This window comes from Blastococcus sp. CT_GayMR19 (genome assembly GCF_004570385.1).
In the GTDB taxonomy this organism is placed as follows: domain Bacteria; phylum Actinomycetota; class Actinomycetes; order Mycobacteriales; family Geodermatophilaceae; genus Blastococcus_B.
On sequence record NZ_SPQL01000011.1, the window covers coordinates 1 to 57,671 of the forward strand.

The following is a 57,671-nucleotide window of genomic DNA, read 5'->3' on the forward strand; positions in this document are numbered from 1 at the left end:
GCCTCGCCGTCCGGCGCCGGCGCGGCGCATTCCCCGAGCAGGACCGTCCGGAACCGGACCGCCGGCCGCAGCGCCGTCGACGACGTCGGCACCCGCTCCGGGGGTGACGCCGCCGGCCGCTGTGCGGCGAGCGGCGGCTGTGCCCGCCCGGCCGCGACGCGGTGCAGGGTGACCCCGGCGCCCGGGACCGTGCCGGATTCCAGGTCGAACGGCAGGATGCCGGCGATCCCCGGCGGCGCGGGGTCCCCGGCCGCCGCGACCGTCACCTCGTGCCACGCGCCGTCCTCGAGGACGTGCTCGCCGAGTGTCCCGCCGGCCCCCGCACCCGGTCGCTCCTGCGGGCGTCCGTCGACGAGGATGCCCACGGGGCCGTGGACGAAGGCCCGCAGCGCGGATCCGGTGCGGATCAGCAGGGCGAAGCCGGGCAGCTCGCCCGAGGGACGCAGGGTCAGCAGTGCCCGCAGCGCGTCGACGCGGACATGCCCGGACGGGTCCGGGCGGGCGCACAGCTCGACCAGCTCGCGGACCCGCTCGTGCTGGGCCGTCGACAGCACCGGGACCACGAGCAGGGTGTCGCCGCGCCGGTCGACCAGGCCCGCCCCCGGCAGCACCTGCACCCGCGCCCGCGCCCACGCGGAGGGGAGCGACTCTTCCTTCGGGGACCCGGACATGATCACCTGCCAGCTCTCGGGCCTGCCTCGGCAGGCCGCCATGGTCAACGCCCGGAGGCCGCCAGCGCCCGGTCGAGCTTGACGGCCGCGCGGATGAGGCCGAGGTGCGTGAAGGCCTGCGGGAAGTTGCCCAGCGCCTCACCGGATGCGCCGATCTCCTCGGCGTACAGCCCGAGGTGGTTGGCGTAGGTCAGCATCTTCTCGAAGGTGTGCCTGGCCGAGTCGATCCGACCTGCCCGGGTCAGCGCCTCCACGTACCAGAACGAGCAGAGGTTGAAGGTGCCCTCCGGCTCGTCGAAACCGTCACTGCCGTCGGCGTGATACCGGTGCACCAGGCTGTCGGTCACCAGCTCCGCCTCGATGCGGCCCAGGGTCGAGAGGAAGCGGGGGTCCTCCGCACCGGTGAACCCCACCAGCGGGATCATCAGCGCCCCGGCGTCCAGCGTCGTGGAGTGCGGGTACTGCATGTAGGCGCCGATCTCCGGGTTCCAGTCGTGCTCCTGGATCTGCAGGTAGGCCCGGTCGGCCGCCTGGCGCCAGGCGGTCAGCGGCGCGGGGAGGCCGCGGCGGCGGGCGATCCGGCCGGCCCGCTCGAACGCCACCCAGGTCATCAGCGTCGAGTAGGTGAAACGCCGCTTGGGACCGCGGACCTCCCAGACCCCGCAGTCGGGCTCCTCCCAGTGCTTCTCGAGCCAGTCGAGCTGGCGGCACATCGCCGTCCACAGCTCGTAGGAGACCGGTCGGCCGTTCTTGTCGTACAGGTGGAGCGAGTCCATGACCTCGCCCAGGATGTCGAGCTGCAGCTGGTGCGCGGCGCCGTTCCCGATCCGCACCGGACCCGAGTCCCGGTACCCGCGGAGGTGGTCCAGCGTCGACTCGGTGCCGACGACGTCCCCGTCGATGCCGTACAGGATGTGCAGGCCCTTCTCCGGGCTGGCGTCGATGCACCGGGCTTCCAGCCAGTCCATGAAGGCACCGGCCTCCTCGGTGAAACCGAGTCGCATCAGCGCGTACACGGTGAACGCGGCGTCGCGGACCCAGGTGAACCGGTAGTCCCAGTTGCGGGTGCCGCCGATCGCCTCCGGCAGCGACGTGGTCGGGGCCGCGACCAGCGCCCCGGTGGGCTGGTAGACGAGCAGCTTCAGCGTCAGCGCGGACCGCTCCACCATCTCCCGGTAGCGGCCGCGGTACCGGGACTGGCGGACCCACCGCTGCCAGTACTGCAGCGTGGCGGCGAGCAGGTCCTGGACCTCGCCCATCTCCAGCGGGTGCGGCGAACCCCAGCGGGACAGGGCCAGCGCCAGGCTCTCGCCCTCCTCGAGCACCGGATGCCCCACGGCCGCCGACGCGTCGGCGGTCAGCGGCACGGTGGACCGCAGGACGAGCTGGGCGAGCGGGGAGAAGAAGAAGGCGCCGGACCCCTCGACGATCTCCACCTCGGTCCGCGCCCGGGCGTAGTCGAAGGCCGGCGCGCACCGGATGTCGACGTCGACCCGCCCGCGGACGGCGCGCACCAGCCGCACGAGCTGGCTGGCACCGCGCCTGCTCGACCCCTGCTCGTGCGGCACCATGAAGTCCACGACCTCGCCGACGAACTGCTCGCCCAGGAACCGGGTCACCAGGACGTTCGAATCCGGCAGGTACATCTGCTTCACCCGCGTGGCGCCGGTGCACCGCACGGTGAACCGGCCGCCGCGCTCGTCGTCGAGGATCGAGGCGAACACCGAGGGCGAGTCGAACCGCGGCAGGCAGAGCCAGTCGATGTCGCCGTCGGTGGAGACGAGCGCGGCCGTGTGGAGATCGCCGATGATGCCGTGGTCCTCGATGAGCGCAGCCATGCGTGCCTCGCGTCGTCCCGTGGTCCGGCCCCGGCGCGGGGCGCCGCCAGGGACGACGGGCCGGACCGGGGCGGTCAGCCTAGTGGCAGCGAGCGCTCGGGAAGCCCCGCGAGCGCACCGCCGGTCGTACGGTGACCCCCATGCGCGGTGGGCGATGACCGGCGCGGGCACGGAGGGTCCGCTCCTGGTGTACCGGGACGACACCGGGGCCCAGCGGTTCCTCGCCCTCCAGGCCAAGACCTCGGTGACCATCGGGCGCAGCTCCGCCTGCGACATCCGGCTGCCCTGGGACGAGCGGGTGTCGCGGGTCCACGCCGGTCTCGACCTCGTCGGTTCCGACTGGACGCTCGTCGACGACGGCCTGTCCCGGAACGGAACGTTCCTCAACGGGGACCGCCTCAACGGCCGGCGCCGGCTGCGCGACGGCGACACGTTCGTGCTCGGCTCGACGTCCTTCCGCTTCAGCGACACCACCCGGGCCACGTCCCAGCTGACGACGGTGGGGGAGCAGCTGGTCACCTCGGCGTCGCTGTCGCCGACCCAGCGGCAGATCGTCATGGCGCTGTGCCGGCCGTACAAGCACGACGACCCGTACGCCACCCCGGCCTCCAACCAGCAGATCGCCGACGAGCTGTTCCTCAGCGTCGACGCGGTGAAGACCCACCTCCGGCTGCTCTTCCAGAAGTTCCAGATCGAGGACCTCCCGCAGAACCAGAAGCGCGTCAAGCTGGTCGAGCGCGTCCTCGGTCTCGGCCTCGTCAGCCGCCGGGATCTCTGACCCCGCCCCTTCCGCAGGTGTCCACGGTCGACGCCCAGGTGTCGGTGGTCCACCACCCAGGGTGGCTACTGGGGGGACGCGCGGACGTCGAGAGTTTCTGGCAGGCGCACTGCCGGGTCACCGGGACCCGACAGGCCCGACCAGAAAGGACGACGATCATGATCCGTCCCTCAGCATCCTCCCGGCGAGTTCTCGGGTTCGGCCTCGCCGCCGCCGTCGCCTCCGGCATCGGCCTGGGCGCGTACACGCTCGGCTCCGCCGCCGGTTCGGACACGGTGTACTTCCCGCGCGCCGCGTCGGCCACGACCACCGACTCCGCGACGCCGGGCACGGCCACCGGCTCCCCGACGTCGGCCGGCGCGCCCGAGGGCACGCCGTTGACGCTCGACCAGGCGACGGCGGTCGCGGTCGAGGCCGCCGCTCCCGGTCGGGTCGTCCAGTGGGACGAGGACCACGAGCCGACCGGCCTCCGGTACGACGTGACGCTGCTGCACGACGACGGCTCGACCACCGATGTCGAGGTGGACACGGTCACCGGCCGGGTCACGAGCATCGACCACGACAACGACGGGGACTGACGCGGGCTCTGGGACCAGGGCGCGGACAACCAGGAAACGACCAGGAGCGAGGAGCACTGCCATGGGTTCGGTTCGAGTGGCCATCGTGGGCGTGGGGAACTGCGCGTCATCGCTGGTGCAGGGCGTGCACTACTACCGGGATGCCGACGAGACGACGTCCGTGCCGGGCCTGATGCACGTGCGCTTCGGTGACTACCACGTCTCCGACATCGAGTTCGTCGCCGCCTTCGACGTCGACGCCAAGAAGGTGGGGTTCGACCTGGCGGAAGCCATCGTGGTCAGCGAGAACAACACCATCACCATCTGCGACGTGCCGCCTCTCGGGGTGACCGTCCAGCGCGGTCACACCCTCGACGGCCTCGGCAAGTACTACCGCGAGACCATCGCGGAGTCCGACGAGGAGCCGGTGGACGTCGTCGCCGCGCTGCGCGAGTCCGGCGCCGACGTCCTGGTCTGCTACCTGCCCGTCGGCTCGCAGGACGCGGCGGAGTTCTACGCCCAGGCGGCTCTGGACGCCGGGGTCGCGTTCGTCAACGCGCTGCCCGTCTTCATCGCCGGCACCAAGGCGTGGGCCGACAAGTTCACCGCCGCCGGCGTGCCGATCGTCGGCGACGACATCAAGAGCCAGGTCGGCGCCACCATCACCCACCGCGTCCTCGCCAAGCTCTTCGAGGACCGCGGCGTCCAGCTCGACCGCACCATGCAGCTCAACGTCGGCGGCAACATGGACTTCAAGAACATGCTCGAGCGCGAGCGCCTGGAGTCCAAGAAGATCTCCAAGACCCAGTCCGTCACCTCCCAGGTCGACCGCGACATGGGCGCCGGCAACGTGCACATCGGCCCCTCGGACCACGTGCCGTGGCTCTCGGACCGCAAGTGGGCCTACGTCCGCCTCGAGGGCCGCGCGTTCGGCGACGTGCCGCTGAGCCTGGAGTACAAGCTCGAGGTCTGGGACTCCCCCAACTCGGCCGGCATCATCATCGACGCCGTCCGCGCCGCCAAGATCGCCCTCGACCGGGGCATCGGCGGCCCCATCCTGTCCGCGTCGTCCTACTTCATGAAGAGCCCGCCCGTGCAGTACGACGACAGCCAGGCCCGCGACGCCGTCGAGGCCTTCATCCGGGGCGACATCGAACGCTGACGCCCGTCCCGTACGCACCCCGTCAGGGCCCGCACCCGCCAGCCGGGTGCGGGCCCTGACGCGTCCTGCCGGGTCGATCGCTCATCGCTGCCTACGCTGCACGGCATGCGGTCCCGGGCACGTGTGCTGCTCCTCGCCCTGGCGCTGGCGCTGGCGCTCCTGCCCGCCTGCTCGGCCGCCGAGGAGGCGGACCGCCGCCCCGGGGACCCGGTCACGGTGGCCGAGGCCCGGACGCTCGCCCGCCTGCTGCACCGCAACCTCGAGCGCGGCGGCGCCGACCTCGTGGTCACGGCGCCCTACAGCGACGCGGCCGTGCTGACCCTGACCGGCGAGATCGACTTCCGGCGCTCGATCGGCCGGGCGCAGGCGGTGACGAGCTTCAGCGACGGGCGCCCCGACGACACCCGGACGATGTTCTTCACGGCCGAGCAGATCTGGTTCGGCGACGTCCCCGGGCTGGCCGAGTCCCTGGCCGGCGCGGGCGTCCCGGATGCGGCCTACCTGCGCCGGCCGGTCACGACCGCGGAGGACTCCCCGCTCCTCGTGGACGTGCTCGTGGAGATCCTGCTGAACCTGTCGGCCCGCACGGACGACGACCCGCGGGCCTTCCAGGGCACCGGCTACACGTGGCAGGGGCAGCGCTCCATCGACAGCCGGCTGACGTCGCTGTTCGCCCTCCAGGACGGGCGGACGGTGGCCGTCGGGGCCTCCGACGACCTGCTCACCCAGTTCGTGACGCCGATGCCCGGCACCAGCTTCGAGGTCACCGTGACGTTGTCGGACCACGGCCCGCGGCGGCTCGCCGTCCCGGCCGAGGAGGAGACGGCCGACGTCGCCGACCACGCAGACCTCGCGGCCGCGTTCGGGGTCTGAGCCCCATCCGCCAGCTCCGGGGCTGCGACCGGGTCGTCCCGGGAGCCTGCACGAAGACAGCAGGAAGGGGCGGCCTCTTCCCCAGACCGCCCCTTCCCGGGGTTCTTCCTACCAGATGGAGCCCGGTCCCGGCACCCTCAGTTCGCGGACGGGTCCGCCGGAGCCGTGGACAGGACGGCCAGCCGGCCCGTCTGGCGGCCCATCACCGCACGCCACAGCTCGGGTCCCGCGGCCGGGGTGAGCAGGTCCTCCGCCCGGCCGGGGACGCAGGCCCATGCGCCCTCGGCGATCTCCCCGGCGAGCTGGCCCGCGGACCAGCCCGCGTAGCCGGCGAAGACCCGCAGCCCGTCGAGCCGGCCCACGAGATCGGCGGGGTCACCGTCGAGGTCGACGAGGTACACCGAACCGGCCACGCGGCGCAGCCCGGTGTCACCGGGTTCCGCGGTGGAGGCAGCGGCCAGGCAGAGCGCCGTGTCGGTCTCGCAGGGCCCGCCGACGTGGAAGACGCCGGGCTCGACGGCGAGGTCGCACCAGCCGGGCAGGACGTCGCGGATCTCCACCTGGCTGGGGCGGCCGAGGACGACGCCCAGGGTGCCGGTGTCGGAGTGGTCGAGGACGTAGACGACCGTCCCGGCGAACGTCGGATCGCTCAGCGTCGGGAGAGCGACCAGCAGCGAGCCCGGACGGACGTCGGCCAGGCTGCCGGTCGAGAGGGCGGGGACCGCCGGAGTGCGCCGCCGACCGGTCACGGGCCGCGCGGGCGGCCTGGACTCGGGATCGGGGGACACGGGGGGCGGGGACATCGGCAACAAGTGTGCCCCACCTCGGGCCGGCCCGTACCGGATCGCCGCCCCACTCGTGGAAGAGGCCAGGTCGGCGTCGGCGGAGCTCGGGATCGCCGCTCGGCCGTGACCGTGCGGACGTGTGCCGCCCCCTAGGGTGACCGCGTGGCCGAGGCGCGGACGACCATCCGCCACGTCCTGCACCGGCGGGACTTCCGGCGGCTGCTGGTCACGCGGCTGCTCAGCCAGTTCGGGGACGGCGTCTTCCAGGCCGCTCTGGCCGGGACCGTGCTGTTCAATCCCCAGCGCGCTGCCGACCCGCTCGACGTCGCCGCCGGTTTCGCCGTCCTTCTCCTGCCGTACTCGCTGGTCGGGCCCTTCGCCGGCGTCTGGCTCGACCGCTGGAGCCGCCGTCAGGTGCTCCTGCACGCCAACGTCGTCCGTGCCGGGCTGGTGGCCGTCGTGGCCGCACTCGTGCTGGCCTCGGTCCAGGGCACCGGCTTCTACGTCGCCGGGCTGGCGGTCTTCTCGGTCAACCGCTTCGTGCTCGCCGCCCTCTCGGCCGGTCTGCCGCACACCACCGACGAGCCGTCCCTCGTCTCCGCCAACGCCCTGTCGACGACGGCGGGTTCGGTGGCCACCGTGGTGGGCGGCGGCGTCGCGCTGGCACTGCTCCAGCTGACCGGGGCGACCGATCCCGGCTACGCCGTCCTGGCGCTGTGCGCCGTGGTGCCCTACCTCGGGGCCGCCGCCGTCGTCGCGGGGCTGGACCGGGCGCATCTTGGCCCGGACTCCGCGACGCTCGCCGCCCGGCTGTCCGCCCGGGATGTCGCCGCCGGGATGGTCGCCGGGACCCGGCACGTGCTGGAGCGTCCCCCGGCGGCGGCCGCGCTGCTGGCGATCGGCGTGCACCGGCTGGGCTACGGCTTCCTCACGCTGATGACCCTGCTGCTCTACCGGAACACGTTCACGTCGTGGGGCCCGCTGTTCCCCGCCGGCCTGGTCGGACTGGGGGAGGTGCTCGCCGCCGGGGCGGTCGGCACCCTGGTCGCGGCCGGCGTCACGCCCTGGGTGGTCCGGCACATCGGCAAGCAGCGGTGGATCACGGTTCTGCTGACCGGCGGCGGGCTCGCGCAGGTCGCCCTCGTGCTGCCCCTCCCACCGACCACGGTCCTGGCCGGCCTGCTGATCGGCTTCGTGGGCCAGGCGGTGAAGATCTGCGTCGACAGCACGCTCCAGGAGTCGGTGGCCGACGACTACCGGGGCCGTGTGTTCTCCGTCTACGACACCCTGGTCAACGTCGCCTTCGTGGCCGCGCTGGTCGGAGCGGCCCTCCTGCTGCCGCCGTCGGGCATCTCCTACCCGCTGCTCGTCGCCGTGGGGGCCGGCTACCTGGCCGGCGCAGCCGCCTACGCGCACATCACCCGCCGGCACTGACCGGGGCCGGCCGGGTCAGAGCTCGGGGACGCACGCCCCGGTGCCGAGGGCGGCGAGCCCGGTGAGGTCCCCCGCGGCGAAGTCCGGCACCTCCCGGCGGGCCTCGGGGAACATGAGCTGCTGGTCGTCGTCCACGTGCGCCAGGCCGATGAGGTGGCCCAGCTCGTGCAGGATGATCGACCGCACCACGCTGCGGCCGTCCCGCCCGCGCAGGAGTTCCCCGAGGCGCGGGGCGTCCAGCGACACGGCGCCGCTGAGGTAGACCCGCGGCCCGTCCCCCAGGGACGCCGGGACGCTGCCCGCCTCGCCGACGACGTCCCCGGCGAGCGCGGGGTTCTCCTCCTCGGTCTCCCAGGCGATCAGGACCGGTGCCCAGCGAGGCCCGTACCGGTCCGGCTGGTAGAGCTCGCGCTCGGCCTCGGGGACCTCGTCGGTGAACCCGTCGTAGACGAACTGGAGCCCGGTCACCTCGCTGATCCGCGCCACCGCCTCGACCACCAGTTCCTCGCCCTCCGGCGGTCCGCCGTGCGGGCGGATCGTGTAGTGCACGAGGCGGCACGGGTCGTACGCGACGGGGGTGACTCCGTCGGTCTGGAAATTGACGAACCCGTGCGCACCGCCCTCGGGGGGCGGCGGGGGCGGTACCCCTCTCGGCTTCCGGGCGGCCTCGATCCCGGGCTCCGGACGGTCCGGCAACCGGGCGGCCGACGACGGCGGCGCCGTCGGGGGCTCCCCGCCCCCGGCGTCGAGCGGGCCGGGGTCGGATCCCCCGGCCTCCCCGAGGACCGGCGCCCCCGGCCAGGAACCCGGACCGGTGAACACCGCCGTGCCGATCCCCAGGGCGAAGACCAGGACGAGGACCATGAGCGCCCGCCGTGCCGTCCGGCGGATCAGCCGGCGCGGCGGCGGCGGGACGGGCGGCGACGCCTGGCGGGCCACCTCGTCGAGAACCCACTGGGGCACGCGGCCGGTCGGGGACGTGGGCGGGCCCCAGGTGGCGTCGCCGTCGTCGTCGTGCACGATTCCTATCTCGGCAGAGACGTGGGCGATCTGCAGCGCGACGGGCGGGTCAGCGCGAGCGGAGCGTCTCCAGACCCGGACCGCTCAGGTCCTCGAGGGCGGCCCGGCGTCCCGTCGTGGCCAGCATGAGGGACGCGACCGGGCCCTCCACCACTGGTCCACTGCCGTGCGCCCAGTCGGTGTCGGTGGCCTTCAGCGTCAACCCGGCCACCCTGCGCTTCCCGCCGATCAGGACGTTGGAGCCGGCATAGAACTCGGTCACTGCGGTGACCGCCGCGAGCGGGTAGTCGTGCCGGATGCCCAGCGGACGGCGGATGTCCTCGGCGTGGACCATCGCCTCGCCCAGCCAGCTCAGCTTCGGTCCGGGCGGCGCGGACGTGGCGGTCTCGACGGCCCGGAAAGCGGCGAGGGTCGCGGCCGGCCCGCCCGCCCGCTCCGTGGCGATGCGCTTCTCGGTGAACCGGGACATGCGGAAGCCGGACGTGACCATGCCGGCGAAGAACGCGGGCGGGGTCTCCTTCGCGGTCGCGACCATGTGCGCGAGGACGTCGTGCACGGTCCAGCCCGGGCAGAGCGAGGGCGTCCGCCACTGCTCCGGCGTCAGCCCGGAGAGGTCCTCGGCCAGCGCGCGGCGCTCGGCATGGACCACGGGCCAGATGTCGTCGCTCATGTCGCCATGCTGCTCGGGAACGGAACGGGTCGGAGCGGCGGGTCAGCTCCGCGCGGCCCACCAGGCGAGCAGCTCCGCCTCGGCGTCCTCGCGGGAGAGCGGCCCGCGCTCCAGCCGGAGATCCTTGAGCATCTTCCAGGCCTCGCCGACCTCGCGCCCCGGCCCGATCCCGAGCAGCTCCATGATCGCGTTGCCGTCGAGATCGGGCCGGACGCGCGCGAGGTCCTCCAGCTCCGAGATCTCCGTGATCCGCTGCTCGAGGGAGTCGTAGGTCTCCGACAGCGCCGCCGCCCGGCGCTTGTTGCGCGTGGTCGAGTCGGAGCGCACCAGCTTGTGCAGCCGGGGGAGCAGGTCGCCGGCATCGGTCACGTAGCGACGCACCGCCGAGTCCGTCCACTCGCCCCGCCCGTACCCGTGGAAGCGCAGGTGCAGGAAGGTCAGCCTGGAGACCGCCTCCACGATCTCCTTGGAGTACCGCAACGCGGTGAGCCGCTTCCGGACGAGCTTGGCGCCGACCACCTCGTGGTGGTGGAAGGACACCCGGCCGCGCGCCTCGTGCCGCCGCGTGGCCGGCTTGCCGATGTCGTGCAGCAGGGCGGCCAGCCGCAGCACCAGGTCGGGCGACTCGGCCTCCGCATCGGCCTTCTCCAGCTCGATCGCCTGGTCCAGCACGGTCAGGGAGTGCGTGTAGACGTCCTTGTGCTGGTGGTGCTCGTCGATCTCCATCCGCAGCGCCGGCAGCTCGGGCAGGACGACGTCGGCCAGGCCGGTGTCCACGAACAGCTCGAGCGCGGCCCGGGGGGAGTCCTGGAGCAGCGTCTTCGACAACTCGACCTGCACCCGCTCGGGCGTGATCCGCGCCAGCTCGCCGGACAGCGACGTCATCGCCGCCACGACCTCGCCGTCCGGCGTCAGGCCGAGCTGGGCGACGAACCGGACGGCGCGCAGCATCCGCAGCGGGTCGTCGGCGAAGGAGTCGACGGCGGCGCCGGGCGTCCGCAGCCGCTTGGCCAGCAGGTCGCCGAGCCCGCCGAAGGGGTCGGTGACGGTGCGGTCGGGGCCGAGCGACACCGCCATCGCGTTGACCGTGAAGTCGCGGCGCACCAGGTCGTCGACGAGGGAGTCGCCCCAGGCGACCTCCGGGTTGCGCGACTCCCGGTCGTACCGGTCCGCCCGGAACGTCGTGATCTCCACGCGGACGCCGGACACCTCGGCGCCCACCGTGCCGAAGGCGATGCCGGTGTTCCACGTGGAACCAGCCCATCCGCGGAGCAGGTCGAGGATCTGCTCCGGCCGCGCGTCGGTGGTGATGTCGAGGTCCCCGGGCTTCGTGCTCGTCCCCGCCCGCCCGCCGTCCGCCGCCGCCGCCGAGAGCAGCGCATCGCGCACCGAGCCACCGACCAGATGGGCCTCGAAGCCGGCCGCGGTGAAGCGGGCGCCCAGCCGGGTCAGGACGGGGGAGAGGTCCACCAGCTCGCGGACGGTCGCCTGCACGGCCGGGGGGACCGGCTCCCCGGAAGGGCGGTCATCACCGGTCCCACTGCGCGCCACGGTCCGCTCCTCGCTCGGCGTCACCGTCGCCTCCGCGGTCGCTCCGCTCCTCGCTCGCCGGCGCTCGCTGCGATGCTCACTCCCTGTCGGCTCCGTTCCTCGCTGCGATGTTCCCGCGGCTGTCGTGGGACGACTCGGAGGGGTGGCGGACACTACAAGCCAGAGTAGTGGGACGGCTGAGCCCCCCTGGCCCGGCTCCGCGCTCCGATCCGCTCCTCGCTCGGCGTCACCGTCGCCTCCGCGGCCTATCCGCTCCTCGCTCCTCGTCACCGTCGCCTCCGCGGTCGATCCGCTCCTCGCTCGCCGGCGCTCGCTGCGATGCTCACTCCCTGTCCGCTCCGACCGCGCTGCGATGCTCCCGGAGCTGCCGCCGAACGCGCGCTACCCTGCTCACATGGCTGGGACGGGCGGGCGTGGACGCCCCGGCCGCCGGTTGCGCCGGGTCGACGAGACCTCCGCCGGGGGCCTGGTGGTGGCCGAGGACGCCGTAACGGGACCCCGTGCCGCGCTGATCGGCCGCACCGACCGTCGCGGCCGGCTCCTCTGGTCCCTCCCGAAGGGCCACATCGAGGAGGGCGAGACGCCCGCGGACACCGCCGTCCGCGAGGTCGCGGAGGAGACCGGCATCATCGGCGAGGTGGTCGCGCCGCTCGGGATCATCGACTTCTGGTTCGTCGCCGACGGGCGGCGCGTGCACAAGACCGTGCACCACTTCCTGCTCCGTGCGATCGGCGGCGCCCTCTCCGACGCCGACATCGAGGTGACCGAGGTCGCCTGGGTGCCCCTGGAGGAGCTGAGCTCCCGTCTGGCCTACGCCGACGAGCGGGCGCTGGTCGAGCGCGCGCCCGCGCTGCTGGCCGACAGCGCTTGACCGAGCTTGCGAGGTCGACATAAGCAGAGCAGGCCCGCCTCACGCGGCCGACGAGCGCCGGCGAGGAGGTCCAGCGTGAGGTGGTCGGCAGCCGGTCGACCGGCTGCCGAAGGCGCCGACCGCACCCGGCCGAGGGCCCTGCTGCGCGCCGCCGTCGTGATCCCCCTGCTGGTCGCCCCGCTGGTGGGCGGGCCCACCGGCACCCCCCCGGCCGCGCGTGCCGCCCCGCCGGTCCCGGCCGCCGCACCGGCGCTGCCGGCGCCCCCCGGCACCGAGGACGCCACGGACGAGGACCGGCCGGTCCGGATCGACGTCGGCCGCCTCGAACCGCGGACGGTCACGCCGGGTGCCGTCGTCACGGTCGCGGGCACGCTCACCAACGCCGGGAACTCGACGATCACGGACCTCGCCGTCCGGCTGCAGCGGGGCGACGTCCGCACGAGCCGCGCCGAGCTGGCCGCCGAAGAGCTCGATGCCGACCCGGCGACCACCGTCCTGGCCCCCTTCCAGGACGTCCCCGGCAGCCTGGCCCCCGGCGCCGAGGTCGAGTTCAGCTACGCCGTTCCCGCTGCCGACCTGCGCATCGCGGAGGACGGCGTCTACCCGGTGCTGGTCAACGTCAACGGGGTCGTCGGCGACGACGAGCAGCGCCGCGTCGGGGAGCTGTCCACCTACGTGGTGCAGCAGCCGGTGGTCCCGACCGCGCGGACCGCCGTCGCCTGGCTCTGGCCGGTGGTCGAGCGCCCGCACCGCTCCGCCTCCGGCGGCTTCCGGGACGACGACCTCGCCGCGTCGATCGACTCCGGGGGCCGGCTCGACCGGGTCGTGGCGGTGCTCGAGCGGCTGCCCGGAGCCGTGCCTCCGGGCGGGGGCCAGCCAGTGCCCGCGCTGCCGGTCACGCTCGCGGTCGACCCCGCGCTGGTCGAGGAGCTCACGATCATGGCCGCCGGGCCCTATGCGGTCGACGGCGTGGACGGCGCGGGCCAGGGGACCGAGACGGCGTCCCTCTTCCTGGAGCGGCTGCGCGCGCTGGCGGACGTGCACGACGTGGTGGCGCTCAGCTACGCGGACGTGGACGCCGACGCCCTCGTCGCCGCGGGGCTGACCGACGTCCTGGTCCGGAGCCTGCCCGGGAACGGCGAGGGCGCACCGGACGGCGCGGCTCCGCCGGAGGCCGGGCCGGACGCCGGTGCGGAGGGCAACGGCCCGGGCGGGCGGCTCGTCGCGGAGGCGCTCGAGGTGGAGCCGCGCACGGACGTCGCCTGGGCGGCGGGCGGCTCGCACCGCTCCGACACGCTGGACGTGCTGCGGTCCCGCGGGGTCGAGCAGGTGGTGCTCGGCTCGGACGGCCTGAGCGAGGGCCGGTCTGCGGTCGGCCTGGCGGGGGTCACCGCGGCCGCCCACACGTCGGTGGCCACGGCGTCCGGCCCGGTCGACGCCCTGGTGGCCGACGCCGCGCTGAGCCGCGTGGTCGGGAACGCCGAGCAGACCGCCGGTGGGGCCCGCCTGGCCGAGCAGCGCTACCTCGCCGAGCTCGCCGTCCTCACGATGCAGGCCCCGGCCGGTACCGAGCAGACCCTGCTGATCGCCCCGCCCCGCGACGTCGAGGCGGGTCCCGACGGGGCCGGCGCGATGATGGCCGGCACCGCGGAGCTGCCGTGGCTGCGTCCGGGGTCGGTGGCGGAGCTGGGCTCGAGTCCGTCCGCGCCGGCCGGCGAGGCGGTGGACGCGGTCGATGCGGTGCGGCTCGACGAGGCCGGTCTCGCCGATGTGGTCACCGCCGTCGCCGCTCGCCATGACCTGGCCGGCGCCGTCATCGGCGATGCGGACGCCGCGCTCGCGACCTTCGACGCCGCGGTCTCCCGGACGACGTCGGTGGCCTGGCGGGCCGACCCGGAGAACTTCCGGAAGGCCTCGATCGGCCTCCGCGAGGCGATGGACCGCCTGCGCGGCCGGGTGACCCTCCTCGCGCCGGCGGACGGGACCTACAGCCTCGCCTCGAGCGACGCGCCGCTGGTCCTGACCGTCCAGAACGACCTCCCCTTCGCCGTGGAGGTCCTGCTCCGCATCCAGACGCGCGGCGGCCGCGGGCTCTTCGTGGCCGACATCGGCGCGCAGTCGCTGGAGCCCGGCGAGCGGACGACGCTCCAGGTGGACACCGAGGTGCGGCAGTCCGGCGGGTTCGCGGTGACCGCCGAGCTGACCACGCCGGGCGGGGCTCTCCTCGGCGAGCGCATCCAGATGCAGGTCAAGAGCACGGCGTACGGCTCGATCTCGCTGATCATCACCTTCGGCGCCGCGGCCCTCCTCGGCTTGCTCTTCCTGCGCCGCCTGGTCCTCTTCCTGCTGCGCCGCCGCCGGGCCGCCGCGGCCCCCGATCTCCCCGAGACGGTGCCGCAGGGCGTCCCCCTGTCCAGTCCGCCGACCCGGAGCCCGGTGTGACCGCCCCGGACGACCAGCGACCGCTCACCCCCGACCGGGACGGCGCCGGCCAGCGGCCGCCCCGGACCAGCGGCCAGCCGCTCCCGCCCCCGCCCTACCGGACCGCCCCGCCGCGGTCGACGCCGTTCGCGCCCGCGGTGGAACCCTCCGTCGCCGAGGCACCGCTGGTGCCCCCGCCGCACGTGGCGGCGCCACCGCCCCACGTGGCGGCGCCACCGCCGCGCGGACGCTGGGTGCCGGCTGCCGACGACACGCAGGTGATGACGTCGCTGCCGCCGGTACCGCCGACGCACGGCGAGACCGACGAGGAGGCATCGGAGCGGGAGGGTGCGCCGGGCGCGAGCCGCGGCATCCTGCGGGCGGCCGGGACCATGGCGATCGCCACGCTGGTCTCCCGGATCACCGGGCTGGTCCGCACGATGGTCCTCGCGGCCGCCCTCGGCGTGGGCCTGGTCAACGACGCGTACAACACCGTCAACACCCTGCCCAACATCGTCTACGAGCTCCTCCTGGGCGGCGTACTGACGTCGGTCGTCGTCCCGCTGCTCGTGCATGCCCAGGAGCGGGACCGCGACGGGGGCACCGCCTACGCGCAGCGGCTGGCCACGATCGGGATCGCGGGACTGACCGTGGCCACCGGCCTGGCCGTCCTCGCGGCGCCGCTGCTCACGTCCCTGTCCGGCATCACCGGGGACGCCGACCAGGTCCGGCTGGGCACGTGGCTGGCCCGGATCCTGCTGATCGAGATCGTCTTCTACGGCCTCGGAGCCCTGGCCCAGGCGATCCTGAACTCGCGCGGGATCTTCGGGCCGCCCGCCTGGGCGCCGGTGCTCAACAACGTGGTGGTCATCGTCACCGGCGGGCTGTTCATGGCCGCCAGCGGCGTCGGCGAGCTGACGCCGGCGACCATCACCCCCGGCCAGGTGTGGCTGCTCGGCGTCGGCACCACCCTGGGCATCGCCCTGCAGGCGCTGGTGCTGCTGCCCCTGCTGAAGGGCGCCGGCGTTCCCGTGCGGCCGCGTTGGGGGCGGCACGCCACCGGTCTGCGGGAGGCGGGCACACTCGGGCTGTGGGTTCTCGCCTACTCGGCGGTCAGCGCGGTCGGCGTCATCGTGGCGATGCGCATCGCCAACGAAGCCGGGCGGGACGGCGGGCTGGGTTCCAGCGCGTTCTCCTACGCGAGCCTGCTGTTCCAGATGCCCTACGGGATCATCGGCGTGGCCCTGCTGACCGCCCTGCTGCCGCGGATGAGCCGGGCCGCCGCGCGGCACGACGTCCCCGGCGTGACCCAGGACCTCTCGCTGGGCACCCGGCTGTCGGCGCTCGGCCTGCTCCCCGTCACGGCGCTGCTCGTGGTGCTCGGGCCCCCGCTGGGGATGCTGGCGTTCGCGCGGGGGAACACCAGCGCCGCCGAGGCCGAGGGGATCGGGACGGCCCTCGCGGTGGGGGCCTTCGGCCTGCTGCCGATGGCGGCGACGCTGCTGCAGCTGCGGGTCTTCTACGCGATGAAGGACGCCCGGACGCCGACGCTGCTGCAGATCGCGATGATCGTCGTCCGTGTGCCGCTGTTGCTGCTGGTCCCCGCTGTGGTGGGACCCGAGCACGTGGTCGCCGGCCTGATGCTCGTCACCAGCGTGACCTACCTCGTCGGCTGGGTGCTGGGCGACCTGGCCCTGCGCCGGCGGCTGGGTTCCCTGCGCACGCGGGAGACGTTCGGACCGGTCGCGCGGATGGCCGCGGTGTCGGCCGTGGCGGGCGGAATCGGCTGGCTTGTCCTGAACGTGACCGATGACCTGCTCGGCGCCGGGGCGGCAGGCTCGCTCGCGCGCGTGCTGATCGGTACCGTGGTCATCGGCGGCGCGGCTCTCGCAGGTCTCGTGGTCGCCCGCGTTCCGGAGATCCGGGAACCACTGGCAGCGATCAGGGCCCGGAGGGAACACGGATGACCGGTCCTTCGCGGGACGACACGCCGCCGCCGGAGCAGCCGCCCCGGCGACCGGAGAAGGAGCGGGGGTCGACAGTGTCGATGACATCTACGACCACCGGCCTCCCCGACCGCTACCGCCCACTGGACCAGGTCGGCCCCGACGAGCCCACGGCCACCGGCGTCATCCGGAGCTGGCGCGCCAAGGACCGGGTGCTCAACCGCGACGTCGCCGTCCGGGTGCACACCCCGGCCGGACCGGCGGCGCACGCCTGGATCAGCCGCGCGCTCACCGCCGGCGGCCTGGCGACCCCTGCGCTGGCGATGGTCTACGACGCCTCCGAGGGAACCGGCGACCCCGAGACGCCCGGCGGCGCCGCCTACGTCGTCAACGAGTGGATCGACGGCCAGACGCTGGCCGAGCGCCTCGCCGAGGGGCCCATGCCCGAACGCGAGGTCCGCGTGATCCTCCGGCGGCTGGCCGAGGGTGTCGCCGAGGCGCACCGCGTGGGCCTGGCCGTGGGAGGCCTCTCCCCCGAGAACGTCGTGCTCCGCCCCAACGGACTCGTCGGTCTGCGGGCCGTCCCGGCCGCGACCGGCACCATCGACGGCGACATCGCCGCTCTGGGCGCGCTGCTCGAGGTGGCCCTCACCGGCCTCGACCCCGCCGACGCCGAGCCGCGACCGCTCAGTGGCCCCTCCGACCTCGTGGCACTGGTCCGTCGCACCCGGTCCACCGAGCCCGGCCAGGGCCTGTCCAGCGTGGCCGCCATGGCGGCGCTGCTCGCCGAGCGGCCCCGCAGCGGGGCCGGCGCCCGGACCGGCGCGTCCAGCGGAGCGACCCCGTCCCGCTCGGAGGACAGCGACAGCGGCTGGCTGCGCCGGCTGCGCGACCGCCGGACGGAAGCGCCGGCCGAGGCGGGCGAGGCCGCAGAGGCCACCGATACCGCCCAGGCGGCCGAGGCGGACCCGGTGCTCCTCGACCCGCACACGCTTCCCCCGGTCCCCCCGGTGCGCCCCCTCACCCAGGGTGCCGCGCCCCTCTCGTCCGCCGCGCTCGGCGGCGACACCATCGACGCGGGCATGGTGGCGCCCTCGGGCGGCGCCTACGCCGGGCACGGTGCCGGTCCGGCCGCGACCCACTCCTGGGAGCGGAACGACGACGACGAGTTCGGGGTGCTCGAGCACCGGCCCCTGCCGGGGTACGACGACGGCTACGACGACCTGCCCCCCGAGGACGAGGAGGACGGCGCCCGCCGTCACCGCCTCGTGGTCTTCGGCCTCCCGCTGCTCGCCCTCGCCGTCGTCATCGCCCTGGCCTGGTGGATCGGGGACGCCCTGCTCTCGGTGTCGGGGTCCGTCGACGACGACGTGCAGGGCTCCACGCCGTCGGCCAGCGCGCCCGCGGACGGCTCGACCGGGGCGGTTCCCGCCGGGACCCCGGCCACGATCGCGAGTGCCGAGGTGTTCGACCCGCAGGGCGACGGCGACCCGGACCATCCCGAGGACGTGCCCCTCGCCTTCGACGGAGACCCGGCGACCGCCTGGTCGACGTACGAGTACCGGGGCTCGCCGGCCTTCGGCAACCTCAAGGACGGCCTCGGCCTCCTGCTCGACCTGGGCGGCTCGCAGTCGGTCTCGGGCGTCTCGGTGACCAGCACCCGGCCCGGCGCCTCCGTGGAGATCCGGGTGGGCGAGGAGGCCGGCTCGGACCTGGACAGCTTCACGCCGGCCGCCGATGGAACCGTGGAGGGGACGACGGAGTTCTCCTTCGACGAGCCGGCCACCGCGGGCTACGTGCTGGTGTGGATCACCGGTCTCGTGCCGAGCGAGGGTGGCTTCTCCGCGGACATCGCCGAGATCGAGGTCCAGACGGCCGGCTGACGCCGCCGGTGGCGGAGAGCCGACGGGGAATGGGACCCTTACGATCCTCGTTGTGCCGCCCGTGACCTCGCCTTCCGATCACCCGACCCCCGGCCCGGCCGTGACGACGAGCGGGAACCCCGCGATCCCACCGGCCGAGCACGACGGCATCCGCGACCTCATCATCATCGGGTCCGGACCGGCCGGGTACACGGCCGCGACCTACGCCGCGCGCGCGAACCTGCACCCGCTCGTGTTCGAGGGCTCGCAGTTCGGCGGGGCGCTCATGACCACCACCGAGGTCGAGAACTTCCCGGGATTCCCCGAGGGCATCCAGGGCCCGCAGCTGATGGACGACATGCGCACGCAGGCCGAGCGCTTCGGCGCCGAGTTGGTCCCGCGTGACGTCACCGAGGTGGACCTCGCCGTCGACCCGAAGGTCGTGAAGGTCGGCAACGAGGTGCACCTCGCCCACGCCGTCATCGTCGCCACCGGCTCCAAGTACCGGTACCTGGGCCTGGAGAACGAGGCCCGGCTGCTCGGCCGCGGCGTCTCGGCGTGTGCCACCTGCGACGGCTTCTTCTTCCGCGACCAGGACATCGTGGTCGTCGGCGGCGGCGACTCCGCGATGGAGGAGGCCACCTTCCTCACCCGGTTCGCCAAGACCGTCACCGTCGTCCACCGGCGGCCCGAGCTGCGTGCGTCGAAGATCATGCAGCAGCGCGCGCAGGACAACGAGAAGATCCGGTGGGCGCTGGGCAAGCAGGTGACCGAGGTGCTCGGCGAGAGCACCGTCTCCGGGGTCGAACTCACCGACGTCGCAACCGGCGCCACCGAGACCGTCCCGGTGACCGGCCTGTTCGTGGCGATCGGGCACGACCCGCGCAGCGAGCTGTTCGCCGGCCAGCTGAAGCTCGACGACGCCGGCTACATCCAGGTCGAGCACCCGAGCACGCGCACGAACATCGACGGCGTCTTCGCCTGCGGCGATGTCGTCGACCACATCTACCGTCAGGCGATCACCTCGGCCGGCACCGGCGCGGCTGCGGCGATCGACGCGGAGCGCTGGCTCGCCGAGACCTTCGACGAGCGCTGACCCGCGGGCATAGATCCGATGACCTGGGGGTTCCTCCCACAGGTACTTCCAGCAGTCGAACCAGAGGGAGAACGACCGATGGCAGGCAACACCGTGACGGTGACCGACACCAGCTTCGCCACTGACGTGCTCGGCAGCGAGAAGCCCGTGCTCGTCGACTTCTGGGCGGAGTGGTGCGGCCCCTGCAAGATGGTCGCCCCCGTCCTCGAGGAGATCGCCGCCGAGCACGGCGACAAGCTCACCATCGCCAAGCTCAACATCGACGAGAACCCGCAGATCGCCCGGGACTACCAGGTCATGTCCATCCCGACGATGACCGTGTTCCAGGGCGGCAAGCCCGTGAAGAGCATCATCGGCGCCAAGCCGAAGGGCGCCATCCTGAGCGACCTCGCCGACTACATCTGAACGCAGCTCCGCTGGGGAGCCGGAACGGCTACGCCGGCCTCTGAGTCACACCCTCCGGCTCGCTCCGAGTGAGCGAAGCGAGGGAACGGGCCCATTCGTCCAACCCGGGCGGGTGGGCCCGTTGCCGTCCGGGGAGACCCCACCGGGCCGGTCGGGACGGCGGGGACGACAATCGGCACACGATGAATACGGCGAAGCCTTCGCGTCCCCCAGCGGCGCTGTGATGGGAACCGACAGCGGTATGCAGATCCTGAGGCTCGGGGACCGTGGTCCGGCCGTCGCCGACGTGCGCGCCGCGCTGCGGAGCCTCGGTCTCCTCGGCGGCGAGGCCCGATCCGCGACGGCGACGGCCCCTGGCGGGCCGCTGGACACCATTCCGCTCCGCCACACCCCGCTCGACACGGCCCCCCTCGAGACCGCGGAGTTCGACGCCGCGACCGAACTCGCGGTCCGCCACTTCCAGCAGGTCCGCGGCCTCTCCGTGGACGGGCGGGTCGGCGAGGAGACCTACCGTGCGCTGAACGAGGCCAGGTGGTCCCTCGGCGACCGGCTGCTGCGCTACGACCCCGAGCGGCCCATGCGCGGCGACGACGTCATCAGCCTGCAGGAGCGCCTCCTGGAGCTCGGCTACGACGCCGGCCGCGCCGACGGCATCCTGGGTCCCGAGACCGAGACGGGTCTCCGGGCCTTCCAGCGGGACTACGGACTCAACTCCGACGGAACGTGCGGGCCCGCCACCCTGCGGGCGCTGCGGCAACTGGGCCGCAAGGTGACCGGCGGCCGGCCCCAGCTGCTGCGGCAGAGCGCCTCGTTCGTCGACAGCGGCCCGCACCTGATCGGGCGCCGGATCGTCGTGGACGCCGGCCACGGCGGCGAGGAGACGGGCTTCACGGTCGGCGAGACCACCGAGGCCGACCTGGTCTTCGATCTCGCCTCCCGCATCGAGGGCCGGCTCGCCGCCGCGGGCGCCACCGTCTACCTCACCCGGGGCCGGAACCAGGGCCCCTCGCTGGCCGAGCGGACGGCGTTCGCCAACGACGCCCGCGGCGACCTGTTCCTCTCGCTGCACCTGGACTCGCACAGGTCCGAGCACGCCCGCGGGGTCGCCGCCTATTACTACGGCACCGGCTCGGGAGCCTCCTCCACGTTCGGCGAGCAGTTCGCCAACCTGGTCCGCCGGGAGGTGGTCGCCCGCACCGGCATGCTCGACCTGGGCTCGCACCCCAAGACCTGGGACCTGCTCCGGATGACGCGGATGCCCGCCGTCCGGCTGGACTGCGGCTACCTCTCGCACCCGGTCGACCGGCTGCTGCTGCTCGACGCCCGGGTGCGCAGCGCCGTCGCACAGGCCGTCCTGGCCGCCGTCCAGCGGCTCTACCTGCCCGCCGACGCCGACCCACCCACCGGCACGTTCGTGCTGGGGGAGCTGCGATGACGATGACATGGCGATCCTCCGGATCGCACGGCGGCTATGACTCTGTCGTCCTCCGGACGACACCGCGGCCAATGGCCGTCCCCCGATGCCGTTGAGCCGCTGCGTCACGCCTACGCGGACCCCTCCGGGTCCCACTCGGCACGACAACCTGGGGTACGTCGGCTCGCCAGAGATGCCGCGGCCAACGGCCGTCCCCCGATGCCGTTGAGCCGCTGCGTCACGCCTACGCGGACCCCTCCGGGTCCCACTCGGCACGACAACCTGAGGTACGTCGGCTCGCCAGAGATGCCGCGGCCAATGGCCGTTCCCCGATGCCGTTGAGCCGCTGCGTCACGCCTGCGCGGACCCCTCCGGGTCCCACTCGGCACGACAACCTGGGGTACGTCGGCTCGCCAGAGATGCCGCGGCCAACGGCCGTTCCCCGATGCCGTTGAGCCGCTGCGTCACGCCTGCGCGGACCCCTCCGGGGCCCACTCGGCACGAACCGGTCCGTCCGTTCACTGTGTCCCGCCCTGCCCCCACCGCTTCACTCCCTACACTCCTGAGGGTGGCCATCACCCCGCCCGGCCCGCCCGCCGGTCCCGGTTCCCCGGGGACGCACCTGACGCACGGTGCACATCCCCACGTCGTGCCGCGCCACCCGCGGCTGGACCCGCTGGCGGACCGGTACGCAGCACGGACCCACGGGATGAAGACCTCCGAGATCCGCGCCCTGTTCTCCGTGGTGAGCCGGCCCGAGGTGGTGTCCCTGGCCGGTGGGATGCCGGCCGTCACCGCGCTCCCGCTCGACGCCGTGGGCTCGATGATCGGCGAGCTGGTCTCCGGGATGGGCGCCCAGACCCTGCAGTACGGCTCGGGTCAGGGCGATCCCCGGCTCCGCGAGCGGATCTGCGACGTCATGGCTCTGGAGGGCATCACGGACGCCTCGCCCAGCGAGGTCGTGGTCACGGTCGGCTCGCAGCAGGGCCTGGACCTGGTCACCCGCGTGTTCTGCGACCCGGGCGACGTGATCCTCGCCGAAGGGCCCTCCTACGTCGGCGCGCTGGGCGTCTTCCAGGCGGCCGAGGCCCGCGTGCGGCACGTCGCCATGGACGAGCACGGGCTGATCCCGGAGGCCCTGGAGGAGGCCCTGCTCGACTGCCGCACCAACGGCGACCGGGTCAAGTTCCTCTACACCGTGCCGAACTTCCACAACCCGGCCGGCGTGACGCTCTCCGAGCCCCGCCGCGAGGCGATCGTGGCCCTCGCCGAGAAGTACGACCTGCTGATCATCGAGGACAACCCCTACGGCCTGCTCGGGTTCGAGCACGAGCCGCTGCGCGCGCTGCGGGCCCGGAACAATCAGCGGGTGATCTACCTCGGCTCGTTCTCGAAGACGTTCTCGCCGGGGCTCCGGGTCGGCTGGGTGCTGGCTCCTCTCGCCGTCCGGGAGAAGCTGGTGCTCGCCACCGAGGCGCAGGTGCTCTGCCCGCCGTCGCTCACCCAGTACGCCGTCGCCCGGTACCTCGACACCCAGCCCTGGCGCGAGCAGATCAAGACCTTCACCGAGCTGTACCGCGAACGCCGCGACGCCTGCCTGGAGTCCCTGGCCGCGCTCATGCCCGCCGGCACCGCGTGGACCCGGCCGGAGGGCGGCTTCTACGTGTGGCTGAAGCTGCCGCACGGCCTGGACGCGAAGCTGATGCAGCCCCGCGCGGTGAACGCCCACGTCGCCTACGTGCCCGGCATCGGGTTCTTCGCCGACGGCAACGGCCGCGAGTACATGCGGCTGTCGTACTGCTACCCCGAACCCGACCGGATCCGTGAAGGCGTGCGCCGGCTGGCCCGGGTCATCGAGGCCGAGCTGGACCTGCACTCCACGTTCGACGCCGTCGACACGGGCACGTTCCGCCAGGTCAGCGGCGCCGTTCCCGGGCACGAGGCCGAGACGATCGTCGGGCCCGCCAACCGTGACACCGGCAAGGACGACCGCCCATGAGCGAGACCGCCATCCCCTCCTCCGCAGCGGCGGAAGAGGTCGACCGGCACGCCCTGCGGGCCGTCATCCTGGCCGGCGGGCTGACCTTCGAGCGGGAGGTCAGCCTCTCCTCCGGCACCCAGGTCTGGGAGGAGCTCGTCCGCGCCGGCGTCGACGCCGAGATCCGGGACGCGGACGCCGGGCTGCTGCCCGGCCTCGCGGCGGCGCCCGCCGACGCGGTCTTCATCGCCCTGCACGGCGCCACGGGGGAGGACGGCGCCCTGCGCGCCGTCCTGGACCTGGCCGGCGTCCCCTACGTCGGTTCGCCCGCCGCCGCCTGCCGGCTGGCCTGGGACAAGCCGGCCGCCAAGTCGGTGGTGCGCTCCGCGGGGGTGACGACGCCGGACTGGGTGGCGCTGCCGCACAGCACCTTCCGGGAGCTCGGCGCGGGCGCGGTACTGGACCTGATCGTGGCCCGGCTGGGCCTGCCGCTGATGGTCAAGCCCGCCTCGGGCGGCTCCGCGCTCGGCGCGCAGAAGATCACCCGGGTCGAGGACCTGCCGGCCGCCATGGTCAGCTGCTTCGCCTACGGCGACACCGTCCTCGTCGAGCGCTTCGTCGAGGGCGTGGAGCTCGCCCTGTCGGTCGTCGACCTCGGCGACGGCCCGGAGGCCCTGCCCGCGGTCGAGATCGAGCCGGAGTCCGGTGTCTTCGACTACACGTCCCGCTACACCCCGGGGCTCACCGAGTACCACGCGCCGGCCCGGCTGACCGACGACGTCTCCGAGCGGGCGGCCGCCCTGGCGGTGCGGGTGCACGAGGTGCTCGGGCTGGCGGACCTGTCGCGCACCGACGCGATCGTGACCCCGGACGGGCAGGTGCACTTCCTCGAGGTGAACGTGTCCCCGGGCCTCACCGAGACGTCGATGTTCCCGATGGCGGTCGAGGCCGCCGGTCACGAGCTCGGTGACGTCCTCGCCCGGCTGCTCGCTCTCCGCGCCGGCACCACGCGCTGAGCACCACGCGCTGAGGATCGCGCGGGAAATCGTCTGTGACGAAAGCCCGCGCGTGAACTGGGGCGGGTGCGTCAGGCGTCCGGACGGCGCCCGGTGATCCCCGGCGCCATCACACCGATGATCCGCTGCAGGTCGTCGACCGAACCGAACTCGACGACGATGCGGCCCTTGGCGCGGCCGATCTGGATCTTCACGTTGGTCTCGAACATGTCGGACAGCCGGGTGCCGAGCTCCTCGACCCCGGGGGCGCTGATCTTGCGGGACCGGCGCTTGGCGGCGGGCTGCTCCGCGGCGGCCATCGCGACCGCCTCCTCGGTGGCGCGGACCGACATCCCCTCGGCGACGATCCGGGTGGCGAGCGCGTCCTGGGCATCGGCGTCGGCCAGCCCGAGCAGGGCCCGCGCGTGACCCGCCGAGAGGATCCCGGCCGCGACCCGCGTCTGCACCTTCACCGGCAGCTTCATCAGCCGGATCGTGTTGGTCACCTGCGAGCGGCTGCGCCCGATCTTGCCGGCGAGCTCCTCGTGGGTGGCGCCGAACTCCTCGAGCAGCTGCTGGTAGGCCGCGGCCTCCTCGAGCGGGTTCAGCTGGACGCGGTGGATGTTCTCCAGCAGCGCGTCCCGGAGCATCGCGTCGTCCGTGGTGTCCCGGACGATGGCGGGAACCGAGTCCAGGCCGGCGGCCCGGGCGGCCCGGAGCCGCCGCTCGCCCATGATGAGCTCGTAGCTGACCCGTCCCCCGGGGGAATCGGCGTTCTCCCGCACCACGATCGGCTGGAGGAGGCCGAACTCCTTGACGCTGTGCGTCAGCTCCTCGAGCGCCTCGTCGTCGAAGGCCAGCCGCGGCTGCTTCGGATTCGGGACGATGTCGCCGACCGCGAGCTCCAGCAACCGGGCACCGGGGACGCCGACCGCGCCCTCGTCCTCGGCCCGGGCCTCGGCTCGGGCGTCGGCCACCGGGGACGGGGCGGGCGCCGGAACCAGGGTGACGGTCGGCGCCGGGCTCAGCGGGGCAGGCGTCGTCGCCGCGGAGTCCGGATCCGGGGCGGACGCCAGAGCCGGCGCCGCCTGCTCCACCGGAGTGGGGGCCGGACCGGTGGGGATGAGGGCCGCCAGCCCACGCCCCAGGCCGCCGCGCTTGTTCATGACCGCTCCTCGCGAAGGGTGGTGCTCACTGGCTCTCCTGCGTGCTGGACGGTTCGGCGGTCGGGGCGGCGGGTTCACCGAGGATCAGCGCCGCGACCGGGGGGACCGGTGGCAGTCCGCCGGCGGTGACCGGCCGCTCGAGCGGGGGGAGGACGGCGCCGCGTTGGGCGAGCTCGCGGGCCGCCTCGACGTAGCTGGTCGATCCGCGCGAGCCCGGGTCGTAGGTCAGGACCGACTGGCCGTACCCCGGAGCCTCGGAGACCCGGACGTTGCGAGGGATGACCGACGTGAGGACCAGGTCCCCGAAGTGGTTGCGCACCTCGTCCGCGACCTGGTCGGCCAGCTTCGTCCGGCCGTCGTACATGGTCAGCAGGATGGAGCGCACCGTGATGGCCGGATTGAGATGGGCCCGCACCAGATCGATGTTGGAGAGCAGCTGCCCGAGCCCCTCCAGCGCGTAGTACTCGCACTGGATCGGGATGAGCACCTCGTCGCCGGCCACCAGGGCGTTGAGGGTCAGCAGACCCAGGGACGGCGGACAGTCGATGAGCACGTAGTGCGGCCGCTGCTCCTCCGGTAGGGCCGAGATGTGCGCCTCGATCGCGCGGCGCAGCCGGTGCTCACGGGCGACCACGGAGACCAGCTCGATCTCGGCACCGGCGAGGTCGATCGTCGCGGGGACGCAGCGCAGGTTCGGGCTCGCCGTCGTCGGGTGGACCACCTCGGACAGCGTGCTGTCACCGACCAGGGCGTCGTAGACGGACGGGGTGCCCACCGTGTGCTCGACACCGAGAGCCGTGCTCGTGTTGCCCTGCGGATCGAGGTCGATGACCAGGGTGCGCAGCCCGTAGAGAGCCAGGGCGACGCCGAGGTTGACCGTCGACGTCGTCTTGCCGACGCCGCCCTTCTGGTTGGCGATCGTGATGATCCGGATCCGGCTCGGCGCCGGGAACGGCTCCTGATCGGCGGCATGGAGCACGCGCGTGGCGCGCAGCGCCTCCATGGCGATCGGGCTGTCCCAGTCCGACCCGGCCGAAGATGCCGAGTCGGTGGCGAGACTGCTCCGCAGCCGCTCACCCGGGTCGGTCATCGCGGGTCCTTCCTGACGATCCGTTTCACGTGGAACCGATCGAAGTGCTGTCCCTGTTCCACGTGGAACAGAAGGTCGGGCTGTGCGGCGCGCGGCCCGGTCACCGCGCTCCACGCGTCATGACCACCACGGTAGTGGCAGCGTCGCCGAGCGCCGCACCGACTGCCCGGGCGTGGACGTCGCGCATTCCGGCTGCGGCCAGCTCCGGCAGCAGCGCGGGCAGCTCCTCCACCGCCCGCGTGCCGACGAGGGCGACCAGCTGGGTGCCGGGCCGCATCAGTCCGCGGCACCAGCCGACGAGCCGGGGGAGCGGCGCCACGGCCCGAGCGGTGACGACGTCGACCGTCCCCACCGCGCCCACGACGGACCGGTCCTCGGCCCGGCCGCGCACCACCCGCCAGCGGGGACCAACGCTGCCCCCCGGGCGGTCGTCGAGGCGGGCACCGGCCTCCAGCTGCGCGAGCTCGGCGACGGCCTCCTCGAGGAAATCCACCCGCCGGGCCATCGGCTCCACCAGGGTAACCGTCAGATCGGGCCGGGCGAGGCCCAACGGGATGCCCGGCAGGCCCGCACCGCTGCCCACGTCCACGACCCGGGCGCCCTGGGGGACGGCCTCGGCCACGGCAGCGCTGTTGAGCACGTGCCGCTCCCACAGCCGAGGGACCTCCCGCGGGCCGATCAGGCCGCGGACGACGCCGTCACCGGCCAGCCGGGCGACGTAGCGCTCGGCCGCGGGCAGCGCCTCCGCGAACACCCGGGCCGCGGCCGCCGGCGCGACGGGGCCGGCGGCCCCGCCCCGCGGGCGGTCGTCGGGAGCCCCGCCCGCGGGGTGGGGGAGTTCGCCGTGCTGCCCGGAGGCGCGTCCGCTCACTTGTCGGGCAGGACCACGACTCGCCGGTTCGGCTCCTCGCCCTCCGACTCGCTGTGGACGCCGCTGACTCCGGCGATGACGTCGTGCACCACCTTGCGCTCGAACGGGTTCATGGCAGACAGGCGTTCGGGCTGCCGGCTCTGGGCGACACGCCGAGCTGCCTCGCCGGCCAGCGCGGTGAGGTCCGTACGCCGCTTGGCCCGGAACCCGCCGACGTCCAGCATCAGCCGGCTGCGCACGCCGGTGTCCTGCGCCACGGCCAGCCGGGTCAGCTCCTGGAGGGCCTCGAGCGTGGCGCCGTCGGGGCCGATCAGCGTGGTGAGGTTGCCGCCGACGATCGCCACCGACGCCCGGTCACCCTCCACGTCGAGGTCGATGTCGCCGTCCACGTCGAGGATGTCGAGGAGCCGCTCGAGGTAGTCCCCCGCGACGTCACCCTCACGGACCAGCGGGTCCCCGTCGTCGTCGTCCTCGTCGTCCTCGTCGTCCTCGTCGTCGTCCTCGGACTGCGCGGCAGCCGCACGCGGCACACCCGCCTCCTGCGTACCGGCATCGGACGCCTCGAGGACTGCGTCGTCACTGGCGGCGTCGGCGTCGGGCAGGGAGTCGAGGTCGTCGGACGACGCCGAGGACGCCGGCGCCGTGTAGGCCGGGGCGGTGTCGGACAGTGTGGTGTCGGACACCGCGGTATCGGACGACGGCTGCTGTGGAGCACTCACGGAGGTTCCTCCCAGGTGGGGGCGGGTGGCCGGGGTATCCCCGGTGGTCGTGGGCCGGCGGGTGCAGGCGGGGCGTCGGTGCAGGTCAGCGGCGTTTGCGCTTGCCGCGGTTGGCCGGGCCCTGTCCGCCGGGCCGGGGCGCGGCGCCCTTCCCCGAGGCCTGGGACCCACCGCCACTGCCGCTGCCGTCCCCCGCGGTTCCGGGCGCACCGTCCCCCGCGCCGGTGGCGCCGGGAGCGTCGGCGTCGTTCTCGGGCAGCGTGGCGGTCGCCGGGCGTCCCGGCTTGCTGCGCACCGGCTTGGCGCCGGGCTTGGGAGCCAGCGACTTCGGGTCCACGTACGGCTTGTCGGCGTCCGCCTTGGCCTTGTGGGCGGCCGATCCGGGCGGCGGCAGCTTGCGCAGGATGAAGAACTGCTGGCCCAGGGTCCACAGGTTGTTGGTGAACCAGTAGAGGAGGACCCCGACCGGGAAGAAGAAGCCGGATACGAACAGGCTCAGCGGCATCCCGTAGAGCATGAACTTCTGCACGGTGGCGGCCTGACCCTCGACCGGGCCCGAGCGCGACATGATCTGCTTCTGCGTGAAGAAGGTCGTGAAGCACATGATCACGATCAGCACGAAGGAGACGGTCCGGATGCTGCCGTAGGAGCCGCCGGTGATCTCGAGGATCGCCCGCTCCTTCTCGCCCGACATGTCGAACGAGGACGAGATCGGGGCGCCGAACAGCTTGGCGCGGGCCGCCTCGTCGGTGAGCTCGGGCGACCAGCTGTAGAGGCCAGGCTTCCCGGGCGCCAGGCGGCGCAGCACGTGGAAGAGCGACAGGAAGATCGGGATCTGCGGCAGGATCGGCAGGCACCCGGCCAGCGGGTTGACGCCGCGCTCCTTGAAGATCGCCTGCTGCGCCGCGGCCATGCCCTGGCGGTCGCTGCCGTACTGCTTGCGCAGCTTCGCGAGCTCCGGCTGGAGCTCCTGCATGGCCCGCTGCGACTTGACCTGCTTGACGAACAGCGGGAACAGCAGGATCCGGATCGTCACAACCAGAAAGACGATCGCCAGCACCCAGGCCAGGCCGGCAAGGCCGGATTCGGCCGGCGGATCACCGAACGCCAGGTTCCACAGCGCGTGCCAGCGTGCCATCACCCAGGAGATGCCGGTGTACAGCCAGTCAAGCAACGGAGGACTCCTCGTTCGCCCGGCGGGGGTCCGTCGGGGTGGCTCGGTGGGGAGGATCGGGCCGGTCGCCCGGGGACGCCGGTGACGGCGCCGGGATGCTCGACGAGTGGCCGCCTTCTCCGGTTCCGGGGGAGGGCAGGGCCACACCCGGAACGGGGTCGAAGCCACCCGGGTGCCAGGGCGCGCACTTGATCAGCCGGCGCAGCGCGAGACCGGTGCCGCGCCAGGCGCCGTGCCGCTCGACCGCCTCGGCCGCGTACGCACTGCAGGTCGGGTAGAAGCGGCAGCGAGGCGGAAGGGCAGGGCTGATCGCCCGGGAGTAGAAACCGATGGCCGCCAGCAGCGCGCGCCCGACGGGGGAGCGGCGGCGATCGACTGCGGCGCCGCTCACGAGGACCGCGACCCGTCGCCCAGGAGACGGCTCATCCCGGCGGAGAGGTCGCGCCGGAGGACCGCCGAGCCTGCCGCGGCCGCCTCGGGCCGGGCCCGGACGACCAGGTCGGCCGTCGGGGGGAACCGGTGCAGTTCGGCACGGACGGCGGCCCGCAGCTGGCGGGTGACGCGGTGGCGCACCACCGAGTTGCCGACCGCCTTGCCGACCACGAAACCGGCCCGCGGGCCGGTCGGCGGCGCCTGGCTCGACGCCGGGCCACCGGCCGCCGGAGCGGGCCGTTCGGGGAGGTAGTGGAGCACCATGGTCGGTCGCCCGGCGCGTCGGCCGGACCGGACGACCGCGGTGAACTCCGGACGCCGGCGCAGGCGGGCCTGCGCGGGCAACACGTCAGGCGGAGAGGTTCTCGCGACCCTTGCGCCGACGACCGGCGAGGATCGCCCGGCCCGCGCGGGTCCGCATCCGCAGCCGGAAACCGTGGGTCTTGGACCGGCGTCGGTTGTTCGGCTGGAACGTGCGCTTGCTCACGAAGTACTCCCACTACATGGCATCGACGGTGCGTACCCGTCGGTGGACGGGGACGCGCGGGGGACCGGTGAACGGCCGGAGCCGCACCCCGGCAACCCCGGAAGCTGGTTCTGCGGACCGGCACACGTCGGAGCCGTCCACAGACTCAGGCCAGCATAACCGAGAGAGCGCGAGGACCGGCGGGCGGCCGCATGCGGACCGCCCATGGTCCCCCCGGACGGCCCGTCGGGGCACGCGGACGCGCCGTGGTGGGCGGACCGGCTGGGGACGCCGACGCGCCGGGACCGTCTCCCCGAGCGTTGCCGGGCTGTGGACGGGGCTGTTAGCGTCGCCGTCGCCCCAGGTCGCAGGACAGGGTCGAGCGGGTGGGCCGATCCCGGTGGTCGACCGCGTCCGCAACAGCGCAACCTCAGCCAGATCCCGGCTCTGACCAGCAGATATGCGGGTCACGGTCAGGAGTGGGAGGAAGCGCCGCACGATCGGTCCCCGGCCGTGCACACCCTGTGGACACCGGTGTGGAACCAGTGTGTCCGTGCGTCCACAACGGGGCACCGCCACGGTGGACACGAAGCGCGCGGGGATACCGGTCCCGGGACCTGCCCGGGGGCGACCGGGGTCGACTGCAATGGGAGGACGGGCCGCATGGCGGACGCCACGCTGGACCTGGCAACGGTCTGGGACCAGATCCGCGAACGGCTGGCGACGAGTCTGTCCCCGCAGCAGAACGCGATGCTGAACCTGACCCGTCCCCTCGGGCTGGTCGAGGACACGGCGGTGCTGGCCGCGCCCAACGAGTTCACCCAGACCGTGCTCGAGTCCCGGATGCGCCGAGTGCTCGCCGAGGCACTGTCCGAGCAGTTCGGCCGGGACATCCGGGTCGCCGTGCAGCTCGAGGACGCACCGGCCGGGCCGCCGGCCGACACCCGCGACGAGGAGCCCACCCGCCGTCCCTGGTCCGACGCCGAGGCGCAGCGTGCCGAGGAGGACCGCGCCACCCGCGACCGCGCCGACGACGGGCGGAGCGCGTTCGGCGTCCGGACCGACGCGGTCGGGACGCCGCCGTGGGACCGGGGCTCCGGAGACGCGCTGTCCGGCCGCTCCGACGCCGAGGCCCGGGAACTGCGGTCGGTGGACGGCCCGACGCCGCGGCCGGTGGACCGCGGAGCCCCCGAGGACTGGAGCACGCAGACCTGGGGGACCGGGTCCGCGGAGCCGGCCGGCGGCACGCAACCGCCCGGCGGCACGCACGCTGCCGGCGGTCTGGGCGGGCGCGACTGGGGCGGCTCGGAGGACGACTCGTCGGCCGACGTGCTGCCCTTCGACCTCGACGTCCCCGCCGACCAGCGCGCCGGTCGGCCCGGGAACGGCCGCGGCCGACGTCCCGACAGCCGGGGCGGCTACGGGCGGGACGCCGGGGGAGGGTTCGCCGACCGCCGTCCGGCCGGCCTGGACCCGGGTCTGAACCCCAAGTACGTCTTCGACTCCTTCGTCATCGGCAACAGCAACCGGTTCGCCCATGCCGCGGCGGTCGCCGTCGCCGAGGCGCCGGCCCGCGCGTACAACCCGCTGTTCATCTACGGCGAATCCGGGCTGGGGAAGACCCACCTGCTGCACGCGATCGGGCACTACGCGGCCCGGATGTTCCCCAACGTGCGCGTCCGGTACGTGAGCACCGAGGAGTTCACCAACGAGTTCATCAACCTCGTGCACTCCGGCCGGGCCGAGGAGTTCCGCCGGCGCTTCCGGGACATCGACTTCCTGCTGATCGACGACATCCAGTTCCTGGAGCGGGCGGAGCGCACGCAGGAGGAGTTCTTCCACACCTTCAACACGCTGCACAACGCCAGCAAGCAGATCGTCATCACCTCCGACCGCGCGCCGAAGAAGCTGACGACGCTGGAGGACCGGCTGCGCACCCGCTTCGAGTGGGGCCTGATCACCGACGTCCAGGCGCCCGACCTGGAGACCCGCATCGCGATCCTGCGGAAGAAGGCCTGGGGCGAGCGGCTGCAGGTGCCCGACGCCGTGCTGGAGTTCATCGCCAGCAAGGTGCAGACCAACATCCGCGAGCTCGAGGGCGCGCTCATCCGCGTGACCGCGTTCGCCAGTCTCAACAAGCAGCAGGTGGACCTCCCGCTGGCCGAGCTCGTGCTGAAGGACCTGATCAGCGACGAGCAGGGCCCGCAGATCACCGCGGCGATCATCATGGCCGCGACCGCGGAGTACTTCTCCGTGACGATGGAGGAGCTGCAGGGCGCCAACCGCAGCCGCACGCTGGTCAACGCCCGCCAGATCGCCATGTACCTGTGCCGTGAGCTCACCGAGCTGTCCCTGCCGCGGATCGGGGCCTCGTTCGGGGGCAAGGACCACACGACGGTCATGCACGCGGTCAAGAAGATCACCAACCTGATGAGCGAGCGCCGCGCGACCTACACACAGGTCACCGAGCTCACCGCCCGGATCAAGAGCCGGGCCCGCCAGTGACACCGTCGTCCTCCGGACGACACCGCTTCCAATTGCCGTCCCCCAGCACGCGGAGCCGTTGAGTCGTGCCTGCGCGGGAGCCTCCGGCCCCCACCCGGCCCGACGGGTGCCGTCCCCCTGCTACGAGGAGCATGTTCGTGGGCCGGTCACTATCCACAGCCGCGGATCCCGCCGGACACCTCGGGGACACCCGTTCGTCACCGCCCTTCCCGGCCGGTCGGCGGCCCGACGCGGTCGACTCGTCGAGAAGTTGTCCCCAGGAATGTGCACAGGCTGGGGAGATCTCTGCCGGAGCCGTGTGACGGCTCGGCCGGTCGACGGAGCCGGTATCCGGGGCGGCTGTCAACGGGGCCTGGCCGTTTCCCGGAATCGGGCGTTGACCTGCGCGGACGCCCTCGGACGCCTGCGGACGCCGCGGACGTGCACCTTCGGCCGACACGCCTCGGGACGCCCCTGTTGCCGGTCCCTCGCCGGTCTGGGGACGGAGCGGGGAGAGGCAGGGGAGAGCAGGTGGACGGCGGACGGTCACGGTGCACAACCGTCGAGATGTCCACGTGTCGACACAGGAAGGACGGTCACCACCCACAGCCGGCCAACAGGCGCATTCGGCCACTGAGCAGCGGGAACGGCCTCGATCCCCAGCTTCCACACGTGTGATGACGAAGATGAGTTATTTGGATCGAGAATTCCTTGAACCACACTCTGGGTGGGGACCGTGCGTTCAGAGGTGCCCAGGGCGGTCAAAGAGACGCCAATAGGGACCGGCGTTCCCCCGAGGGGCCGCAGCAGGCACGATGAGCACCGCACCGGGGCCGGACGAGCGGGGACGCCGGAGACCGGGTGCACCGACGGACGAGAAGATCCGCCCCTCCGGGCCCCGCCATCAGGCGGGACCCCGGCCGGGCGGCGGGCAGAGGCTGGGGTGGGTCGAGAGATGAAGTTCCGGGTGGCACGTGAGGTGCTCGCCGACGCCGTCGCGTGGACGGCGCGCAGCCTGCCGCCGCGGCCGTCGGTACCTGTCCTGGCCGGGATCCTGCTCGAGATCGACGGCAACACGCTGTCGGTCTCCGGATTCGACTACGAGGTGTCGGCGCGCGCCGAGGTCGACGTGCAGGCCACCGAGAGCGGACGGGTCCTGGTGCCGGGCCGGCTGCTGGCCGAGATCACCCGTGCGCTCCCGCCGCACCCGGTGGAGATCACCGCCGAGGGCCCCCGCCTGGCCATCACCTGCGGAAACGCCCGTTTCAGTCTTCCGACGCTGCCGGTCGAGGACTACCCCTCGCTGCCGTCCATGCCCTCCTCCGCCGGCCTGGTCGACAGCGACGTCTTCGCCGAGGCGGTCAGCCAGGTCGCCGTCGCGGCGGGCCGGGACGACACCCTCCCGATGCTGACCGGCGTCCGGCTGGAGATCGAGGACGACCTGATCACCCTGGCCGCGACCGACCGGTACCGGCTGGCCGTGCGCGAGTTCGCCTGGCGGCCGGAGACCTCAGGGGTGTCCGCCGCGGTGCTGGTGCCGGCCCGGACGCTCGCCGACGCGGCGAAGACGCTGACCAGCGGCCCGGAGATCGTCGTCTCGCTGTCCTCGGGCAGCGCCGGCGAGGGCATCCTCGGCCTGTCGGGCAAGGACCGGCAGACGACGACGCGGCTCCTGGACGCCGAGTTCGTCAAGTACCGGGCCATCATGCCGAGCGAGTCCGCCTCGCACGCGACGCTGCCGGTCGGGCTGTTCACCGATGCCGCCAAGCGCGTGGCCCTGGTCGCCGAGCGCGGCACCCCCCTGCGCTGCGAGTTCACCCAGGGCCAGGTGACGCTGCGGGCCGGCGGCACCGACGACGAGGGGCAGGCCGAGGAACGCTGCGACGTCGAGTTCGACGGCGAACCCCTGACCATCGGCTTCAACCCGACGTTCCTGCTCGACGGCCTGGCCGCCGTGCACACCGAGCGGGCGCGGATGAACTTCACCAGCCCGCTCAAGCCCGCCGTGCTCTCCGGTGTCGAGGAGCAGCAGACCGACGACGGGAAGCCCGCGGAGCGACCGGGCAGCTACCGGTACCTGATCATGCCGGTGCGGCTGCCCGGCTGACCGCGGCTGACAGTCCTTCCCGCTTCCGAGGGCCGGCTGTCCCCGCTTCGCGGGCAGGTTGTTCCTCGCTTCGCGGGAAAGGGCCCCGGCCAGCACGATGAGGGACCGAGTTTCGAGAACCGCCGAGAGGGGACGACGTCGTGCAGCTGGGACTGATCGGGCTGGGCAAGATGGGCGGCAACATGGCCGAGCGCCTGCGCCGGGCCGGGCACGAGGTCGTGGGCTACGACCACTCACCCGGCAAGCGGGACGTGGAGACCCTGCCCGCCCTGATCGAGGCGCTGGCCGCGCCGCGGGTCGTCTGGGTGATGGTTCCCTCGGGTGAGCCGACCAAGGCCACCGTCAAGGAGCTCGCCGGGCTGCTCAGCGAGGGCGACGTGATCGTCGAGGGCGGCAACTCCAAGTACACCGACGACCAGGTGCACGACGTGATGTGCCGCGAGAAGGGCATCGGTTACATCGACGCCGGCGTCTCGGGTGGGGTCTGGGGCCTGGAGAACGGCTACGCCCTGATGGTCGGCGGCACCAAGGACGACGTCGCCAAGGCGCAGCCGATCTTCGACGCGCTGCGGCCGCCGCGGCCGGTCGACGAGTCGGGCCAGGAGATGCCGGGCGTCGGCTTCGTGCACGCCGGGCCGGTGGGCGCCGGGCACTTCAGCAAGATGGTCCACAACGGCATCGAGTACGCGATGATGCAGGCCTACGGCGAGGGCTACGAGCTGCTGGCCGCCGTCGACCTGATCGAGGACGTCCCGGGCGTCGTCGCCTCGTGGACGCAGGGCACCGTGATCCGCTCCTGGCTGCTGGACCTGCTGGTCCGGGCGCTGCAGGAGGACCCGGAGCTGGAGAAGATCCGTGGCTACGCGGAGGACTCGGGCGAGGGCCGGTGGACCGTCGAGCAGGCCATCGAGAACGCCGTGCCCATGCCGACCATCGCGGCGTCACTGTTCGCGCGGTTCTCCTCGCGCCAGGAGGACTCCCCGACGATGAAGGCGGTCGCGGCGCTGCGGAACCAGTTCGGCGGGCACGCGGTGAAGGCCGTCCAGGCCCAGGAGGCCGAGAAGCCCGCGTGAGGCACCGCACGTCCTATCCGGCCACGATGGCCATTGTGGCCGGGCCGGCGGTCGGCCGCCGTCCGCGATCGGGGCCACAATGGCCATCTCGGCCCTTCGGGGGCGGGTGACGGGTGTACGTCCGGCACCTGCAGCTCGGGTCGTTCCGCAACTGGGAGAAGGTGGACGTCGCCCTCGGTCCCGGGCCGACGGTCTTCGTCGGGCGCAACGGCGAGGGCAAGACCAACCTCGTCGAGGCGGTGGGCTATCTCGCGACCATGAGCAGCCACCGCGTGTCGGCCGACGGGCCCCTGGTCCGGCACGGCGACGCCCAGGCGGTGGTGCGGGCGGCGCTCCGCCGCGGCGACCGTGAGCTGCTGGTCGAGATCGAGATCAACCCGGGGCGCGCCAACCGGGTCCGGGTCAACCGCGCCCCTCTCCCGCGGCCGCGCGAGCTGCTCGGCATGGTCCGGACGGTGCTCTTCGCGCCGGAGGACCTCGCGCTCGTCCGGGGCGATCCGACCGAGCGCCGCCGTTTCCTCGACGAGCTGCTGGTGACCCGCACACCGCGGCTGGCCGGCGTCCGCAGCGACTACGACCGGGTGCTCAAGCAGCGCAACGCGCTGCTCAAGACCGCGCGCCTGGCGCGGGGCAGGGCCATCGAGACCCTCGACGTCTGGGACGGCCACCTCACCGACCTCGGCGGGCAGCTGCTGGCGGCGCGCCTGCAGCTGATCGCCGACCTGGCCCCGCACGTGGCGGAGTCCTACGCCGGCGTGGCCGGGGCGGGCGCGGTGATCGCCGGCCTCGGCTACTCGTCCTCCGTCCCGGCGGCGGGCGACGGCAGCCCGGTCGCGCCCGGACCGCAGCCCTCCGCGGCCGAGCTGACCGCGGCCATGCGGGAGCGGGTGGCCGAGCGGCGCGGCGACGAGCTGGACCGCGGCATCACGCTGGTCGGCCCGCACCGCGACGACCTGGTCCTGCACCTGGGCCCGGCGCACGCCAAGGGGTTCGCCAGCCACGGGGAGTCGTGGTCGCTGGCGCTGGCGCTCAAGCTCGCCACGTTCGCCCTCTTGAGGGCCGAGGGCGAGGACCCCATCCTGATCCTGGACGACGTCTTCGCGACCCTCGACACCCAGCGCCGGGCGGCTCTGGCCGCGGTCGCCCGTTCGGCGGAGCAGACGCTGATCACCGCCGCCGTGGTCGACGACGTCCCGGAGGAGCTGCGCAGTGTCCGCGTCGAGGTCGGCGACGGCTACGCGGTCGTGGTGAAGGACGGCGCCGGCTTCGCCGAGGGGAGGGTGCCATGACCGAGGACCGGCCCGCGCGGCCCAGCGACATCGCCCGCGCCGCCCTGGAGGCGGCGCGCGCCGCCTCGGCGGCCCGGCCGCAGCCCACGCGCCGCCGGATCGCCGGCCCCCGCCGCCGCTGGACCGGCGCCGGGCCGGGCGCCGACGACCCCCAGCCGCTCGGCCGGCTGGTCGACTCGCTGGTCACCGAGCAGGACTGGTCGGAGCGCACCCGCGTGGGCGCCGTCTTCGGCCGGTGGGAGGCGCTGGTCGGCCCGGACATCGCCGGCCACTGCCGGCCGCAGACCCTGACCGAGGGCGAACTGCTGGTCGTCGCCGAGTCGACGGCATGGGCCACCCAGCTCCGGCTGATGGCGCCCACGATCCTCGGCCGGCTGCACGCGCAGGTCGGCGGAAACGTGGTGACCCGCTTGCGCGTTGTCGGACCGACGGCCCCGAGCTGGAAGAAGGGCCCGCGGTCGGTCCGCGGGCGGGGGCCGCGGGACACGTACGGCTAGCCGGGCCGGACCGCGAGGTCCGGATCGCGCCCGGAGGACAGCACCATGACGGAGAGGCACGAATGAGCAGCCCGCGTGACCGAGACGGCGCCGACGACGGCGGCGACTGGCAGGAACCGCCCCATCTCTCGGGGAACGAGCCGGCCGGCGACTCCGACATCGAGCCCAACATCGCGGACCGCCGGATGAAGCCGCGCGACAGCGACCACACCTCCGACCGCGAGACGTGGACGCCGCCGGGCTGGGACCTGCCGCCCGCCACCCCCGACCGGGACCTGCCGCCCGCCACCCCTGATCGGGACCACCTGCCGCCCGCCGGTGGCCCCTCCGGGGTGCCGTCCCAGGACCCCTCACCCGCCCCTGCCGGGAAGCGGCCGGGCGGCGGCTTCTTCGGCTCGCGGCGGCGGGCGCCCGGCGAGGTCGAGAAGGTGTTCACCTACGAGGGGGACGCCGTCGGCGCCCAGGGATGGGCGCTGCAGCAGGGCTGGACCATCTCCGACGGGAACGCCCCCGAGGACGCCGTCCTCCGGGACCTGGTCGCCTCCGCTCCGGTGCGGCCGACGAAGGACCACCGCCCGGCCAGCGTGCTCCGGGGACGCTCCGGCACCCTCGACCTGGTCGCGTTCGACATCGTCTTCGCCTCGGGGCGCTACCTGGTGCCGGAGTACGCCGTCACGGCCGCCCCGCTGCTCGGCACCGTGCCCGGCCTGCGGCTCTCCCCGGCGCGGCTCTGGAAGCACCGCACCGGCGGGCTCGTCCCGATCCCCAGTGGCGACGAGGCCTTCGACACCCGCTGGCAGCTGCTCGCCGCGGAGGACACCCCGCAGGTCCGCCGGCTGGCCCAGGACCCGGCGGTGCACGGCCTGCTCCTGGGCACCGACGACGGCGACGAGTTCTGGACCGCCGCCGGGCACCTGGCCGCCGTCCGCCCCGACGGGCACCGCCCCCAGCTGCTGGAACACCACGCCCGCCTGCTCAACGCGGTGGTCAACGCGCTGGCCGCCGGTTTCTGAGACGAGCCCGGTGAGCACGGAGCCAGACAGCGACGCCGGGCCGGCTCCCGACTCCGCAGCTCCCGACTCAGTGGCTGTCCCGCCGGCTGCGGGGCTGCGCGACCTCCTGCCGCTGCTCCGGCCGCACCGGCGGTCGCTGGCGGTCGCGGCCGCCCTGTCCCTCGCCGGCGCCGCGGCGGCACTCGCGCAGCCGGCACTGGTCGGGCGGGTCATCACGGCCGTGGGGGGCGGGCGGTCGGTGCTGCCCGCCGTCGTCGTCCTCCTCGTCGTGCTGATCGCCGGCGCGTTCCTGGGAGCGGTCCAGCAGTACGTGCTGCAGCGGACGGCGGAGGGGGTCGTGCTCTCCACCCGGCGGACCCTGACCGACCGGCTGCTCCGGCTGCCGGTCAGCGAGTACGACCGGCGGCGCACCGGCGACCTGATGTCGCGGGTGGGCGCCGACACCACCCTGCTGCGGGCCACGGTCACGTCGGGGGTGGTGGAGGTCGCCGGCTCGGTGGTGGTGGGCGTCGGCGCCCTGATCGCCATGGCGCTGGTCGACGGGTGGCTGCTGCTGGTCACCGTGGTCGCGGTCGGCCTGGGCGTCGCCGTGGTCAGCACCGTGGTCCGGCGGATCCGCGACCTCTCGCGGCGCGCGCAGGAGGAGGTCGGCGCCATGACCGCGGCGGTCGAGCGGTCGCTGTCCGCCGTCCGCACCATCCGGGCCAGCGGGGCCACCGACCGCGAGGTGGACGTCGTCGGCAGCAGCGCGACCCGGGCCTACGACGCCGGTGTGCAGGTCGCCCGGGTGGAGGCGATGGTGTCGCCGGCGAGCTCGATCGCCGTCCAGGGCGCGTTCCTCGCCGTCCTGGGCCTCGGCGGGTACCGCGTGGCCACCGGGTCGATCGACGTCGCCGATCTCGTCGCCTTCATTCTCTACCTGTTCCTGCTGGTCATGCCGCTGGGCCAGGCGATCTCCGCGTGGACGCAGCTGCAGACCGGGCTCGGGGCGCTCGCGCGGATCCAGGAGGTGCTGGCGCTCGCACCGGAGGACGACCGGCACCCGGAGCGCGGCGGGGCCACCGCCCTGCCGCGGATGCCGTCGCCCGGGGACCCGACTCCCCTGCTCGAGCTCGACGACGTCCGCTTCTCCTATCCCGACGGGACGGAGGTGCTGCGCGGGGTGTCCCTCACCGTCCTCGCCGGCAGCCGGGTGGCGCTGGTCGGTCCGTCGGGTGCGGGCAAGTCCACGATCCTGGCCCTGGTCGAGGGCTTCTACCCGCTGACGGGCGGGGTGATCCGCTGGGCCGGGACCGACGTCCGGAGGCTGCCCCGGGCCGCACTCCGGGCGCGGCTCGGCTACGTCGAGCAGGAGGCGCCGGTCCTCGCCGGCACGATCCGGGACAACCTGCTGCTCGCGGCCCCGGGGGTCTCCGACCCCGACCTGTGGGCCGTGCTGGCCGACGTCGGCCTGACCCCCGTCGTCCAGCGTTCCCCCCGCGGGCTCGACGTGCCCGTCGGCGACGACGGGGTACTGCTCTCCGGCGGGGAACGGCAGCGGCTGGCCATCGCGCGCTCGCTGCTCTCCCGGCCCGCGCTGCTGCTCCTGGACGAGCCCACCGCGAGCCTCGACGCACGCAACGAGAGCCTGCTGCGGGACACCCTCGCGGCGGCCGCAGCCGACCGGGCGCTCCTCGTCGTCGCGCACCGGCTGTCCACCGTGCGCGACAGCGACCAGATCGTGGTGCTGGACGCCGGCGAGATCGTGGCCAGGGGAACGCACGACGAGCTGGTCGAGGAGAGCCCGCTCTACCGCGAGCTGGCCACCGCCCAGCTCCTGGTCTGACGTCGACTCGGGTAAGGGTTACGCGGTCCGGAGGACCGCCATGTCACTGCGCGTGGTCTTCCACCATTGCGGGCGCTGCAGCAGCGGCAATGGTGGAGCAACACCCGCAACGGCAGGGGTCAGGCCGGCTGGGCCTGCTCGGCTGCGCGCGTGACGTTGCGGAGCATCCCGCCGAAGACGATGCCGTGGAACGGGGCCACCGCCCACCAGTAGAGGTGGCCGAACAGGCCGCGGGGGACGAACGTGGCCCGCTGCCGCAGCCGGGTCGTCCTCCCGTCGGCCTCCGAACCGCTCGCGGCCCCCTCGTGTTCCACGTGGAACTCCAGCCAGGCCAGCCCGGGCAGGCGCATCTCGGCGCGCAGCCGCAGCAGGCTGCCCTCCTCCAGCGCCTCGACCCGCCAGAAGTCGAGGGCCTCGCCGACGTAGAGGTCGTGCGGGGACCGCCGTCCTCGCCGGAGGCCCACCCCACCGACCAGCCGGTCCAGCCGGCCGCGCACCTCCCAGGCCAGCGGGAAGGAGTACCAGCCGGTGTCGCCGCCGATGCCCTCCACGACCCGCCACAGCGCAGTGGGCGAGGCGCTGGTCTCCCGCGTGCGCTCGTCGACGTAGACGCTGCCGCCGGCCCAGTCAGGATCGGTCGGCAGTGGGTCGGACGGCGCACCGGGCACGGACGCCGAGGACCACCGCGTCGCGACGGCGGCGTCCTTGACCCGCTGCAGCGCGAGGCGGACCGCCTCGTCGAAGCCGAGCAGGCCACCGGGCGGATCCGGGACGTACTCGGCGATGTCGTGCTCCCGGCAGACCACGGTGTTGCGCAGCGACTCGACCAGCGGGCGGGCGATCGAGGCGGGCACCGGCGTGATCAGGCCGACCCAGTGGCTGGACAGCGACGGGGTGAACAGCGGCACCGGCAGGATCCGCCGCCGGGGGAGTCCGGCGGCGACGGCGTACCGCTGCATCATCTCGGCGTAGTTCATGACGTCGGGGCCGCCGACGTCGAACGAGCGGTGCACCTCCGGCGGCAGGGTGGCGCAGCCGACGAGGTAGCGCAGCACGTCGCGGACGGCGATCGGCTGGATCCGGCTGTGCACCCAGCGCGGCGTCACCATCACCGGCAGGCGCTCGGTCAGGTAGCGCAGCATCTCGAAGGACGCCGAGCCCGAGCCCAGCACGATCGCCGCGCGCAGGACCGCGGTGGGGACGCCGGAGGCGAGCAGGATCGAGGCCACCTCGCCGCGTGAGCGCAGGTGCGGGGAGAGGTCCTCGCCCTCGGGCTCCAGCCCGCCGAGGTAGACCAGCCGGCCCACGTCGGCCTCCCGCGCCGCCCTGGCCATGACCTCGGCGGTGTGCCGGTCGGTCTCCTCGAAGGCATGTCCGCCGCCGAGGGCATGGACCAGGTAGTAGACGACGTCGACGCCCGCGCAGGCCGTGGCGACCGCCGCGGCGTCCGCGGCGTCGGCCCGCACGATCTCGACCCGTCCGGCCCACGGGTGGTCCCGGAGCCGGTCCGGGGATCGGGTCATGACCCGCACGCGGTGCCCGGCCGCCAGCAGTTCGGGCACCAGACGGCCGCCGATGTAGCCCGTCGCGCCGGTGACGAGGCAGGTCCTGGGCGCGTCCGGTGGGGTCATCCCCCGAGTGTCGGCGCCTCCCGGCCCCCGCGCGACGCCGTCCGGTCGACAGCGCGACGCCTCGGGTCGACAGCGGGCGGCCCAGCCATCAGCATCGGAACGTCCCGGGCCCCTCGCGCCCGGGCGGACCTCGAGCAGGAGGCGGCGCAGATGGCCGACACCGCACGCACCGACGAGGAGATCCGCGACGGGTCCGAACCCAGCCTCAAGCGGGTGATGGGGCCCGGCCTGCTCCTGCTCTTCATCGTCGGCGACATCCTCGGCACCGGCATCTACGCCCTCACCGGCCAGGTCGCCGCCCAGGTCGGCGGGGTGGTCTGGCTGCCGTTCCTGGTCGCCTTCCTGGTCGCGCTGGTGACGGCGTTCAGCTACCTGGAACTGGTCACCAAGTACCCGAGGGCGGCCGGGGCGGCGCTGTACACGCACAAGGCGTTCGGCGTCCACTTCCTCACCTTCCTCGTCGCCTTCGCGGTGATGAGCTCGGGCATCACCTCGGCGTCCACCGCTGCCCGGGCGTTCAGCGCCAACGCGGCCAACGTGTTCGGGCTCGGCTTCGAGGAGGGCCTGGGCATCACGCTCATCGGGCTGGGCTTCATGGCGCTGGTCGCGGCGGTGAACCTGCGCGGGGTCGGGGAGAGCGTCAAGGCCAACGTGGTGCTCACCTGCGTGGAGCTCAGCGGGCTGCTCATCGTGATCGGGGTCGGCGTCTGGGCGCTGGGGATCGGCGAGGGCGACTTCTCGCGGGTCACCGAGTTCGACACCGGCGACCGGTCGCTGCTGGGCGGGGTGATCGCGGCGACCGGGCTGGCGTTCTTCGCGATGGTCGGCTTCGAGGACTCGGTCAACATGGCCGAGGAGTGCAAGGAGCCGCGGCGGATCTTCCCCAAGGTGCTCCTCTTCGGGCTCGTGCTCACCGGGACCATCTACGTGCTCGTCTCCATCTCGGCGATCGCGCTGGTGCCCGCGGAGGCCCTGAGCCAGGGCGACACCCCGCTGCTGCAGGTGGTCGAGGCCGGCGCCCCCGGCTTCCCGATCGGCCTCTTCGGCGTCATCACCATGTTCGCCGTCGCCAATTCGGCCCTCATCAACATGCTGATGGCCAGCCGGCTGGTCTACGGGCTGAGCCGGGAGCGCGTGCTCCCGCCGTTCCTCGGCAAGGTCCACCACCGCCGGCGCACGCCCACGACGGCGATCCTGTTCACCACCGCGCTGGCCTTCGGGCTGATCACGTTCGTGGGGGCGGTGCCGGCTCTCGGCGGGACGACGGCGCTGCTGCTGCTGATCGTGTTCACCGTCGTCAACGTGGCGGTGCTGGTGCTGCGCCGGGACCCGGTGGACGCCGAGCACTTCCGCACCCCCACGGTGCTGCCGGTGGTCGGCGCGCTGGCCTGTGCGTTCCTGGCCACGCCGTTCGCCGGGCGGCCCGCCGAGCAGTACCGGATCGCGGGTGTCCTCCTCGCGATCGGCATCGTCCTGTGGGGCGTCACGGTCCTCATCAACAAGCGGACGGGTGCCGAGGCGCCGAGGTTCGACCCCAGTTCCCTTACCGGCGACGGCCCTTCCGGCCCGAGGAACTAGGGGGTCGCCGCCAGACCGCCCGAGGACGGCGTGTCGGCCTCCGGGGTGACACGGGTGGTGGCGGAGGAGTCGGGAGAGGCGCAGGCGCGACGTCAGGGCGCGGACGACGGCATTCCTGTCAGACCACCCGGTAGTCTGGACAGCAGGAACCGCCAGCAACCGGCTCAGCGCCGCTCTGCGCCGTCCACCCCGCGTGTCAGGGGAGTCTCCCTCCCGGGGGCCGGGCGTCGGTTGCGCGACAGAAGGGCCCCACGTGGTCGCTCGACCCAAGACCGAAGCAGTCCCGCAGAACGCCTACTCCGGCAGCTCCATCACCGTGCTCGAGGGCCTCGAGGCGGTGCGCAAGCGCCCCGGCATGTACATCGGTTCCACCGGTGAGCGCGGGCTGCACCACATGGTCTGGGAGGTCGTCGACAACTCGGTCGACGAGGCGCTGGCCGGGCACTGCGACACGGTCCGGGTCACCCTGCTCGACGACGGCGGTGTGCGGGTCGAGGACAACGGCCGTGGCATCCCGGTCGACATGCACCCCGTCGAGAAGCGGCCCACCGTCGAGGTGGTCATGACGATCCTGCACGCGGGCGGCAAGTTCGACGGCAAGAGCTACGCGGTCTCCGGCGGCCTGCACGGGGTCGGCGTCACCGTCGTCAATGCGCTCTCGAAGGCGCTCGACGTCCGCATCTGGCGCGACGGCAACGAGTGGCACCAGCACTACGACCTGGCCAAGCCCGGTGCCCTGGAGAAGATCGGCCCGACCAAGAAGCGCGGCACCCAGATCACCTTCTGGGCCGACGCCGACATCTTCGAGACGACGCACTACTCGTTCGACACGATCAGCCGCCGGCTGCAGGAGATGGCGTTCCTCAACAAGGGGCTGACCATCGTCCTGCGCGACGAGCGCACGGGGCACACGAAGGTCGAGACCGGCCTGGCCGACGAGATCCCGCTCGTCGAGGAGGCCCCGGCACCCGGGCACGAGGCCGAGGCGTTCGAGGCCACCGAGATCACCTACCGGTACGACGGCGGCCTCGAGGACTACGTCAAGCACATCAACGCAAAGAAGAGCCCGATCCACAAGTCCGTCGTCAGCTTCTCCGCCGACGGCGTGGGCAAGAACGACATGGCGATGAGCCTCGACGTCGCGATGCAGTGGTCCGACGCGTACTCCGAGTCCGTCTACACGTTCGCGAACACGATCAACACCCACGAGGGCGGCACGCACGAGGAGGGTTTCCGTGCGGCGCTCACCTCGATCGTGAACCGCTACGCGGTGGACAAGAAGATCCTCAAGGAGAAGGACGAGAAGCTCACGGGTGAGGACATCCGCGAGGGTCTCGCCGCGATCGTCTCCGTCAAGCTCGGCGACCCGCAGTTCGAGGGCCAGACGAAGACCAAGCTCGGCAACACCGAGGTCAAGGGGTTCGTCCAGCGGGTCTGCAACGAGCAGATCACGCACTGGTTCGAGGCCAACCCGGGTGAGGCCAAGATCGTCATCACCAAGGCGTCCTCGGCCGCCCGCGCCCGCCGCGCCGCGCAGGACGCCCGCAAGCTCGCCCGCAAGAACCTGCTGAGCAACAACTCGCTGCCGGGCAAGCTCGCCGACTGCCGGTCCACCGACCCGCGCAACTCGGAGGTCTACATCGTCGAGGGCGACTCGGCGGGTGGCTCCGCCAAGTCCGGCCGCGACTCGATGTTCCAGGCGATCCTGCCCATCCGCGGGAAGATCATCAACGTCGAGAAGGCACGCATCGACCGGGTCCTCAAGAACAACGAGGTCCAGTCGATGATCACCGCCTTCGGCACCGGCATCCACGACGAGTTCGACCTGTCGAAGCTCCGCTATCACAAGATCATCCTGATGGCGGACGCCGACGTCGACGGCCAGCACATCCGCACCCTGCTGCTGACGCTGCTCTTCCGCTTCATGCGTCCCCTGGTCGAGGCCGGGCACGTCTACCTCGCGCAGCCGCCGCTGTACAAGATCAAGTGGGGCGGCAAGACCGGCGACGAGTACGTCTACACCGACCGGGAGAAGGAAGCCGTGCTCAAGGCCGGCGCCGAGGCCGGCCGGAAGATCAAGGACGACGCGATCCAGCGCTTCAAGGGCCTCGGCGAGATGAACGCCAAGGAACTCTGGGAGACGACCATGGACCCCGAGACCCGGATCCTGCTCCAGGTCACCCTCGAGGACGCCGCGACCGCCGACGAGCTGTTCAGCGTGCTGATGGGCGAGGACGTCGAGGCCCGGCGGAGCTTCATCACCCGCAACGCCAGAGACGTCCGATTCTTGGATGTGTAGAGCCTGGATGTGTAGGGCCTGGATGTCCGACCCCGTCCGCCGGCGCGTCGTGACCGGGTCCCAGAACCTGTCGCGACACTCCGACGGGCCACTTGACCTGCGACTTTGTCCACCGCTGTGCACTGACCTGTGGAGATCTGAACCGTGACGGAGACCCCTGCCCGCGACCGCGTCGAGCCGGTCGACCTCCAGCAGGAGATGCAGCGCAGCTACATCGACTACGCGATGTCGGTCATCGTCGGCCGCGCGCTCCCGGAGGTTCGCGACGGCCTCAAGCCGGTGCACCGCCGCGTGCTCTACGCGATGTACGACCAGGGCTTCCGCCCCGACCGCAGCTACGTCAAGTGCGCGCGCGTCGTCGGTGAGGTGATGGGTAACTACCACCCGCACGGCGACACCTCGATCTACGACGCCCTCGTCCGGCTCGCCCAGCCGTGGTCGATGCGCTACCCGCTGGTCGACGGGCAGGGGAACTTCGGCTCCCCAGGCAATGACCCTGCGGCGGCGATGCGTTACACAGAGGCACGACTCACGCCGCTGGCCATGGAGATGCTGGCCAACATCGACGAGGACACCGTCGACTTCCAGCCCAACTACGACGGCAAGAACCAGGAGCCCCTGGTCCTGCCCGGGCGCATCCCGAACCTGCTGATCAACGGCTCGGCCGGCATCGCCGTCGGCATGGCCACCAACATGCCCCCGCACAACCTGCGCGAGGTGGCGGCCGCCGTCTTCTGGGTGCTCGAGCACCCGGACGCCGAGCCGGAGGAAGCCCTCACCGCGTGCATGGAGCGGGTCAAGGGACCGGACTTCCCCACCCACGGGCTGATCGTCGGCCGCGAGGGCATCGAGGACGCCTACCGGACGGGTCGCGGCTCGGTGCGCATGCGCGCCGTCGTCACGGTCGAGGAGGACTCCCGCGGTCGCGTCCAACTGGTCTGCACCGAGCTCCCGTACCAGGTGAACCCGGACAACCTGGCCGAGGCGATCGCCGAGGCGGTCAAGGACGGGCGCCTGCAGGGCATCAGCGAGATCGCCGACGAGTCCAGCGACCGGGTCGGCCGCCGGCTGGTCATCACGCTGCGCCGCGACGCCGTCGCCAAGGTCGTGCTGAACAACCTCTACAAGCACACCCAGCTGCAGACGACGTTCGGCTGCAACATGCTCTCCATCGTCGACGGCGTCCCGCGGACGCTGCGGCTGGACGAGCTCATCCGGTTGTACGTGAAACATCAGATCGAGGTCATCCAGCGGCGCACCCGGTACCGGCTGCGCAAGGCCGAGGAGCGCGCGCACATCCTGCGCGGCTACGCCAAGGCGCTCGACCACCTGGACGACGTCATCACCCTCATCCGCAACAGCGAGTCGGCGGACGCCGCCCGCGGCGGGCTGATGGAGCTCCTGGACATCGACGAGATCCAGGCGACCGCGATCCTGGACATGCAGCTCCGCCGGCTGGCCGCCCTGGAGCGGCAGCGGATCCTCGACGAGCTGGCCGAGATCGAGGCCCGCATCGCCGACCTGCAGGCCATCCTCGACTCCCCCGAGCGGCAGCGGCAGATCATCCACGACGAGCTGGCCGAGATCGTCGAGAAGTACGGCGACGACCGGCGCACGCAGTTCGTCGCGAACGACGGCGACGTCTCGATGGAGGACCTCATCGCGGAGGAGGAGGTCGTCGTCACCATCACCCGCACCGGGTACGCGAAGCGGACGAAGAGCGACCTCTACCGCTCGCAGCGCCGCGGCGGCAAGGGCGTGATGGGTGCGGCCCTCAAGCAGGACGACATCGTCGACCACTTCTTCGTGGGCTCCACCCACGACTGGATCCTGTTCTTCACGAACAAGGGCCGGGTCTACCGCTCCAAGGCCTACGAGCTGCCCGAGGCCAACCGCACGGCCCGTGGCCAGCACGTGGCGAACATCCTGGCGTTCCAGCCGGACGAGAAGATCGCCCAGGTCATGCAGATCAAGGACTACACGGTCGCCCCGTACCTGGCGCTGGCCACCGCGCGCGGCCAGGTGAAGAAGACCCGGCTCACCGACTTCGACTCCCCGCGTCAGGGCGGCGTGATCGCCATCAACCTGCGCGACGGCGACGAACTGGTCGGTGCGGTGCTCATCGAACCCGACCAGGACCTGCTCCTGGTGACCCGCAAGGCGATGTCGATCCGGTTCACCGCCGACGACGTCGCGCTGCGGCCCATGGGCCGGGCCACCGAGGGCGTCCGGGGGATCTCGCTGTCCGACGACGACCGGCTGCTGTCGATGATGGTCGTGCAGGAGGGCGTCGACGTCATGGTCGCCACCGAGCGCGGCTTCGCCAAGCGGACCGGGATCGAGAACTATCCGAACCAGGGGCGCGGTGGCAAGGGCGTGCTCACCGCCGACCCGAAGGCCCGCAAGGGTGCGCTGGTCGGCGCCCTGGCGGTGACCCTCGGCGACGAGCTCTACGCGATCACGTCGAGCGGCGGCGTGATCCGCACCCCGGTCAACGGGGTGCGGCACAACAAGGACCGCGCGACCATGGGTGTCAAGCTCATGAACTTGCCGGAAGACGTATCGATCGTGGCGATCGCGCGCACTACCGACAATGACGAGCCCGCGGCCTAGTGTGACCGCAATGGCAGGTCAGAACCGGGAACCCCGTCGTCACCGACGGGGACCCGGGTCCGGCCCGTCCAGCCACGGAACTGACCTGCGTCCGGGCGGCCGTACCGGCCACCTCTCGGCCACGGTCTCGAGGGAGCGGCCCGCGCCGCTGGGGAACGGGAGACGCGCATGAGCGACCGGACGAAGAGTTCGGTGCGCACCGATTCCCGGGGCGGCGACGACGACGCGCCGGGAGGCAGCACCCCGGGCGAGGCCACGCCGGTCACGTCCACGCAGTCCATCCCGGGTGCCGGCACCGCCCGCGCACAGGGCTCGGGTGGCCCCGCCTCGGGTGCCCAGCCGGCCGTCTCCTCGAATCCGGTCCCGCCGATCCCGGCGACCGGCAAGGGGCCGGTCGCGCCGGCCACGGGTGCCGCCTCCGCGCCGGGTGCGCCCGACGCCACCGGCTCTGTCGCCTCGCGGATCCGCGGCCGCGCCGGCAAGGGTGGTCGTGGCCCGCGCCGCGCCCGCCTGCAGCTCCGGCACGTCGACATCTGGTCGGCGTTCAAGATCTCGTTCGTGCTGTCGATCGCCATGTTCTTCATCTGGATGGTGGCGGTCGGCGTGCTCTACGGGGTGCTCAGCGCCCTCGGGGTGTTCGACACGCTCAACGACCTGTTCGGCCAGTTGAGCACGGCGTCGGGCAGCGAGCTCGGCGGCGACGTGGTCACCCCTGGGCTGGTCTTCGGCGGAGCGGCCGTCATCGGGGCGATCAACATCGTGCTCATGACGGCGCTGTGCACCGTCGGGACGTTCATCTACAACCTCTGCTCCGACCTCGTCGGCGGCCTCGAGCTCACGCTGTCCGAGCGCGACTGAGCACATGGCGACCCTCCGGGTCGCACCGCGGCCACGGGCCGTCCCCGGCCGGCACGAGCCGCTGCGTCGTGCCTGCGCGGACCCCTCCGGGGCCCACTCGGCCCGACAGGTTCGTCCCCGGCCGGGCCACGCGGCGTCCAGAGGGGATTGGGGGTGTTGTGGGGGCATTGCTCGTGCTGCAGCACCGGCCATGGTCGGACGACGGGCGCAATGCGAGGGCGCCTGCGGCCGATGTCGCGCACCGGTCCCCTCACCCGCTGGAGCGGCGGCAGCGCCCCGCTTTCCACCCCTCGGCCAGGTGGTCGACGCCCCCAGGTAAGCTTTCCGAGGTTCACGGGCCTGTAGCTCAGTTGGTTAGAGCGCATCCCTGATAAGGATGAGGCCGGAGGTTCAAGTCCTCCCAGGCCCACCCGTGTGCCGGCTCGGCGGTGGCGCAAGCCGCCGGTGCGGCACCACATGGGTCACCGTGAACGCGGTGCACCGAGCACTCGAGGAGGTACGCCGCGTGCTGAAGCAGCTGGCGCTGGCCGCCGTGGCGGCCGGCGCCCTGGCCGCCGTCCGGAAGCGCTCGTCCGGCAAGGCGGAGAACAACCTCTGGCACGAGGCCACCCGCGGCCCCGGCGCCGTCAGCACCCCTACTGCACGCTGAGGCCCGGCTCGAGCACCACCCCGGGGGACGTAGCTCAATTGGCAGAGCACCGCCTTTGCAAGGCGGGGGTTAGGGGTTCGATTCCCCTCGTCTCCACCCACGGCTGACGCGCATCGCGCCGGCAACCCACGCCCACACGGCTGCCGATTCCGGCCGCGCGGCGAGCCCCCTCGTTCGACGCTCCGTCGCGTGATAAACCACTCGCACACAGTCATGGTCGCGGGTGCCCAGCTCCACGGTTCCGGCGACACACGCAGAGCGGGACAGACGATGCGAGCTGCCGGACGCACCACCTTCCTCTCCTCCGCGCGGCGTCCCGCCGTCGTCGCCCTCGGGGTGCTGGCCACCCTCGGGTTGTCGACGCTCACCGCGCCGACGGCGGTCGCGGCACCGGAGCACCGGACGCGGGTCATCGTCCAGCTGCAGCCCGGCTGGGACGCGCTGCTGGAGTCCCGCCGGGCCGGGGGCGCGGTCTCGCACGTCTACCGCGCCGCGGTCAACGGCTTCGCGGGTGAGTTCAGCGACCGGGCGATCGCCGTCCTGCAGCGCAGCCCCGCGGTGCTGTCGGTCGAGCCCGACGGCGTCGTCACCGCGTCGGACCTGCAGGCCTCCGCGACGTGGGGCGTCGACCGGATCGACCAGGCCGCCCTTCCGCTGAGCACGACCTACACCTACCCGACCGCGGCGGGCGCTGGCGTCACCGCCTACGTCGTCGACTCCGGTGTCGCCCCGCACGCCGAGTTCGGTGACCGGTTGACGTCCGGGCACACCACCGTCGCCGACGGCAACGGCACGAGTGACTGCAACGGGCACGGCACCCACGTCGCGGGCACCGTCGCCGGCACCACCTACGGCGTCGCCAAGAGGGCCACCGTCGTGCCGGTCCGCGTGCTGGACTGCAAGGGGTCGGGCAGCCTGTCGGGTGTGATCGCCGGCCTGGACTGGATCGTGGGCAACCACACCACCGGCCCGGCCGTGGCCAACCTGAGTCTGGGCGGCGGCGTCAGCACGACGATGGACGCGGCCGTGCGGCGGGTCATCGATGACGGCGTGACAGTCGCGATCGCCGCGGGCAACAGCAACACCAACGCCTGCAACACCTCCCCGGCCCGCCTTCCGGCGGCGCTGACGGTCGGCGCCACCGAGAAGACCGACCGGCGCGCGTCGTTCTCCAACTTCGGCGCGTGTCTGGACCTGTTCGCGCCGGGTGCCGGGATCACGTCGGCCTGGCACACCGGGGCCACCGCAGCGGCGCCGGGCACGGCCACCAACACCGTCTCGGGCACGTCCATGGCCGCGCCGCACGTGGCCGGTGCCGCTGCGCTCCTCCTGTCGACGACGCCGTCCCTCACCCCGGCCACCGTGGCCTCGCGCCTCACCGCCACGGCCACGACCGGCACGGTGACGTCGGCCGGTGCGAAGTCGCCCAACCGGCTCCTCTTCGTCGCTCCCTAGCCTCCTGGGGCCGCCGGAGGCCACCGTGGGCCGGACCGGCGGGGAGGGCGCCCGGCCCGTCGCGGAGCCCCGACCGGTCGATCGTGCCCCGCGGATCGGTGGCAGAGTGGACGGCGTGACCGAATCCAACTCGCCTGCACGGCGCGCCGTCCTGCACACCAACCACGGCGACATCACCGTGGACCTGTTCCCGGACCACGCTCCCAAGACCGTGGCCAACTTCGCCGACCTCGCCGACGGCAGTCGCGAGTGGACCCACCCCGAGACCCGCCAGAAGACGACGGACCCGCTCTACAACGGCACGATCTTCCACCGGATCATCTCCGGCTTCATGATCCAGGGCGGCGACCCGCTCGGTCAGGGCTTCGGCGGCCCGGGCTACCAGTTCGGCGACGAGTTCCACCCCGACCTCGCCTTCTCCAAGCCCTACCTGCTGGCCATGGCGAACGCCGGCCCGGGGACCAACGGCTCGCAGTTCTTCATCACCCTCGGCCCGACGCCGCACCTGAATCGCAAGCACACGATCTTCGGCGAGGTGGCCGACCAGGCCAGCCGGGACGTCGTCGACGCCATCGGCAAGGTGGCGACCGGGCGCAACGACCGGCCGGTCGAGGACGTCGTGATCGAGTCCGTCGAGGTGCAGCGCAGCTGACCGAGCACCAGCCGGCGCCCCCGACCACCACCTGCTACCGGCACCCGGACCGGCCCACCGGCGTCTCCTGCGCGCGCTGCGGCCGGCCGATCTGCCCGGAGTGCATGACCCCGGCCTCGGTGGGGTTCCAGTGCCCGGAGTGCGTCCGGGAGGGGCGGGCCTCCGTCCGCGCCCCCCGGCGCGGCAGCGGCCTGCAGGCGGCGGGGCGCCGGTGGGGTGCGGTCACCCTCACCCTGATCGCGATCAACGTCGCGATGTTCGCCGTCACCGCCGTCTCCGCGGCGGTCGACGGCTACTCCCCGATGGACAACTACCTGGGCGCCGTCTTCGCCGCCCTGTACCAGCGGCCCTTCCTGGTCGACCTCGGCGAGGCGTACCGGCTCCTGACCGCGGCGTTCCTGCACATCGGCCCGGTCCACCTGCTGATGAACATGCTGGCGCTGCTGGTGTTCGGGTCCGAGCTGGAGCGGCAGCTCGGGCGGTGGCGCTTCCTGGCGCTGTACCTGATCTCCGCCCTCGGTGGCGCGACCGCGATCCAGCTCTTCGGGAACCCGGGTGCGCCGGTGGCGGGCGCCTCGACGGCGGTCTACGGGCTGATGGGCGGCCTGGGCGTGCTCATGCTGGTGCGCCGCCAGGAGATCCGTGGCCTGCTCACGCTGCTGGCGATCAACGTGTTCATCAGCTTCCTGCCCGGCGTCTCCCTGCTCGGCCACCTCGGGGGGCTGGTCGCCGGAGCGCTCACCGCGGGGGTGCTGATGCTCACGCGCCGTCGGCCGGGTGCGGAGATCGCGGGGCTGGGCGCGCTCGTCGCCGTCCTGCTCGTCCTCGCGCTCGGCGTCTCGACGGTCGCCGTCCTCGGCCTCTAGGCCCGCGGGTCCAGGTCGCGCAGGGCCCGGGCGACCGCCTCCGGGTCCGCGCCCAGGTCACGGCGGCCCAGGACGACCAGCACCCCGTCGTCGTCCGGGCCGGCAGCGGTGTCCAGCTCCAGGGTGCGGCTGCTGACCCCCAGCCGGCGCGTGACCCGCACCCGCACGCGCAGCAGCGGCCACGGCAGATGGCGGCGGCCGGTCCAGGTCCGGACGTCGACGCCGTCGGGGCCGGCACTGAGCCGGGGACGGCTCCGGAGGTCGTGGGCGACCAGGAGCAGCAGGAGCAGCGCGGCCGCGCCGACGAGGACACGCCCCGGGGGATCGAGCAGGACGACCGACAGGGCCAGGCCGGTGGCGACGGCCGCCACTGCCCCCGTCTCCGCCGCCCGCGGTGACCACTGCATGCCCCCAGCCTCCCAGGGCCGGCCGGAGCGGATGCGAGGACGTCCTACCATCGTCCCAGGCTGCGTGCCGGAGCCGTTCCGCAGCGTTCGTCGAGGAGGAGTGGGTCCATGCGAGATGCCGTCATCTGTGCCGCCGTGCGTACCCCGGTGGGCAAGCGCGGGGGAGGGCTGTCCGGCGTCCACGCCGTGGACCTCTCGGCGCACGTGCTGAACGCGCTGGCCGAGCGGTCCGGGCTCGACCCGGCCGTCGTGGAGGACGTCTTCTGGGGGTGCGTCAGCCAGGTCGGCGAGCAGACGTTCAACATCGGCCGCAACGCGCCGTTGGCGGCCGGCTGGCCGGAGAGCGTGCCCGGCACGACCATCGACCGGCAGTGCGGCTCCTCGCAGCAGGCCGTGGCCTTCGCCGCCGCGACGGTCATCAGCGGCCAGGCCGACGTCGTCGTGGCCGGTGGCGTGGAGTCGATGAGCCGGGTGCCGATGGGCTCGACGTATTCCGTCGAAGGCACGGGCATGCCGATGGGCCCGCGGTTCCTCGAGCGCTACGACGGCGTCTTCCCCAACCAGGGCGTCGGCGCGGAGATGATCGCCGAGCGCTGGGGCTTCTCCCGCACCCAGCTCGACGAGTTCTCGCTCGCCTCGCACGAGAAGGCCGCCAAGGCGCAGGCCGACGGCGCCTTCGACGAGGAGATCGCGCCGGTGATCCTGCCCGACGGCACGGTGGTCAGCGCCGACGAGGGCATCCGCGCCGGCGGCACCATGGAGAAGCTCGCCTCGCTGAAGACCCCGTTCAAGGAGGACGGCGTCATCAGCGCCGGCAACGCCAGCCAGATCTCCGACGGCGCCGCGGCCCTGCTGGTCACCACGAGCGAGAAGGCCCGCGAGCTCGGACTCACCCCGCTGGTGCGCGTGCACACGACGGTCATGGCCGGTGCCGACCCGGTGATCATGCTGACCGCGCCGATCCCCGCGACCCAGAAGGTGCTCCAGCGGTCCGGGTTGTCCGTCGAGGACATCGGCATCTACGAGGTCAACGAGGCCTTCGCGCCCGTGCCGATGGCCTGGCTGGCCGACCTCGGCGCCCCCGCGGACCGGCTCAACCCGGTGGGTGGCGCGATCGCGCTGGGCCACCCGCTGGGCGGCTCCGGTGCCCGCATCATGACGACGCTGGTCCACCGCATGCGGGCGACCGGCACGCGCTACGGGCTGCAGACGATGTGCGAGGGCGGCGGCATGGCCAACGCCACCGTCCTGGAGCTGGTGTAACCCGGCGCTCCTCCGCAGCGCACCGCCGTCGTAGTCGTAGCAGCCCCCGGTCCTCGTGACCGGGGGCTGTCGGCTCTCCGGACCCCGGGCGGGGGCGCTGTGGGAGTCCTTCACGCGCTGGGGGAGTCGTGCAGGACCCCGGAAGCGCGAGCAACGGTCCAGGAGTGACGGCGGCCGTCAGGGCGAACCGTCGTCCACGGGGGAACGGCCGCCGCGGTCCACAGGTGGGCATCGTCCTGATCCGGACCGCTCCGTCCGCGGGCGGCTCCGCAGGGTGACCGGCGCACGTGTCGCCGCAGGTCAGAAGGCGAAATCGGGCTCCATCCCATGTCGACTCGGCCCGCCCCATGTCGCTATGTCCACAGCTGGGTACACAGCTGGGGACAGACTCACACGGATGTAGTTACGGCCGTGGAGCTGCGTCACATCCGTCCCACGGCGAGCGTCTTCGCAGGTCAGAGCGGTTCGGGTCCGTTCCGTCTCTCCACACTCGGTGGACAACCCTGGGGGTGGAGCGCCATGTCGACCTGTGGACGAAGCGTTCGTCTGTGCACAGTGACCCGGTCCCGGCTGGACGCCGGTCCGCTCCCCGCCGGCGGTGACCCCGCGTCGCTCCCGGGGCCGGCGCTGCGGGTCGACCCCGGGGACGACGAAGGCCCCCGTCCCCGGGTGGGGACGAGGGCCTGAGGCGCCGTACGGGCGGTCAGCGCCAGCGCATCGACATGACGAGGCCGGCGACCATGAGGCCGAAGCCGATCGCGAAGTTCCACGCCTCCAGCGACACCATGAACGGGATGCGGTCGCCCGCGACGTAGTAGACGACGATCCACAACAGACCCAGCAGCATGAGCGCGACCATCACCGGCGCGTACCAGCGCGGGCTCGGCTGCAGCGCGCGGGGCTGACCGGACTGCACACCTTCCGGCGGGGTGTAGACCGACTTCTTGCGAACCTTGGACTTGGGCACCGCGCGTACTCCCTCCCGGCGGCCGGATTGGCAACCCCGACCGGAACTGCCCCCAGCCTAAGCTGCCGGGGAACGAGGCGACGGTTCCGGCCGTGTACCGGGTGCGCGTGCCGCACCCGTGCCCGACCCGCGAGCGAGGAGGACAGATGACGCCCTCCCTCCTGCGCGGTCGCCGACCGTCGGTCTGGACCGTGCTGGTCCCGGTCGTCGCCCTCCTCGCCGGACTCCTCTTCGCCACCTCGGGTCGCACCGCCCACGGCACCGATCTCCGGGCCGGGGAGACGACCGAGCTCTCGGAACTCATCCGCCAGCGCAACCTGGTCGTCGCCCGCCAGGACGAGCAGCTGGCCGAACTGCAGCGCGAGGTGCAGCGACTGACCGAGCAGGCGGCGTCCCGCGACGGTGCGGTGGCCGCGGCGACATCGGCGGGGGCCGCCGGCGCGCTCTCCGCCGCACTGGTGGAGCTCGTCGGACCCGGGGTGGTCATCACCCTCGACGACGCGCCGTCCCGGCCGGACGGCAGCCTGCCGGTGGACGCCCGCCCCGACGACCTGGTCATCCACCAGTCCGACGTCCAGGCGGTCGTCAACGCCGTCTGGGCGGCAGCCGCCGATGGCGTCGCGATCATGGACCGCCGGCTGATCGGCACCAGCGCCGTGCGGTGCGTGGGCAACACCCTCCTGCTGCAGGGCCGGACGTACTCCCCGCCGTTCGTCGTCACCGCCATCGCCGACCCGGCCGCCGTGCGCAGCCAGCTGGCCGCCTCTCCGCAGGTGCGGGTCTTCGAGCAGGCGGTGGAGGCCTTCGGGCTCACCTTCGAGGTCCGTGAGCGGAACGAGGTCGTCCTGCCCGCCTACGATGGCCCTCTCGACTTGGAGTACGCGTCCGCCGGCTGAGCCGTGGACGGCATGCGCCACCTGCCCGCCCACCCGCCGACCGTCGTCCCCCGGAGACCGAGCCCCGTGACCCCGCACCCCGCCGCCGGCCCGCGATGACCGCCGACCGCCCGGTTCTCGTCGTCGACAACTTCGACAGCTTCGTCTACAACCTGGTCCAGTACCTGGGGCAGCTCGGCGTGCGCTGCATCGTGCGGCGCAACGACGCCGTCACCGTGGACGAGCTGCCCGATCTCGACGTCGCCGGGGTGCTGCTCTCCCCCGGCCCCGGAACCCCGGCCGGCGCGGGGGTCAGCGTCCCGATGGTGCGGGCCGCTGCTGAGGGCGGCGTACCGGTCCTCGGCGTCTGTCTCGGCCACCAGGCGATCGCGGAGGCCTTCGGCGCCGAGGTGGTCCGGGCGCCCGAGCTGCTGCACGGCAAGACGAGCCAGGTGCTGCACGACGGCGGGGGCGTGCTGGCCGGCCTTCCGTCGCCGTTCACGGCGACCCGCTACCACTCCCTCGCCGTCGACCCCGCCACCGTGCCCGACGAGCTCGAGGTCACCGGCCGCACCCCGTCCGGGATCGTGATGGCGCTGCGGCACCGCGAGCTGCCGATCGAGGGCGTGCAGTTCCACCCCGAATCGGTCCTGACCGAGGGCGGGCACCAGATGCTGGCCACCTGGCTCGCCGCCTGCGGCCTGGCGCCCGATCCGGCCGTCGTCCAGAAGGCGGGGGACGCCGCCCGCCGGCTCTCGGGCGCCGTGGCCTGAGGGCGGGCCCCCGCCCCGCTCCATCGACGACGAAGGCCTCCTCCCGGTTCGGGAGGAGGCCTTCGGTCGTCCGCTCAGGCGGTGGGGGTGGGTGTCGCCGTCGGCGTGGGTGTGGGAGTGGGGGCCGGGTCCTCCGGCGGGGTGGGGACGGCGACCAGCAGGACGATGTCCTCGCCCGCCGCGACGTCGGCGCCCGGCCCGGGCTCCGTGCCCACGACCGTGCCCTGCGGGACGTCGTCGCGCTCCACGCTG

The 57,671-nt window shown here is 73.1% G+C and carries 49 protein-coding genes, 2 tRNA genes and 1 pseudogene (1 of these 52 running past the window's edge); 34 read left to right on the plus strand and 18 right to left on the minus strand.

The genetic code is table 11. The features are described from left to right. Both E4P39_RS15315 and E4P39_RS15320 read right to left on the minus strand, forming a co-directional pair. Positions 1-671, minus strand: a pseudogene (locus E4P39_RS15315) (hypothetical protein); the annotation flags it as partial. A gap of 44 nt (positions 672-715) precedes the next feature. Further along, positions 716-2,509 (minus strand): glycoside hydrolase family 15 protein, encoded by a 1,794-nt coding sequence (locus E4P39_RS15320; protein WP_135137450.1) that lies wholly within the window; start codon positions 2,507-2,509, stop codon positions 716-718. A gap of 154 nt (positions 2,510-2,663) precedes the next feature. Between E4P39_RS15320 and E4P39_RS15325 the strand changes: the two genes are divergently transcribed. From E4P39_RS15325 to E4P39_RS15340, 4 genes are all read left to right on the plus strand, one after another. After that, positions 2,664-3,287, plus strand: coding sequence for an FHA domain-containing protein (locus E4P39_RS15325; protein WP_135137451.1), 624 nt, complete (start codon positions 2,664-2,666; stop codon positions 3,285-3,287). 158 nt (positions 3,288-3,445) lie between these two features. After that, positions 3,446-3,865: a PepSY domain-containing protein gene (locus E4P39_RS15330; RefSeq protein WP_135137452.1), complete on the plus strand. Its 420-nt coding sequence runs from the start codon at positions 3,446-3,448 to the stop codon at positions 3,863-3,865. Positions 3,866-3,926: 61 nt separating this feature from the next. Beyond that, positions 3,927-5,006, plus strand: coding sequence for an inositol-3-phosphate synthase (locus E4P39_RS15335; RefSeq protein WP_135137453.1), 1,080 nt, complete (start codon positions 3,927-3,929; stop codon positions 5,004-5,006). 105 nt (positions 5,007-5,111) lie between these two features. Then, positions 5,112-5,879 carry a hypothetical protein gene (locus E4P39_RS15340; RefSeq protein WP_135137454.1) on the plus strand — a complete coding sequence of 256 codons (768 nt, stop codon included), beginning with the start codon at positions 5,112-5,114 and terminating at the stop codon, positions 5,877-5,879. 137 nt (positions 5,880-6,016) lie between these two features. On the opposite strand, the gene E4P39_RS15345 is transcribed toward E4P39_RS15340, so the two are convergent. Next, positions 6,017-6,682 carry a YqgE/AlgH family protein gene (locus E4P39_RS15345; RefSeq protein WP_135137455.1) on the minus strand — a complete coding sequence of 222 codons (666 nt, stop codon included), beginning with the start codon at positions 6,680-6,682 and terminating at the stop codon, positions 6,017-6,019. A 144-nt stretch (positions 6,683-6,826) separates the two neighbouring features. Here E4P39_RS15345 and E4P39_RS15350 point away from each other — a divergent pair, with 144 nt between their 5' ends. Beyond that, positions 6,827-8,098, plus strand: coding sequence for an MFS transporter (locus E4P39_RS15350; protein ID WP_135137456.1), 1,272 nt, complete (start codon positions 6,827-6,829; stop codon positions 8,096-8,098). A gap of 15 nt (positions 8,099-8,113) precedes the next feature. Here E4P39_RS15350 and E4P39_RS15355 read toward each other — a convergent pair whose 3' ends face one another. Genes E4P39_RS15355 through E4P39_RS15365 form a run of 3 tightly spaced genes read right to left on the minus strand, consistent with a single transcriptional unit; the run spans position 8,114 to position 11,339 of the window. Beyond that, positions 8,114-9,118: a matrixin family metalloprotease gene (locus E4P39_RS15355; RefSeq protein WP_245159859.1), complete on the minus strand. Its 1,005-nt coding sequence runs from the start codon at positions 9,116-9,118 to the stop codon at positions 8,114-8,116. A 49-nt stretch (positions 9,119-9,167) separates the two neighbouring features. Beyond that, positions 9,168-9,788, minus strand: coding sequence for a maleylpyruvate isomerase family mycothiol-dependent enzyme (locus E4P39_RS15360; RefSeq protein ID WP_135137458.1), 621 nt, complete (start codon positions 9,786-9,788; stop codon positions 9,168-9,170). Between the two features lie 42 nt (positions 9,789-9,830). Beyond that, positions 9,831-11,339, minus strand: a complete 1,509-nt coding sequence (locus E4P39_RS15365) for a CCA tRNA nucleotidyltransferase (protein WP_135137459.1) — start codon at positions 11,337-11,339, stop codon at positions 9,831-9,833. Positions 11,340-11,733: 394 nt separating this feature from the next. Between E4P39_RS15365 and E4P39_RS15370 the strand changes: the two genes are divergently transcribed. The 9 genes from E4P39_RS15370 (at position 11,734) to E4P39_RS15410 (ending at position 24,348) form a co-directional block, all read left to right on the plus strand. Continuing rightward, positions 11,734-12,210, plus strand: coding sequence for an NUDIX hydrolase (locus tag E4P39_RS15370; RefSeq protein ID WP_135137460.1), 477 nt, complete (start codon positions 11,734-11,736; stop codon positions 12,208-12,210). A gap of 75 nt (positions 12,211-12,285) precedes the next feature. After that, positions 12,286-14,652, plus strand: coding sequence for a DUF6049 family protein (locus E4P39_RS15375; protein WP_135137461.1), 2,367 nt, complete (start codon positions 12,286-12,288; stop codon positions 14,650-14,652). Further along, positions 14,649-16,598 (plus strand): murein biosynthesis integral membrane protein MurJ, encoded by a 1,950-nt coding sequence (gene murJ, locus E4P39_RS15380; protein WP_245159860.1) that lies wholly within the window; start codon positions 14,649-14,651, stop codon positions 16,596-16,598. The genes E4P39_RS15375 and murJ overlap by 4 nt, the downstream gene beginning before the upstream one ends. Before the next feature lie 80 nt (positions 16,599-16,678). Then, positions 16,679-18,460, plus strand: coding sequence for a hypothetical protein (locus E4P39_RS15385; RefSeq protein ID WP_135137462.1), 1,782 nt, complete (start codon positions 16,679-16,681; stop codon positions 18,458-18,460). A gap of 100 nt (positions 18,461-18,560) precedes the next feature. After that, the gene (gene trxB, locus E4P39_RS15390) at positions 18,561-19,535 is read left to right on the plus strand and encodes a thioredoxin-disulfide reductase (RefSeq protein ID WP_135137600.1); all 975 of its coding nucleotides are present in this window, start codon (positions 18,561-18,563) and stop codon (positions 19,533-19,535) included. Positions 19,536-19,613: 78 nt separating this feature from the next. Then, positions 19,614-19,940 (plus strand): thioredoxin, encoded by a 327-nt coding sequence (gene trxA, locus E4P39_RS15395; protein ID WP_135137463.1) that lies wholly within the window; start codon positions 19,614-19,616, stop codon positions 19,938-19,940. Positions 19,941-20,181: 241 nt separating this feature from the next. Beyond that, positions 20,182-21,375 carry an N-acetylmuramoyl-L-alanine amidase gene (locus E4P39_RS15400; protein WP_135137464.1) on the plus strand — a complete coding sequence of 398 codons (1,194 nt, stop codon included), beginning with the start codon at positions 20,182-20,184 and terminating at the stop codon, positions 21,373-21,375. Between the two features lie 547 nt (positions 21,376-21,922). Then, positions 21,923-23,353 carry a PLP-dependent aminotransferase family protein gene (locus tag E4P39_RS15405; RefSeq protein ID WP_245159862.1) on the plus strand — a complete coding sequence of 477 codons (1,431 nt, stop codon included), beginning with the start codon at positions 21,923-21,925 and terminating at the stop codon, positions 23,351-23,353. Beyond that, positions 23,350-24,348 (plus strand): D-alanine--D-alanine ligase, encoded by a 999-nt coding sequence (locus E4P39_RS15410; protein WP_135137465.1) that lies wholly within the window; start codon positions 23,350-23,352, stop codon positions 24,346-24,348. The genes E4P39_RS15405 and E4P39_RS15410 overlap by 4 nt, the downstream gene beginning before the upstream one ends. Before the next feature lie 71 nt (positions 24,349-24,419). Here E4P39_RS15410 and E4P39_RS15415 read toward each other — a convergent pair whose 3' ends face one another. From E4P39_RS15415 to rpmH, 8 genes are all read right to left on the minus strand, one after another. Next, complete coding sequence (locus E4P39_RS15415; RefSeq protein ID WP_135137466.1) at positions 24,420-25,493, minus strand: ParB/RepB/Spo0J family partition protein; 1,074 nt, start codon at positions 25,491-25,493, stop codon at positions 24,420-24,422. A 25-nt stretch (positions 25,494-25,518) separates the two neighbouring features. Continuing rightward, entirely contained in the window at positions 25,519-26,583 is a 1,065-nt protein-coding gene (locus E4P39_RS15420) for a ParA family protein (protein WP_135137467.1), read from the minus strand. 100 nt (positions 26,584-26,683) lie between these two features. Further along, positions 26,684-27,454: a 16S rRNA (guanine(527)-N(7))-methyltransferase RsmG gene (locus E4P39_RS15425; RefSeq protein WP_245159863.1), complete on the minus strand. Its 771-nt coding sequence runs from the start codon at positions 27,452-27,454 to the stop codon at positions 26,684-26,686. Then, positions 27,451-28,137 (minus strand): protein jag, encoded by a 687-nt coding sequence (locus tag E4P39_RS15430; protein ID WP_245159864.1) that lies wholly within the window; start codon positions 28,135-28,137, stop codon positions 27,451-27,453. Before E4P39_RS15430 ends, E4P39_RS15425 begins: the two co-directional genes overlap by 4 nt. 121 nt (positions 28,138-28,258) lie before the next feature. Continuing rightward, the gene (gene yidC / locus E4P39_RS15435) at positions 28,259-29,347 is read right to left on the minus strand and encodes a membrane protein insertase YidC (RefSeq protein WP_135137468.1); all 1,089 of its coding nucleotides are present in this window, start codon (positions 29,345-29,347) and stop codon (positions 28,259-28,261) included. Next, the gene (gene yidD / locus E4P39_RS15440; protein WP_135137469.1) at positions 29,340-29,738 is read right to left on the minus strand and encodes a membrane protein insertion efficiency factor YidD; all 399 of its coding nucleotides are present in this window, start codon (positions 29,736-29,738) and stop codon (positions 29,340-29,342) included. Before yidD ends, yidC begins: the two co-directional genes overlap by 8 nt. Then, a complete protein-coding gene (gene rnpA, locus E4P39_RS15445) occupies positions 29,735-30,127 on the minus strand; it encodes a ribonuclease P protein component (protein ID WP_135137470.1) in 393 nt (130 codons plus the stop codon). The genes yidD and rnpA overlap by 4 nt, the downstream gene beginning before the upstream one ends. A 1-nt stretch (position 30,128) precedes the next feature. Continuing rightward, positions 30,129-30,266, minus strand: coding sequence for a 50S ribosomal protein L34 (gene rpmH / locus E4P39_RS15450; protein WP_026856313.1), 138 nt, complete (start codon positions 30,264-30,266; stop codon positions 30,129-30,131). A gap of 642 nt (positions 30,267-30,908) precedes the next feature. Between rpmH and dnaA the strand changes: the two genes are divergently transcribed. The 7 genes from dnaA to E4P39_RS15485 all read left to right on the plus strand — a co-directional run bounded on the left by dnaA (position 30,909) and on the right by E4P39_RS15485 (position 40,533). After that, the gene (gene dnaA / locus E4P39_RS15455; protein ID WP_135137471.1) at positions 30,909-32,750 is read left to right on the plus strand and encodes a chromosomal replication initiator protein DnaA; all 1,842 of its coding nucleotides are present in this window, start codon (positions 30,909-30,911) and stop codon (positions 32,748-32,750) included. Between the two features lie 934 nt (positions 32,751-33,684). Then, on the plus strand, positions 33,685-34,836 hold the full coding sequence (gene dnaN / locus E4P39_RS15460) for a DNA polymerase III subunit beta (protein WP_135137472.1): 1,152 nt from the start codon (positions 33,685-33,687) through the stop codon (positions 34,834-34,836). Positions 34,837-34,976: 140 nt separating this feature from the next. Further along, entirely contained in the window at positions 34,977-35,909 is a 933-nt protein-coding gene (gene gnd / locus E4P39_RS15465) for a phosphogluconate dehydrogenase (NAD(+)-dependent, decarboxylating) (RefSeq protein ID WP_135137473.1), read from the plus strand. A gap of 113 nt (positions 35,910-36,022) precedes the next feature. Beyond that, entirely contained in the window at positions 36,023-37,198 is a 1,176-nt protein-coding gene (gene recF, locus E4P39_RS15470) for a DNA replication/repair protein RecF (protein ID WP_135137474.1), read from the plus strand. Next, positions 37,195-37,695: a DciA family protein gene (locus E4P39_RS15475; protein ID WP_135137475.1), complete on the plus strand. Its 501-nt coding sequence runs from the start codon at positions 37,195-37,197 to the stop codon at positions 37,693-37,695. The genes recF and E4P39_RS15475 overlap by 4 nt, the downstream gene beginning before the upstream one ends. 62 nt (positions 37,696-37,757) lie before the next feature. Further along, the gene (locus E4P39_RS15480) at positions 37,758-38,708 is read left to right on the plus strand and encodes a hypothetical protein (RefSeq protein ID WP_135137476.1); all 951 of its coding nucleotides are present in this window, start codon (positions 37,758-37,760) and stop codon (positions 38,706-38,708) included. 10 nt (positions 38,709-38,718) lie between these two features. Further along, on the plus strand, positions 38,719-40,533 hold the full coding sequence (locus tag E4P39_RS15485; RefSeq protein ID WP_245159865.1) for an ABC transporter ATP-binding protein: 1,815 nt from the start codon (positions 38,719-38,721) through the stop codon (positions 40,531-40,533). Between the two features lie 119 nt (positions 40,534-40,652). On the opposite strand, the gene E4P39_RS15490 is transcribed toward E4P39_RS15485, so the two are convergent. Continuing rightward, entirely contained in the window at positions 40,653-42,164 is a 1,512-nt protein-coding gene (locus tag E4P39_RS15490; RefSeq protein WP_135137477.1) for an SDR family oxidoreductase, read from the minus strand. Between the two features lie 150 nt (positions 42,165-42,314). Between E4P39_RS15490 and E4P39_RS15495 the strand changes: the two genes are divergently transcribed. From E4P39_RS15495 to E4P39_RS15535, 10 genes are all read left to right on the plus strand, one after another. Next, the gene (locus E4P39_RS15495; protein ID WP_135137478.1) at positions 42,315-43,742 is read left to right on the plus strand and encodes an APC family permease; all 1,428 of its coding nucleotides are present in this window, start codon (positions 42,315-42,317) and stop codon (positions 43,740-43,742) included. Positions 43,743-43,995: 253 nt separating this feature from the next. Further along, complete coding sequence (gene gyrB, locus E4P39_RS15500; protein ID WP_135137479.1) at positions 43,996-46,041, plus strand: DNA topoisomerase (ATP-hydrolyzing) subunit B; 2,046 nt, start codon at positions 43,996-43,998, stop codon at positions 46,039-46,041. A 144-nt stretch (positions 46,042-46,185) separates the two neighbouring features. After that, positions 46,186-48,654 carry a DNA gyrase subunit A gene (gyrA, locus tag E4P39_RS15505; RefSeq protein WP_135137480.1) on the plus strand — a complete coding sequence of 823 codons (2,469 nt, stop codon included), beginning with the start codon at positions 46,186-46,188 and terminating at the stop codon, positions 48,652-48,654. Between the two features lie 168 nt (positions 48,655-48,822). Next, complete coding sequence (locus tag E4P39_RS15510) at positions 48,823-49,512, plus strand: DUF3566 domain-containing protein (protein ID WP_135137481.1); 690 nt, start codon at positions 48,823-48,825, stop codon at positions 49,510-49,512. A gap of 335 nt (positions 49,513-49,847) precedes the next feature. After that, positions 49,848-49,921: transfer RNA gene (locus E4P39_RS15515), tRNA-Ile, on the plus strand. A 96-nt stretch (positions 49,922-50,017) separates the two neighbouring features. After that, the gene (locus tag E4P39_RS22405) at positions 50,018-50,161 is read left to right on the plus strand and encodes a DLW-39 family protein (protein ID WP_167761888.1); all 144 of its coding nucleotides are present in this window, start codon (positions 50,018-50,020) and stop codon (positions 50,159-50,161) included. Between the two features lie 23 nt (positions 50,162-50,184). Further along, positions 50,185-50,257: transfer RNA gene (locus tag E4P39_RS15520), tRNA-Ala, on the plus strand. Between the two features lie 174 nt (positions 50,258-50,431). Next, positions 50,432-51,616 (plus strand): S8 family peptidase, encoded by a 1,185-nt coding sequence (locus E4P39_RS15525; protein ID WP_167761890.1) that lies wholly within the window; start codon positions 50,432-50,434, stop codon positions 51,614-51,616. A 115-nt stretch (positions 51,617-51,731) separates the two neighbouring features. After that, positions 51,732-52,268: a peptidylprolyl isomerase gene (locus E4P39_RS15530; protein ID WP_135137483.1), complete on the plus strand. Its 537-nt coding sequence runs from the start codon at positions 51,732-51,734 to the stop codon at positions 52,266-52,268. A gap of 104 nt (positions 52,269-52,372) precedes the next feature. Further along, the gene (locus E4P39_RS15535) at positions 52,373-53,134 is read left to right on the plus strand and encodes a rhomboid family intramembrane serine protease (protein WP_135137484.1); all 762 of its coding nucleotides are present in this window, start codon (positions 52,373-52,375) and stop codon (positions 53,132-53,134) included. On the opposite strand, the gene E4P39_RS15540 is transcribed toward E4P39_RS15535, so the two are convergent. Beyond that, positions 53,131-53,541: a PH domain-containing protein gene (locus E4P39_RS15540; RefSeq protein WP_135137485.1), complete on the minus strand. Its 411-nt coding sequence runs from the start codon at positions 53,539-53,541 to the stop codon at positions 53,131-53,133. The genes E4P39_RS15535 and E4P39_RS15540 overlap by 4 nt on opposite strands. 108 nt (positions 53,542-53,649) lie before the next feature. On the opposite strand from E4P39_RS15540, the gene E4P39_RS15545 reads away from it, so the two are divergent. After that, positions 53,650-54,804 (plus strand): thiolase family protein, encoded by a 1,155-nt coding sequence (locus E4P39_RS15545; RefSeq protein ID WP_135137486.1) that lies wholly within the window; start codon positions 53,650-53,652, stop codon positions 54,802-54,804. A gap of 703 nt (positions 54,805-55,507) precedes the next feature. On the opposite strand, the gene crgA is transcribed toward E4P39_RS15545, so the two are convergent. After that, positions 55,508-55,771, minus strand: coding sequence for a cell division protein CrgA (crgA, locus tag E4P39_RS15550; protein ID WP_135137487.1), 264 nt, complete (start codon positions 55,769-55,771; stop codon positions 55,508-55,510). A 146-nt stretch (positions 55,772-55,917) separates the two neighbouring features. On the opposite strand from crgA, the gene E4P39_RS15555 reads away from it, so the two are divergent. Further along, positions 55,918-56,667, plus strand: a complete 750-nt coding sequence (locus E4P39_RS15555; protein WP_135137488.1) for a DUF881 domain-containing protein — start codon at positions 55,918-55,920, stop codon at positions 56,665-56,667. A gap of 95 nt (positions 56,668-56,762) precedes the next feature. Next, positions 56,763-57,419 carry an aminodeoxychorismate/anthranilate synthase component II gene (locus E4P39_RS15560; protein ID WP_135137489.1) on the plus strand — a complete coding sequence of 219 codons (657 nt, stop codon included), beginning with the start codon at positions 56,763-56,765 and terminating at the stop codon, positions 57,417-57,419. Positions 57,420-57,493: 74 nt separating this feature from the next. Here the strand turns inward: E4P39_RS15560 and pknB are convergent, their stop codons facing one another. Next, a protein-coding gene (pknB, locus tag E4P39_RS15565; RefSeq protein ID WP_135137490.1) for a Stk1 family PASTA domain-containing Ser/Thr kinase crosses the window boundary here: on the minus strand, positions 57,494-57,671 show its 3' end. Its footprint extends 1,586 nt past the window's final position; only the last 178 of its 1,764 coding nucleotides appear in the window; the start codon falls outside the window, past its right edge — the gene reads right to left on this strand; it ends in the stop codon at positions 57,494-57,496.

What these genes read in the sequence shown, in the direction of transcription:
- E4P39_RS15345 (WP_135137455.1), bottom strand. Translation starts at nt 6,682, where the DNA reads ATGTCCCCGCCCCCCGTGTCCCCCGATCCCGAGTCCAGGCCGCCCGCG.
- E4P39_RS15525 (WP_167761890.1), top strand. Translation starts at nt 50,432, where the DNA reads ATGCGAGCTGCCGGACGCACCACCTTCCTCTCCTCCGCGCGGCGTCCC.
- E4P39_RS15320 (WP_135137450.1), bottom strand. Translation starts at nt 2,509, where the DNA reads ATGGCTGCGCTCATCGAGGACCACGGCATCATCGGCGATCTCCACACG.
- E4P39_RS15400 (WP_135137464.1), top strand. Translation starts at nt 20,182, where the DNA reads ATGCAGATCCTGAGGCTCGGGGACCGTGGTCCGGCCGTCGCCGACGTG.
- E4P39_RS15370 (WP_135137460.1), top strand. Translation starts at nt 11,734, where the DNA reads ATGGCTGGGACGGGCGGGCGTGGACGCCCCGGCCGCCGGTTGCGCCGG.
- dnaA (WP_135137471.1), top strand. Translation starts at nt 30,909, where the DNA reads ATGGCGGACGCCACGCTGGACCTGGCAACGGTCTGGGACCAGATCCGC.
- E4P39_RS15480 (WP_135137476.1), top strand. Translation starts at nt 37,758, where the DNA reads ATGAGCAGCCCGCGTGACCGAGACGGCGCCGACGACGGCGGCGACTGG.
- E4P39_RS15495 (WP_135137478.1), top strand. Translation starts at nt 42,315, where the DNA reads ATGGCCGACACCGCACGCACCGACGAGGAGATCCGCGACGGGTCCGAA.
- E4P39_RS15385 (WP_135137462.1), top strand. Translation starts at nt 16,679, where the DNA reads ATGACATCTACGACCACCGGCCTCCCCGACCGCTACCGCCCACTGGAC.
- E4P39_RS15535 (WP_135137484.1), top strand. Translation starts at nt 52,373, where the DNA reads ATGACCCCGGCCTCGGTGGGGTTCCAGTGCCCGGAGTGCGTCCGGGAG.
- E4P39_RS15415 (WP_135137466.1), bottom strand. Translation starts at nt 25,493, where the DNA reads ATGAACAAGCGCGGCGGCCTGGGGCGTGGGCTGGCGGCCCTCATCCCC.
- E4P39_RS15410 (WP_135137465.1), top strand. Translation starts at nt 23,350, where the DNA reads ATGAGCGAGACCGCCATCCCCTCCTCCGCAGCGGCGGAAGAGGTCGAC.
- E4P39_RS15555 (WP_135137488.1), top strand. Translation starts at nt 55,918, where the DNA reads ATGACGCCCTCCCTCCTGCGCGGTCGCCGACCGTCGGTCTGGACCGTG.
- E4P39_RS15325 (WP_135137451.1), top strand. Translation starts at nt 2,664, where the DNA reads ATGACCGGCGCGGGCACGGAGGGTCCGCTCCTGGTGTACCGGGACGAC.
- E4P39_RS15330 (WP_135137452.1), top strand. Translation starts at nt 3,446, where the DNA reads ATGATCCGTCCCTCAGCATCCTCCCGGCGAGTTCTCGGGTTCGGCCTC.
- E4P39_RS15340 (WP_135137454.1), top strand. Translation starts at nt 5,112, where the DNA reads ATGCGGTCCCGGGCACGTGTGCTGCTCCTCGCCCTGGCGCTGGCGCTG.
- trxA (WP_135137463.1), top strand. Translation starts at nt 19,614, where the DNA reads ATGGCAGGCAACACCGTGACGGTGACCGACACCAGCTTCGCCACTGAC.
- dnaN (WP_135137472.1), top strand. Translation starts at nt 33,685, where the DNA reads ATGAAGTTCCGGGTGGCACGTGAGGTGCTCGCCGACGCCGTCGCGTGG.
- E4P39_RS15560 (WP_135137489.1), top strand. Translation starts at nt 56,763, where the DNA reads ATGACCGCCGACCGCCCGGTTCTCGTCGTCGACAACTTCGACAGCTTC.
- E4P39_RS15420 (WP_135137467.1), bottom strand. Translation starts at nt 26,583, where the DNA reads ATGACCGACCCGGGTGAGCGGCTGCGGAGCAGTCTCGCCACCGACTCG.
- E4P39_RS15335 (WP_135137453.1), top strand. Translation starts at nt 3,927, where the DNA reads ATGGGTTCGGTTCGAGTGGCCATCGTGGGCGTGGGGAACTGCGCGTCA.
- E4P39_RS15490 (WP_135137477.1), bottom strand. Translation starts at nt 42,164, where the DNA reads ATGACCCCACCGGACGCGCCCAGGACCTGCCTCGTCACCGGCGCGACG.
- E4P39_RS15545 (WP_135137486.1), top strand. Translation starts at nt 53,650, where the DNA reads ATGCGAGATGCCGTCATCTGTGCCGCCGTGCGTACCCCGGTGGGCAAG.
- E4P39_RS15540 (WP_135137485.1), bottom strand. Translation starts at nt 53,541, where the DNA reads ATGCAGTGGTCACCGCGGGCGGCGGAGACGGGGGCAGTGGCGGCCGTC.
- E4P39_RS15475 (WP_135137475.1), top strand. Translation starts at nt 37,195, where the DNA reads ATGACCGAGGACCGGCCCGCGCGGCCCAGCGACATCGCCCGCGCCGCC.
- E4P39_RS15510 (WP_135137481.1), top strand. Translation starts at nt 48,823, where the DNA reads ATGAGCGACCGGACGAAGAGTTCGGTGCGCACCGATTCCCGGGGCGGC.
- E4P39_RS15360 (WP_135137458.1), bottom strand. Translation starts at nt 9,788, where the DNA reads ATGAGCGACGACATCTGGCCCGTGGTCCATGCCGAGCGCCGCGCGCTG.